The 57,671-nt window shown below is 63.0% G+C and carries 48 protein-coding genes, 1 pseudogene and 1 riboswitch (2 of these 50 cut by a window edge); of the genes and pseudogenes, 18 read left to right on the top strand and 31 right to left on the bottom strand.

Annotation, left to right across the window (positions count from 1 at the left end; genetic code table 11):
* The 3 genes from folE to AC1DWA_RS18905 form a co-directional block, all read right to left on the bottom strand.
* Positions 1–328, bottom strand: partial view of a GTP cyclohydrolase I FolE gene (folE, locus tag AC1DWA_RS18915; RefSeq protein ID WP_019746783.1) — the 5' portion only. The gene continues 290 nt to the left of window position 1, outside the view; 328 of the gene's 618 nt are visible here — the first part of the coding sequence; the start codon lies at positions 326–328; its stop codon lies off the left edge, out of view.
* A 59-nt stretch (positions 329–387) separates the two neighbouring features.
* Positions 388–2,952 (bottom strand): ATP-dependent zinc metalloprotease FtsH, encoded by a 2,565-nt coding sequence (gene ftsH / locus AC1DWA_RS18910; RefSeq protein WP_020968348.1) that lies wholly within the window; start codon positions 2,950–2,952, stop codon positions 388–390.
* A gap of 267 nt (positions 2,953–3,219) precedes the next feature.
* A complete protein-coding gene (locus AC1DWA_RS18905) occupies positions 3,220–3,867 on the bottom strand; it encodes a FadR/GntR family transcriptional regulator (protein WP_477916912.1) in 648 nt (215 codons plus the stop codon).
* A 99-nt stretch (positions 3,868–3,966) separates the two neighbouring features.
* Between AC1DWA_RS18905 and AC1DWA_RS18900 the strand changes: the two genes are divergently transcribed.
* Together AC1DWA_RS18900 and AC1DWA_RS18895 are read left to right on the top strand one after the other, a co-directional pair.
* A complete protein-coding gene (locus AC1DWA_RS18900; RefSeq protein ID WP_070796406.1) occupies positions 3,967–5,307 on the top strand; it encodes an SLC13 family permease in 1,341 nt (446 codons plus the stop codon).
* A gap of 28 nt (positions 5,308–5,335) precedes the next feature.
* Entirely contained in the window at positions 5,336–6,745 is a 1,410-nt protein-coding gene (locus AC1DWA_RS18895; RefSeq protein ID WP_477846419.1) for an acyl-CoA synthetase, read from the top strand.
* Between the two features lie 31 nt (positions 6,746–6,776).
* Here the strand turns inward: AC1DWA_RS18895 and AC1DWA_RS18890 are convergent, their stop codons facing one another.
* The 7 genes from AC1DWA_RS18890 to dacB all read right to left on the bottom strand — a co-directional run bounded on the left by AC1DWA_RS18890 (position 6,777) and on the right by dacB (position 16,343).
* A complete protein-coding gene (locus tag AC1DWA_RS18890; RefSeq protein WP_477916910.1) occupies positions 6,777–9,146 on the bottom strand; it encodes a DUF7937 domain-containing protein in 2,370 nt (789 codons plus the stop codon).
* A gap of 46 nt (positions 9,147–9,192) precedes the next feature.
* Positions 9,193–11,514: an outer membrane protein assembly factor BamB family protein gene (locus AC1DWA_RS18885; protein ID WP_477847518.1), complete on the bottom strand. Its 2,322-nt coding sequence runs from the start codon at positions 11,512–11,514 to the stop codon at positions 9,193–9,195.
* A gap of 22 nt (positions 11,515–11,536) precedes the next feature.
* Entirely contained in the window at positions 11,537–12,202 is a 666-nt protein-coding gene (locus tag AC1DWA_RS18880) for a DUF4190 domain-containing protein (protein ID WP_166501754.1), read from the bottom strand.
* 122 nt (positions 12,203–12,324) lie between these two features.
* Positions 12,325–12,879: a hypoxanthine phosphoribosyltransferase gene (gene hpt / locus AC1DWA_RS18875; protein ID WP_019746778.1), complete on the bottom strand. Its 555-nt coding sequence runs from the start codon at positions 12,877–12,879 to the stop codon at positions 12,325–12,327.
* A 3-nt stretch (positions 12,880–12,882) separates the two neighbouring features.
* Positions 12,883–13,860 carry a tRNA lysidine(34) synthetase TilS gene (gene tilS / locus AC1DWA_RS18870; RefSeq protein ID WP_477847515.1) on the bottom strand — a complete coding sequence of 326 codons (978 nt, stop codon included), beginning with the start codon at positions 13,858–13,860 and terminating at the stop codon, positions 12,883–12,885.
* Positions 13,861–14,934, bottom strand: a complete 1,074-nt coding sequence (locus AC1DWA_RS18865; protein ID WP_019746776.1) for a zinc-dependent metalloprotease — start codon at positions 14,932–14,934, stop codon at positions 13,861–13,863.
* The gene (dacB, locus tag AC1DWA_RS18860; RefSeq protein ID WP_021333820.1) at positions 14,934–16,343 is read right to left on the bottom strand and encodes a D-alanyl-D-alanine carboxypeptidase/D-alanyl-D-alanine endopeptidase; all 1,410 of its coding nucleotides are present in this window, start codon (positions 16,341–16,343) and stop codon (positions 14,934–14,936) included. Before dacB ends, AC1DWA_RS18865 begins: the two co-directional genes overlap by 1 nt.
* A 103-nt stretch (positions 16,344–16,446) precedes the next feature.
* Between dacB and AC1DWA_RS18855 the strand changes: the two genes are divergently transcribed.
* Positions 16,447–16,938 carry an inorganic diphosphatase gene (locus AC1DWA_RS18855; protein ID WP_003941181.1) on the top strand — a complete coding sequence of 164 codons (492 nt, stop codon included), beginning with the start codon at positions 16,447–16,449 and terminating at the stop codon, positions 16,936–16,938.
* A gap of 106 nt (positions 16,939–17,044) precedes the next feature.
* On the opposite strand, the gene AC1DWA_RS18850 is transcribed toward AC1DWA_RS18855, so the two are convergent.
* The 3 genes from AC1DWA_RS18850 to AC1DWA_RS18840 form a co-directional block, all read right to left on the bottom strand.
* A complete protein-coding gene (locus tag AC1DWA_RS18850; protein WP_084326814.1) occupies positions 17,045–17,875 on the bottom strand; it encodes a crotonase/enoyl-CoA hydratase family protein in 831 nt (276 codons plus the stop codon).
* Positions 17,876–17,921: 46 nt separating this feature from the next.
* Positions 17,922–18,128 (bottom strand): hypothetical protein, encoded by a 207-nt coding sequence (locus tag AC1DWA_RS18845; RefSeq protein WP_124568973.1) that lies wholly within the window; start codon positions 18,126–18,128, stop codon positions 17,922–17,924.
* Between the two features lie 133 nt (positions 18,129–18,261).
* The gene (locus AC1DWA_RS18840; protein WP_283309616.1) at positions 18,262–19,791 is read right to left on the bottom strand and encodes an LCP family protein; all 1,530 of its coding nucleotides are present in this window, start codon (positions 19,789–19,791) and stop codon (positions 18,262–18,264) included.
* Between the two features lie 122 nt (positions 19,792–19,913).
* Here AC1DWA_RS18840 and AC1DWA_RS18835 point away from each other — a divergent pair, with 122 nt between their 5' ends.
* The 3 genes from AC1DWA_RS18835 (at position 19,914) to AC1DWA_RS18825 (ending at position 23,351) form a co-directional block, all read left to right on the top strand.
* Positions 19,914–20,732, top strand: a complete 819-nt coding sequence (locus tag AC1DWA_RS18835; RefSeq protein WP_477847511.1) for a polysaccharide deacetylase family protein — start codon at positions 19,914–19,916, stop codon at positions 20,730–20,732.
* Between the two features lie 4 nt (positions 20,733–20,736).
* Positions 20,737–22,716 carry an amino acid permease gene (locus AC1DWA_RS18830; RefSeq protein WP_477847509.1) on the top strand — a complete coding sequence of 660 codons (1,980 nt, stop codon included), beginning with the start codon at positions 20,737–20,739 and terminating at the stop codon, positions 22,714–22,716.
* 257 nt (positions 22,717–22,973) lie between these two features.
* A complete protein-coding gene (locus AC1DWA_RS18825) occupies positions 22,974–23,351 on the top strand; it encodes an ASCH domain-containing protein (RefSeq protein ID WP_175413867.1) in 378 nt (125 codons plus the stop codon).
* 181 nt (positions 23,352–23,532) lie between these two features.
* Here AC1DWA_RS18825 and AC1DWA_RS18820 read toward each other — a convergent pair whose 3' ends face one another.
* Complete coding sequence (locus tag AC1DWA_RS18820; protein WP_181447632.1) at positions 23,533–23,673, bottom strand: hypothetical protein; 141 nt, start codon at positions 23,671–23,673, stop codon at positions 23,533–23,535.
* A gap of 345 nt (positions 23,674–24,018) precedes the next feature.
* Here AC1DWA_RS18820 and AC1DWA_RS18815 point away from each other — a divergent pair, with 345 nt between their 5' ends.
* On the top strand, positions 24,019–24,567 hold the full coding sequence (locus AC1DWA_RS18815; RefSeq protein WP_069147294.1) for an AAA family ATPase: 549 nt from the start codon (positions 24,019–24,021) through the stop codon (positions 24,565–24,567).
* A gap of 517 nt (positions 24,568–25,084) precedes the next feature.
* Positions 25,085–25,567 carry a hypothetical protein gene (locus tag AC1DWA_RS18810; RefSeq protein WP_030534824.1) on the top strand — a complete coding sequence of 161 codons (483 nt, stop codon included), beginning with the start codon at positions 25,085–25,087 and terminating at the stop codon, positions 25,565–25,567.
* Positions 25,568–25,573: 6 nt separating this feature from the next.
* Here AC1DWA_RS18810 and AC1DWA_RS18805 read toward each other — a convergent pair whose 3' ends face one another.
* The 3 genes from AC1DWA_RS18805 to AC1DWA_RS18795 form a co-directional block, all read right to left on the bottom strand.
* Positions 25,574–26,704, bottom strand: a complete 1,131-nt coding sequence (locus AC1DWA_RS18805; protein WP_477916907.1) for a lipase family protein — start codon at positions 26,702–26,704, stop codon at positions 25,574–25,576.
* A gap of 295 nt (positions 26,705–26,999) precedes the next feature.
* Positions 27,000–27,590 carry a hypothetical protein gene (locus tag AC1DWA_RS18800; RefSeq protein WP_069147295.1) on the bottom strand — a complete coding sequence of 197 codons (591 nt, stop codon included), beginning with the start codon at positions 27,588–27,590 and terminating at the stop codon, positions 27,000–27,002.
* Between the two features lie 471 nt (positions 27,591–28,061).
* Positions 28,062–28,394 carry a hypothetical protein gene (locus AC1DWA_RS18795; RefSeq protein WP_020968326.1) on the bottom strand — a complete coding sequence of 111 codons (333 nt, stop codon included), beginning with the start codon at positions 28,392–28,394 and terminating at the stop codon, positions 28,062–28,064.
* 525 nt (positions 28,395–28,919) lie between these two features.
* On the opposite strand from AC1DWA_RS18795, the gene AC1DWA_RS18790 reads away from it, so the two are divergent.
* On the top strand, positions 28,920–29,441 hold the full coding sequence (locus AC1DWA_RS18790; RefSeq protein ID WP_019746742.1) for a 2-oxo-4-hydroxy-4-carboxy-5-ureidoimidazoline decarboxylase: 522 nt from the start codon (positions 28,920–28,922) through the stop codon (positions 29,439–29,441).
* Positions 29,442–29,497: 56 nt separating this feature from the next.
* On the opposite strand, the gene AC1DWA_RS18785 is transcribed toward AC1DWA_RS18790, so the two are convergent.
* The 9 genes from AC1DWA_RS18785 to AC1DWA_RS18745 all read right to left on the bottom strand — a co-directional run bounded on the left by AC1DWA_RS18785 (position 29,498) and on the right by AC1DWA_RS18745 (position 39,750).
* On the bottom strand, positions 29,498–29,953 hold the full coding sequence (locus tag AC1DWA_RS18785; RefSeq protein ID WP_003941110.1) for a tellurite resistance TerB family protein: 456 nt from the start codon (positions 29,951–29,953) through the stop codon (positions 29,498–29,500).
* Between the two features lie 84 nt (positions 29,954–30,037).
* Positions 30,038–31,594, bottom strand: a complete 1,557-nt coding sequence (locus tag AC1DWA_RS18780; RefSeq protein ID WP_021342751.1) for a TerD family protein — start codon at positions 31,592–31,594, stop codon at positions 30,038–30,040.
* A gap of 40 nt (positions 31,595–31,634) precedes the next feature.
* Complete coding sequence (locus AC1DWA_RS18775; protein ID WP_019746740.1) at positions 31,635–32,528, bottom strand: SGNH/GDSL hydrolase family protein; 894 nt, start codon at positions 32,526–32,528, stop codon at positions 31,635–31,637.
* A gap of 158 nt (positions 32,529–32,686) precedes the next feature.
* Complete coding sequence (locus AC1DWA_RS18770; RefSeq protein WP_019746739.1) at positions 32,687–34,081, bottom strand: TerD family protein; 1,395 nt, start codon at positions 34,079–34,081, stop codon at positions 32,687–32,689.
* A 27-nt stretch (positions 34,082–34,108) separates the two neighbouring features.
* Complete coding sequence (locus AC1DWA_RS18765; protein ID WP_019746738.1) at positions 34,109–34,966, bottom strand: hypothetical protein; 858 nt, start codon at positions 34,964–34,966, stop codon at positions 34,109–34,111.
* Positions 34,963–36,072: a cysteine protease StiP family protein gene (locus AC1DWA_RS18760; RefSeq protein WP_019746737.1), complete on the bottom strand. Its 1,110-nt coding sequence runs from the start codon at positions 36,070–36,072 to the stop codon at positions 34,963–34,965. The genes AC1DWA_RS18765 and AC1DWA_RS18760 overlap by 4 nt, the downstream gene beginning before the upstream one ends.
* On the bottom strand, positions 36,069–37,358 hold the full coding sequence (locus AC1DWA_RS18755; RefSeq protein WP_019746736.1) for a phosphoribosyltransferase family protein: 1,290 nt from the start codon (positions 37,356–37,358) through the stop codon (positions 36,069–36,071). The genes AC1DWA_RS18760 and AC1DWA_RS18755 overlap by 4 nt, the downstream gene beginning before the upstream one ends.
* Entirely contained in the window at positions 37,355–38,512 is a 1,158-nt protein-coding gene (locus AC1DWA_RS18750) for an HpcH/HpaI aldolase/citrate lyase family protein (protein WP_477847498.1), read from the bottom strand. The genes AC1DWA_RS18755 and AC1DWA_RS18750 overlap by 4 nt, the downstream gene beginning before the upstream one ends.
* 92 nt (positions 38,513–38,604) lie before the next feature.
* A complete protein-coding gene (locus tag AC1DWA_RS18745) occupies positions 38,605–39,750 on the bottom strand; it encodes a hypothetical protein (RefSeq protein ID WP_141487831.1) in 1,146 nt (381 codons plus the stop codon).
* 243 nt (positions 39,751–39,993) lie between these two features.
* On the opposite strand from AC1DWA_RS18745, the gene AC1DWA_RS18740 reads away from it, so the two are divergent.
* The 5 genes from AC1DWA_RS18740 to AC1DWA_RS18720 all read left to right on the top strand — a co-directional run bounded on the left by AC1DWA_RS18740 (position 39,994) and on the right by AC1DWA_RS18720 (position 46,424).
* Entirely contained in the window at positions 39,994–40,569 is a 576-nt protein-coding gene (locus AC1DWA_RS18740) for a TerD family protein (RefSeq protein WP_020906049.1), read from the top strand.
* Between the two features lie 137 nt (positions 40,570–40,706).
* Positions 40,707–41,828: a DUF475 domain-containing protein gene (locus AC1DWA_RS18735; RefSeq protein WP_134998468.1), complete on the top strand. Its 1,122-nt coding sequence runs from the start codon at positions 40,707–40,709 to the stop codon at positions 41,826–41,828.
* A gap of 228 nt (positions 41,829–42,056) precedes the next feature.
* Positions 42,057–44,051 carry a TerD family protein gene (locus AC1DWA_RS18730; protein ID WP_477847495.1) on the top strand — a complete coding sequence of 665 codons (1,995 nt, stop codon included), beginning with the start codon at positions 42,057–42,059 and terminating at the stop codon, positions 44,049–44,051.
* Positions 44,052–44,053: 2 nt separating this feature from the next.
* The gene (locus AC1DWA_RS18725; protein ID WP_477916904.1) at positions 44,054–44,998 is read left to right on the top strand and encodes a GNAT family N-acetyltransferase; all 945 of its coding nucleotides are present in this window, start codon (positions 44,054–44,056) and stop codon (positions 44,996–44,998) included.
* 64 nt (positions 44,999–45,062) lie between these two features.
* Positions 45,063–46,424 carry a lipase family protein gene (locus tag AC1DWA_RS18720; protein ID WP_041814613.1) on the top strand — a complete coding sequence of 454 codons (1,362 nt, stop codon included), beginning with the start codon at positions 45,063–45,065 and terminating at the stop codon, positions 46,422–46,424.
* Between the two features lie 18 nt (positions 46,425–46,442).
* Here AC1DWA_RS18720 and AC1DWA_RS18715 read toward each other — a convergent pair whose 3' ends face one another.
* From AC1DWA_RS18715 to AC1DWA_RS18705, 3 genes are all read right to left on the bottom strand, one after another.
* A complete protein-coding gene (locus AC1DWA_RS18715) occupies positions 46,443–47,147 on the bottom strand; it encodes an MgtC/SapB family protein (RefSeq protein WP_003941187.1) in 705 nt (234 codons plus the stop codon).
* Between the two features lie 9 nt (positions 47,148–47,156).
* A complete protein-coding gene (gene mgtA, locus AC1DWA_RS18710; RefSeq protein ID WP_080908868.1) occupies positions 47,157–49,850 on the bottom strand; it encodes a magnesium-translocating P-type ATPase in 2,694 nt (897 codons plus the stop codon).
* Between the two features lie 347 nt (positions 49,851–50,197).
* Positions 50,198–50,371: riboswitch (M-box (ykoK) riboswitch) on the bottom strand.
* Between the two features lie 45 nt (positions 50,372–50,416).
* The gene (locus AC1DWA_RS18705) at positions 50,417–51,001 is read right to left on the bottom strand and encodes a TetR/AcrR family transcriptional regulator (protein ID WP_029254386.1); all 585 of its coding nucleotides are present in this window, start codon (positions 50,999–51,001) and stop codon (positions 50,417–50,419) included.
* Between the two features lie 126 nt (positions 51,002–51,127).
* Between AC1DWA_RS18705 and AC1DWA_RS18700 the strand changes: the two genes are divergently transcribed.
* The 3 genes and pseudogenes from AC1DWA_RS18700 to dszD form a co-directional block, all read left to right on the top strand.
* Positions 51,128–52,231, top strand: coding sequence for a membrane protein (locus tag AC1DWA_RS18700; protein WP_003941129.1), 1,104 nt, complete (start codon positions 51,128–51,130; stop codon positions 52,229–52,231).
* A gap of 15 nt (positions 52,232–52,246) precedes the next feature.
* Positions 52,247–52,720 carry a YbaK/EbsC family protein gene (locus AC1DWA_RS18695; protein ID WP_019746727.1) on the top strand — a complete coding sequence of 158 codons (474 nt, stop codon included), beginning with the start codon at positions 52,247–52,249 and terminating at the stop codon, positions 52,718–52,720.
* 208 nt (positions 52,721–52,928) lie between these two features.
* Positions 52,929–53,375, top strand: a pseudogene (gene dszD, locus AC1DWA_RS18690) (NADH:FMN oxidoreductase DszD); the annotation flags it as partial.
* Positions 53,376–53,407: 32 nt separating this feature from the next.
* Here dszD and AC1DWA_RS18685 read toward each other — a convergent pair.
* Both AC1DWA_RS18685 and gabT read right to left on the bottom strand, forming a co-directional pair.
* Complete coding sequence (locus tag AC1DWA_RS18685) at positions 53,408–54,853, bottom strand: NAD-dependent succinate-semialdehyde dehydrogenase (RefSeq protein ID WP_477847489.1); 1,446 nt, start codon at positions 54,851–54,853, stop codon at positions 53,408–53,410.
* Position 54,854: 1 nt separating this feature from the next.
* Positions 54,855–56,219 (bottom strand): 4-aminobutyrate--2-oxoglutarate transaminase, encoded by a 1,365-nt coding sequence (gabT, locus tag AC1DWA_RS18680; protein WP_007727077.1) that lies wholly within the window; start codon positions 56,217–56,219, stop codon positions 54,855–54,857.
* Between the two features lie 128 nt (positions 56,220–56,347).
* On the opposite strand from gabT, the gene AC1DWA_RS18675 reads away from it, so the two are divergent.
* On the top strand, positions 56,348–57,671 hold the 5' portion of the coding sequence (locus AC1DWA_RS18675) for a PucR family transcriptional regulator (protein ID WP_019746725.1). 194 nt of this gene lie beyond the right edge of the window; only the first 1,324 of its 1,518 coding nucleotides appear in the window; the start codon lies at positions 56,348–56,350; its stop codon lies beyond the right edge, outside the window.

Here is a 57,671-nt window from a genome sequence, read left to right as displayed (position 1 = left end):
GGATGTAGCCAACGTGAGCAACACCATGGAAAGACACCAGGTGGTGCTCGCACGTCGAGAACATCGGAATGTCTCGCACGAGCACCAATTCCTGGTGACCCTCGTCGAAAGTTGTATTCAACGCGTCGTCGGGCTCGGAGTACAGACCCGCGAAGATCTCCTTGTACGAGCGCGCAACCCTGGCCGGCGTATCGAGCAGACCTGGGCGCTCCGGATCTTCACCGACCGCGATCAACAATTCCCGTACGGCAGCCTCTGCCCGCGCCTGATCGAACGGGCGGCCCGTTCCGAGCGACACCAGTTCACTGGCCACATCATTCACCGACAACCGAACTCTCCTCGAGAATTGTTCACAGGTCCCCCGCCGCAGAGCCTAGTGGCGCAAGGTCAGCGGGATCCGTCCGGTCCGTCCCAGCGAGCGGTGCTCGGGCCGTCGTCCTCAGCCGAATGATGCGGCGGCGGAGTCTGCGGCTGTTCCGGTGCGGGGCTCTGCCACTGGTTTTCGCCGGTCGGGTTTCCCCGGTTCGGATCGGCGAAGGGTCCACCGTCCGGGTACTGCACCGGGTAGTCGGGCTGCGCGGGGTAACGACGGCCGGGGTGCGGCTGCTCGGGGTACGCCTGCTGTCCCGGGTGCGGCTGACCGTACTGCCCCTGATCGGGCTGGGGCTGACCGTGTTGGGGCTGACCGTACTGGCCCTGCGACTGGTTCGGCGGGGTCGGATTCTGTCCACCGGTGTACCCACCCGACTGCTGTCCGGGGTACGTCGGCGACGGGTTCTCACGCGGAGGCCAACCCGGTGCAGACCATCCGGCGGGCGCTCCGTAGTCGGGTGTTCCCGGTTGCGGAGTCTGCTGCGGGGCACTCGGCTGCGGGTACGAGGGCTGTGCGTAGCCGTTCGAGGGTCCCTGGTTGCCGTTGTTGGGGAGACCACCGTTGTTGGGGACACCGCCGTTGGGTGCACCGCTGTTGGGTGCGCCTGCCTTGACGAGAACAGGTGCAGCAGCGGGCTCCGGCCACGTTTCGCCGCGCTCGATCGCGAGTTCGCGCGGAGTCTTCACCGGCGGACGATCCGAAGGCGTGCGCCCACCGAAATCGTTGAAAGCCGTGATGCGGGGACGCTTTTCGACGCCGGCAAGGATCTTCTCGAGGTCCTTGCGAGTCAACGTCTCACGCTCGAGCAGTTCGGTAGCGATGAGGTCGAGCGCATCGCGGTACTCGTTGAGGATGGCCCACGCTTCGGTGTGCGCCGCCTCGATGAGGTTGCGCACCTCCTCGTCGATTTCGCGGGCGATCTCGTGCGAGTAGTCGGACTGAACGCCCATCGAACGGCCGAGGAACGGATCCCCGCCCTCCTGTCCGTAGCGAACCGCGCCGAGCTTGGCACTCATGCCGTATTCGGTGACCATCGCGCGTGCGATCTTGGTCGCCATGTCGATATCGGACGACGCTCCGGTGGTGGGCTCGTGGAACACCAACTCCTCGGCGGCGCGTCCACCCATTGCCATGACGAGACGAGCGATCATCTCCGAACGCGTCATCAAACCCTTGTCGTCTTCGGGCACGGTCATCGCGTGACCGCCGGTGCGACCGCGAGCGAGGATCGTGACCTTGTAGACCGGCTCGATGTCAGGCATTGCCCAAGCAGCCAGCGTGTGACCGCCCTCGTGGTACGCCGTGATCTTCTTCTCGTGCTCGCTGATGATGCGACTCTTACGCCGCGGTCCACCGACAACACGGTCCACCGATTCCTCGAGCGAGGCTTCGGTGATGACGGTCCCGTTTTCGCGTGCGGTGAGCAGCGCAGCCTCGTTGATGACGTTGGCAAGATCGGCGCCCGACATTCCGACGGTCCGCTTGGCGAGGCCTTCGAGATCGGCGTTGGGATCGATCGGCTTGCCCTGCGAGTGCACTCGCAGGATCGCACGGCGACCGGCGAGGTCGGGGGCGCCGACCGGAATCTGGCGATCGAAGCGTCCCGGACGCAGCAGTGCGGGGTCGAGGATGTCGGGGCGGTTGGTTGCGGCGATCAAGATGATGCCGGTGCGATCACCGAAGCCGTCCATCTCGACGAGCAGCTGGTTGAGCGTCTGCTCGCGCTCGTCGTGTCCGCCGCCCAGTCCTGCGCCGCGCTGACGACCGACGGCGTCGATCTCGTCGACGAAGATGATGCAGGGGCTGTTCTGCTTGGCCTGCTCGAACATGTCGCGAACACGCGAAGCACCGACACCGACGAACATCTCGACGAAGTCCGAGCCGGAGATGGTGAAGAACGGGACGCCGGCTTCGCCTGCGACAGCGCGAGCGAGCAGCGTCTTACCGGTTCCGGGAGGGCCGTACAGCAGCACACCGCGCGGAATCTTGGCGCCGAGCGCCTGGTAGCGAGCCGGGTTCTGCAGGAAGTCCTTGATCTCGTACAGCTCTTCGACAGCCTCGTCCGCACCGGCGACGTCGGCGAACGTGGTTTTCGGCATGTCCTTGGTGAGCTGCTTGGCCTTCGACTTACCGAATCCCATGACTCCGCCGCGACCACCGCCGCCCTGCATCCGGTTCATGACGAAGAAGAAGATGCCGAACAGAATGATCATCGGCAGCACGAACAGAAGGATCGACGTCAGCCAACTCTCCTGAGTGACCGTCGTGTTGAACTTGTCCGCTCCGGCGCCTTCGACCTTGTCGAAGATCTGCTCCGACGCACTCGCGGGGTACTTCGCCAGGATCTGCGTCTTACCGTCGGTGGCGTCGTTGCCGTTCTTGAGCCACAGACGAACCTGCTGCTCACGGTCGTCGATCTGCGCCGACTCAACGTTCTTGGCGTCGAGTTGGGAGATCGCGACCGAGGTGTCGACGGTCTTGAAGTCGCGGGTGTCGTTGCTGAAGTAGCTGAAGGCATAGATCACCAACAGCACGACGGCTACGAGTAGCACGTTACGGAACACAGTCTTACGGTTCATACAGGTCGGCCGATGTGGCCGGTCCTTTCGAGAGTGCGGGTCTGCCAGGTCGCCTTCCGGCTGCCAACCGGACACCTGCAGGTTACCGCGATCGGCCCCATCGATGCCCGCCAGCGGCCGTGCCGCTTGGTTGGAACGGTCGTCACTGTGTTCAACGTGCGCATTGCCGATCAGGTTCCCGGGCTACGTCGCAGCACAGTTTCCTGTGAGCGAACATGCTCATAGTGGTTATCGTGCGCTTTTCCGACGCTCGTCCGTCGTTATTCGTCAGGCCGTTTCGGAGAGGATTCCCGCAACAGAGTCAGCGGCGCCCGATTGGTCACCGTCGATGATCCGGTGCGCGARCTGATCGAGTCGCGCAGACAGTCGCGCCGAGGACTCGGGCACGTCCGCCTGCTTGGCGATGGTGTCGTCGAGATCAGCCAATAAGCCGCCACCGGCCAGGTGCCTGACGCAGCGCCATGTCTCGGCGAAGTTTCTCGCGGTCCCGTCGTCGGTCAACATCGCGACCCGAAGCGCAGCGTTGGGATTCGACGCCGCCGCCCGAGCCAGGCCGGCCATGATCGCTTCCCTGGCAGCAGTCAGTTCGTCGACGGTTCGGTCTTGCAACCGCACTCCCGAGTCTGCAGACCTACCCGCGTCGGGCGTCGGAGCTTCGCGAATCACCGCACCGTTACCGTGCTGGATTTCGACTCTGCCCCGAATCTCGAGGGCCACGAGCGCTTGAGCCAGCGACGCTCGACTCACGCCGAGTTCGGCAGCCAGGCTGCGTTCGGGAGGAAGCCGATCGCCGGGCGAAAGGCCTTGAGCCTCGATGAAATTCGAAATGTGCTCGGCCAACTGCTCATACAGACGCGGACGCTTCAATCGTCCGGGCAGGCCCGAGCGCGAGCCGGGCGATGACGTCGAATTCATGCCTCGGAGTGTACTTGACAAATGGAGCAGTGGCAGAGAGGCTAGGCCAATTCCAAGTGATGCAGACCACAAGCTGGTCGCGAACGGATTGAGAGTTCGATGGCAAATGTCATAGCCCTGTCAGTACTTGTCCTGGTGTTCGTCATATCCACCGTGAGGTCGGTGAACATGGGTGCGCTTGCCCTGGTGGCTGCCTTCGTCGTCGGAACACTGGTCTTCACTGTCGATACCAGCGAGATCCTCGACGGCTTCCCGGCCAGCCTCTTCGTCATCCTGGTCGGCGTCACCTACCTGTTCGCGCTGGCCAGAAACAACGGCACGGTCGACTGGATCATTCACGCGGCGGTCCGTGCGGTCAGAGGACGAGTGGCCCTCGTGCCGTGGGCGATGTTCGCGGTGTGCGCGGCCGTCACCGCCATGGGCGCGGTCAGTCCCGCTGCCGTCGCCATCATCGCGCCCGTGGCAATGGGCTTCGCCACCCGCTACCGGATCCACCCCATGCTGATGGGCTTCATGGTCGTCCAGGGCGCAACGGCGGGCAGCTTCTCCCCTATCGGAATCTTCGGTGTGATCACCAACGACGTCATGCGCCAGAACGGCCTCCCGTCCAGCCCGGCCTTGCTGTTCGTCTCGACCTTCGCGGCCGCAGCCGTTGTTGCCGCAATCGCGTACGTCTCGTTCGGCGGTCGCGCATTGATTGCACGCGGCGCCTCGGAGCGCGTGCTTGTCAGCGCAGTCGGCAACGCTTCGGGCGGTGGCGACACCATCACCGGTTCGGGTTCCGGCGACAGTTCGAAGGGTGGCGGCAAGTCCTCGGTTGGGACCGCTCCGCACGAGGGAGCACTCAATCTCGAGCGGCGACTCACCCTGCTCGGACTGGCGTCACTTGCACTCGGCGCCTTGGTCTTCGACCTCGACGTCGGATTCACCGCACTGACCGTCGCGGTACTTCTCACCCTGATCTTCCCGGCCTCCGCCCGCGGGGCCGTCGACAAGATCAGCTGGGGCACCGTGCTCCTCATCGGCGGAATCGTCACATACGTGGCCCTATTGCAGAACCAAAACACCGTCCAGTGGCTCGGGGATTCGGTAGCTCACGTGGGCATTCCACTTCTCGCGGCGTTCCTGATCTGTCTGATCGGCGCGATCGTGTCGGCGTTTGCATCCACCACGGGAATCCTCGGCGCACTAATCCCTTTGGCAATTCCCTTCCTCATGACCGGCCAGGTCAATGCAACCGGCCTGGTTATCGCACTGGCAATCTCCTCGTCTCTGGTCGATTGCAGTCCGTTCTCGACCAACGGCGCGCTGGTGGTGGCGAACGCCGCTCCGGAAGAACGCGACGTGGTGTTCGGGCTGACGATGCGGTGGGGCATGACCATCATGGTCGTGACGCCGATCCTCGCCTGGCTGCTGTTCGTTGTTCCCTGGTCCGTCTGAATCTTCGCTCAAAGAAAGGGAACTCGCGATGAACAGCGAATCCACACTTCTGCGCTCCCTCGACCCTCGCATCTTCGACGACCACGGAGCTGCGGTCACCTTCGGCGAAGGCGCGACCCTCTCTCGCGCCGACCTGTTGGCCGCCGCCACCGCGGTCGCCGATCGAATCCACGGTGCACAGCGAGTGGCAGTACAAGCCGCCGCCGGCCTCGAGACAGTGGTCGCCGTCGCCGGCGCGCTGATCGCCGATGTTGCCGTGGTACCGATCCCACCGGACTCCGGTCCGCTCGAACGTCAGCACATCATCGCCGATTCCCAGGCCGAACTGATACTCGGAGACGGACCGTCGGATTCGAGTATCCCGTTGATTCCCATCAATATTCACGCGCGATCTGCGACGTCCTATCCCGAACCGAGCGCGGCAGCTACCGCACTGATCATGTACACCTCAGGAACCACCGGAGCGCCGAAAGGCGTCGTCCTCTCGCGAGCAGCGATCGCAGCAGATCTCGACGCACTTGCCCACGTGTGGAATTGGACTCCGGAGGACACACTCGTCCACGGACTGCCCCTCTTCCACGTCCATGGGTTGATTCTCGGCGTGTTGGGCGCATTGCGCGTCGGTTCACCGCTGATTCATACCGTCAGACCAACTCCGGATTCGTATGCCGCAGCGGGTGGCTCGTTGTACTTCGGTGTTCCGACCGTCTGGTCACGCGTGTGCGGTGAGCCCTCGGCGGCAGCAGCATTGCGATCCGCGCGCTTGCTCGTGTCCGGAAGTGCACCACTTCCGGTTCCATTGTTCGAGCGGATGAAATCGCTGACCGGATTGGCTCCCGTCGAGCGCTACGGAATGAGTGAAACCCTCATCACCGTCAGCACGACGCACGACGGCGAACGTCGCCCGGGTTGGGTCGGGCACGCCGTTCCGGGAGTCAGGACGAGGTTGCGCGGCGAGAACGGCGAATTGTCGGCGCACGACGGAGAGCAGCTTGGGCAACTGGAAGTTGCGGGAGCCGTGCTCTTCGACGAGTACCTCGGGAACCCCTCGAAGACAGCGGAATCCATGACCGAGGACGGCTGGTTCCGCACCGGCGACATCGCGGTGATCGACGACAGCGGATTCCACCGCATCGTCGGCCGCGAGTCGGTCGACATGATCAAGTCCGGTGGATACCGCATCGGTGCAGGCGAGGTGGAACAGGCACTTCTGGCATACCCCGGCGTTCGCGAGGCCGCCGTCGTCGGTGTGCCGGACGACGATCTCGGCCAGCGCATAGTCGCATTCATCGTCGGAGACGTAGCCGACTGCGCGGTGGTTTCGGACTTCGTCGCCGAATCACTGTCGATCCACAAGCGCCCTCGTCAGGTTTGTCTGGTGGACAGCTTGCCCCGCAACGCTATGGGCAAAGTCCAGAAGAAGCTGCTGACGCTCTGAAGGCAAGCCTCTTCCATCGAAGCGTGCTCGGTCACTGTCGGGTCACCACGACGGCGGCGTCAGCCATCCGATCGTGGAAGCCGCGGACGTCCGGTGCGCTACTGATCGAAACGATGATCGCGGTCGAAATAGCGACTGTTACAAGAGAACCGAGAATGCTCGCGACACTGCCCAACGACATCGAATTCAGCATGCCGACGAGCTCGTCACCACTACCGAGCATGGCCAACGCCGAAACAGCCGATCCGAAGTACATGGGGATCACGAATGCATTCCGTTTGAAGGACTGCGCCAAGGCCGGACGTGCACCTCCTACCGAGCGAACCCCTATTCCGAGGGCGAGTTTGCCCAGCGTTACCCCGAATGCCGACTCTCCCCATACGAAGTACACGATCGAACCGATCCCGATCAGCAGGCCGATCAGACCCGAACTTGTCCGGTAGGAATCGAAGTCGAATCCGTTTCCGAGCGTCGCGGTGGAGATCATTCCGCCGACGACCGACACAACTGCGAGAATGGCAAAATCGATGAACCGCGCGGCAACTCGTATCCCCGCGCCGGCCGGCCGAAACCCACCAGGCAGGAGTGGAACGCCGGTCGGCCCATACCCCGGGTTCGGTTGCGGCACGGCAAATTGCGGCACGGCCGGTCGCGGTGCGGACGGTTGCACAAGGTCGCCACTGGAGTGGGCCTCCGGTCCGCTCGAAATGAACGTCTCGGTCGCAGGTTCGGGTTCGGGTCCGAGTAGACCGAATTGCCCAGCAGCCCTTCGGTCCAATGCCGCATCCACAGCCGGATCACCCAGCGCTTCGAGCCACGTCACAAGATCGTCGTACGTCGACGGATTCGCAGCGATCGCCGGCCGCAACTCCGGCGAACTCGATGCGATCTCGAACAGCACCGCCGCCGGAGTCCGCGGATCCGCAGCCTCGAGAGCACGYCTCGAASGCTGMACGGGCTGTCCGAGATTCGGTACCGCAGCTGTAACCGTGGTGGCCGACGCGAACAGTTGCACCCCCGCATACAAATTCCGAACAGCCGGTGAGACTGTGAGAGCGAGAGCAACCAGAACCACCAGCACCGCCATGGCGAGATCGAATATCCATGCACTGTAATATATTTCGCCATACATGGCCGACTGCACCACGAGACGAGCGATCATCAGGACGAGCAAGCCGACACAGACTCCAAGACCAACCTCGCGTGACGGGCGAGGGTCGAGCGAAGAATACCGAAGCGACAGTGATCTGACTCCGACGACGGCAAGAATCCCGAAGAGTATCGCGAGAACAGCGAGCACCAACGCATCTCCCCACGGCACGATGCCAAATTGCGTTGCTGCCATTGCGATCTGAGAGAATCCAACACCGAAGCTCCACACCGCGATCAACAGCATGCCGTTTCGTGCCGCTGCGAGCCAGACGTATCCGGGGTGCGTCCCGTCGCCGACGGATGCAACACCGAATGGAATGAATGTAATTGCAGCTGCGGCAATCAAGAACGTGATGCCGTAGTACGGACTAGCCGTGACCGTGTGGAACAGCTCGACACTTGTGCCCTCGCTGATCGAGTGGAGTAATCCGGCTGCGAGGAGAGCGATGCCGAGCGCGGCGATGGTGAGGCGCCAGGACGCAAACCGTCTGGCGAGACCGACTGCCGCAACACCCACCACGACGATCGGAACGGCCGACGACACGAAGAGAACGATCAGGCTCTCGAATGTCTGCGGCCCGTCGTAATATCGGTAGCGACTGGCGGAGACCAGGATGTAGATCAGCGCGAGTAGCGCCGAGGCCACTGACGACCCCCAAGCCACAAACACAAGCGGCTTCACCAACGCCAACCATCGCGGCGCGGTTCGAGGGTCGATGCGAATTTCGGCCGCTCGCGGTTGAGCTGCGAGCAGGGCGCCGGCAAGCCCGAACCACGCTCCAGCGCCGACCCCGTTGCCGGTGAAAACACTCGAGCTCTCACTGAATCGGAACATTCCACGAATGACGTCGTAGACGACAAGACCCACGACAGTGGCAATGAGGGGTCCGTTGGCCACCAGACGCAGCACACGTATCTGCCCGACATTCCAATTCGGCCCGAGCATTCCGAGTCGCGCCACGTACGGCAGAGACAGGGACACCAGCGACAGCAGTGTCGGCAAAACCAGAAGCACCACAAGAGCACTCGAACCGACGCGGGTTATTGCGACGGTCGCACTCCACGGCAAGAAGAACGACACGAACAGTAGTACCGCGGCTGTCCCGTCGCGGGTGTAGTCACCGATCCGAATATCCTCGAACGCAGATCGCGCCGGTGAATAGCCCTGCGCCGGTGGATACACGCCGTGTTGCTGGGGCAAACCGTTAATCGATGGTTCACTGTGGTGACGCGAGTTGTCTTCGGTCATTCGCCAAGCTCCTCAGATGTGGGAAGTGCGCCGAACGGCTCAGGCACTATCGCCGATATTTGGTGGTCCCCGACGAATCGCGATCGTTGCTGACGATCTTGGCGAAGCATTGATCGTTGGCAATCCGCTTCGAATCGCACCACCCGTTGGCCGCATCCGCATCCGCAAACGTCAAGCCTGCGACGGTTATCCACCAACCCCGGAGATCGAAGGTCCGCCATTCGTCACTCCAGAGCAGACGCACCTCCGGATACATGAGACGAAGTTCGAGATGCTGTCGCAGGATCTGGGCAGCAGTCCAATGCACCTGAGCGCCATTGATATCCGCCGCATCGAGCCCAACCCGCTTGGAGGAGATCTGAGCCACCCACCTGTTCGCGAGGTCACCGATCACAAAGGGGCGATCGGCGTCGGCCTGAGCCCGGAGGGCGTCGAGACTCGCAGATTCGACATCGCCCGTTGTCGGCTGCGCGCTACGTGTGGGTCGGATCGGCGTATTGGTGTCACTTCTCGATGCCGGCCCGGACGTCAGGCTGGTATCACTCGTCCCCTCGTCCTCGCATTCGACGAGTTGAGCACCTGACGCTCTCGAATTGGTCAGACTCGAAGACTCACCGAGAGTGTTCGGCAGCCTCCAGAAACTACCGAGGTCGTACAGGAACTCGCGCTGGATCGAGTTCGTCGTGTTCGTCCCATCGGTTCGGGGAAGATAGATCGGCGCATCGGAGAAGTCGAACACCGCCGATGCAACGCTCTGGCCGGTGTCGGTGATCGACACACGAAGCGCGTCGGTGGAGACGATGTCTCCGCCGGGACATGATGCTTTCATTTCCATTAGAACGACGAGACCCTCTGCCTGCGTGCGGTATTCAACCGGCGTCAGGGTCGGTGTCCGTCCGCATTTCGTGACGTACTCGTTGCCTCCGTCGAATTCAGGGACAGCGGGCAGCCTGCCCGGTGTCCCTGACGGTCCGCCGGTCGGTGGGTAGTAGAGGAATTCGTCATTGGAGATCGAGGCGAGTCCGTCGTGGGCCTTCGACCAAGACCAGTGGTTGGTGTGGGAATCGAGTGACCAGCTGATGGAGCCGTCGTCGAGTTCAACGGCTAGTACCCTGCCGTCGTTAGGATGGACGAGAATTCGCTCACCGTCCGAGACCGAGTAAGAGAAGTAGTCACCGATCTTGGTCGACCACAACTGTTCCCCGGTGTCGATTCGGTAGGCCGAGAGCGTGTCCGAGTCGTTGCCCAACACGATGTCGCCGACGATCCGGCGTAGCGAGAAGTGGTCTCCGCCGATGACCGACCACAACTCGGTGCCGTCGTTCATGTCGTAGGCACCGTGCGAGCCGATGTACGGACGAGAGTTCGATGCCGAGACAAGCCACGGTGATGCCGGTGCGTCTTCGTCAACTCTAAATCTCTCGGCACCGTCACGGTCGGACACGATGCTGGAGTATCCGTCCGACGGAAATGGCATCGCGCAGAGGACGCCGGCAAAACCTTGTCCTGGAAGTGCCTCGTAGCCACCCAGATTCGGATTCGAAAGCAGTGCGCCATCGACCGCGTTGAGCGCCGTAGATCCGATGCTCGAGTAATAGACGATGCCGTCCACGATCTCGAACGAATGCGAATCGCCGGATCCGACGCAGTCGGTTTCCGGTGGAGTTGTCGTTGTCCACGCCGCGTCGAGATCGTTAGGCGTACCGCGCGAAATCACCAGACCGGACTGGCTACCGCCGACAGTGAAGACCGCTCCGTCGGAAACCTCGACCAAGGTGGCTGTATCGGCGTCGACACTCGAACGAATCGCCCCCGAGTCGAGCGAGAAGGAAACGACTCGAGCTGTTCCACCAGGGTTCCTGACGACACAAGGTAGGGCTGCATCGATCGCGGCGGTCGCACACGACACCGTGCCGGCGACCGGCGTTTGCCATCGAATGGATCCGCTCTCGGCGTCGACTGCTACAAATTGGGACTGCTGGCCATGCTGTGGACCGACCGTAGTGATCAGAGTCTGTCCCACGTCGATGAATCTCGCCGTTCCATAGCTCGCACCGAGCGAATCCGGCCACAGAAATCTTCCGCCCGGCAGAACCTCGTCAACGTCCAACGACCACCCTGGCGTCGGCTGCGTGGGGTAAGTGTTGACCAGCTGGCCTGCAACCGGTCCATCGGTGTCTCCCGACCGGAGAATCGTGACAACGGTGACGGCGCCTGCGGCGAGGGCCGCGACGGCGGTAAGGGATGCAACGGCAAGAATCCATCCTCGGCCACGAGATCGAGAGGGCGGAGGATGTCCGGCAACCGGAGCCTGCGGTGGTGAAGGCGGGGGTGGTGGGGGTGGTGGGGGCGGGGGCGGCAACGTCATCGGCTGTGTCTCCCTCTGTCGATCATTCGTCCGCTAGGCAAAGCACTACGACAGGACTCTCTTTGCGAACCCAATCGGCGGTGCACGAAGATGTGGACGTGCCGCGGCTGACTACCCGGTGAGTGGCGCTGCTCGAGCTGCACGAGACCGGACTGACGTATGTCTCGCTGGTCCCGTCGCCCTTGTCTGCCCCGAGCCTTCGTACGACGCAGTCACCTACCGAGGCATTGGCGATGACCGACGCCGTGTCGCTTCCGCTGTACGTCGGCGCCACCGTCCGGGATGTGGTGGTCGCATACGTCGGATAAGTCGTACTCGACGATTCAGATGTGTAGTAGAGAGAAGACGCGCTGTCGTAGTCGTCGAACGCGCGGGTGACTGCATTGGCAATGAGAAACATCCACACGATCGACAGCACCAGAAGCGCGGTGAAGATGTAGCCGATGACCAGGCCGGCGATTGCAAGTCCTCGCCCCTGCTCACCGGTTCGTTTGATCTGCGCCAGCGAAATGTGGCCGAGCACAATGCCGACCGGCGCCAGCACGAGCGCCCCGACCATGGCGGCAATTGCGAGGCCGTTCGTGGTCGGAGGTTGGTACAGAACGCCCTGCGGTTGGGCACTCCAGTACTGCTGCTCCCCACCAGGCGGGGGCGGTGGTGGCGGTGGCGGTGGTGGCGGAAGGGTCACCGAATAAGCCGTCGATAGCGCATTCCGTGAATCTAGCGACGCCTCGGAGACCTGTCTGTCGTCCGTTCGGCGGACTGATGCAGAGGTGCCGAAATGTGAAGAGTTCTAACCGGCGAGCAGGCTCAGCCGCCGTAGACCTCAGGGTCCAGGGTGCCGATGTACGGCAGATCGCGGTACCGCTCGGCGTAGTCGAGGCCGTAACCGACGACGAACTCGTTGGGGATGTCGAAGCCCACGTCGCGGACGTCGACGTCGATCTTGACGGCGTCCGGCTTGCGGAGCAGGGTGACGACCTCGAGCGAAGCGGGATTACGCGTCTTGAGGTTGCGCATCAACCACGACAACGTCAGGCCCGAGTCGATGATGTCCTCGACGATCAGCACGTGGCGACCGGCGATGTCCTTGTCGAGGTCCTTGAGGATGCGGACGACGCCCGAAGACGAGGTCGAGGATCCGTAGGAGCTCACCGCCATGAATTCCATCTGCGACGGGATCGGCAGGGCGCGGGCGAAGTCGGTCATGAAGAAGACCGCTCCCTTGAGGACGCCGATCAGCAGGAGATCCCCTTCGGGGGCGCCTGCCGGGTAACGCTTGGCGATTTCCTCAGCCAGTTCCGCCGTTCGTGCACGGATCTGTTCTTCGGAGATCAGTACCGATGCGATGTCGCCCTCGTACACGCGTCAAACCCTTCGTCGGTCTTCGAATCCGAGGATCAGCCTGCCACGTCGCCGGGCCGCCACCAACCTCGCCTCCGGTGTTCCGCCCCCGATCGCGACGCCGCCTTGCCCCCGCCAGTCGATCACCAGGGCATCGACCGCCCGTAACTGTTTGTCCGTCAATGCTTTTGCGCCGCCCTGCAGCAGCCAGGCCCGCAGAGCGCGTCGGCGGATTGCGGTGGGCGCTTCGGCAAGTGTGTCCACTTCCACTTCCCCGTCGACGACAGCCCGTAGAAGTAGGGCCTCGGCGTACTCGTCGAGCGCCTCGCCGTCCTCACGCAACTGAGTCGCGGTTCGGGCCAACGCCTCGGCAACTCCCCCGCCGAGAATTTCTTCGAGCAGCGGCAACGCCTCGTGCCGCAGACGCACGCGAGTGAACTCGGGATTGTTGTTGTGCGGGTCCTCCCACGGCGTGATGCCCAGGTCGACGCAGGCCGCCCTGGTCACCGATCGACGGATGCCGAGTAGCGGCCGTCCCCAGGGGGCGTCGAATGCAGCCATACCCTGAATCGATCGCCCACCGGACCCGCGGGACAGTCCGAGAAGGACGGTCTCTGCTTGATCGTCGAGCGTGTGTCCGAGCAGAACCGGGAGGTCAGTCCTGGCGTCGCGCAGAGCGCTGTACCGAGCCTCACGCGCGGCGGCTTCGAGACTCCCACCTTCGGCTACGTCGACGGTCAGCACCGTCGCGGTCCGGCAACCCAGCGCCAGCGCCTGGTCTGCGGCCGAGCGCGCGACGGCATCAGAACCAGGCTGCAGCCGATGGTCCACGATCAACGCGTCGACCGAATCGGCTTCCGCCACCGCTGCTGCGGTCAACGCCAATGAATCGGCGCCCCCGGACAGGGCGACGACCACACGGCGTCGTGGCTCGAATGCGAGCGTCCACGCCCGCACAGCCTGTCGCAGCGCCAGTAGGGCAGGCGTCTCAGGCAGCAGCATCTAGCCGAGAACGCGCTTTACCCACGCGTCGGGATTGTCGATCTCGTCGAGCAACGGCAAGGTCTCGGGCCCGGTCCAGATGGTGTTGAACTGCTCCATGCCGACCTTGAGAACCACCGCGTCGACGAAGGCCTTGCCGCGTACGTACTGCGCCATCTTGGCGTCCATGCCGAGAAGCATCTTGATGATCCGCTGCACGGGGTTGGACTTGCGCTGCCGACGCTTGTCGAAGGCCGCGCGGATAGTTGCCACCGACGGCACCACGGCGGGGCCGACGGCGTCCATCACGTGGTCTGCATGCCCTTCGAGGAGAGTGCCGAGTACGAGCATCCGATCCAGCGCGTCACGCTGAGGTTCTGCCTGCGAAGCACGCAGCAGGCCGATGATCCCGCCCGCCGTCGCACCGTCACTGGAGTCGGGTTCCTTCCGCGAGCGCAGCTCTGCAGCAAGGCGCCCGACAACGTCGGTCATCGACTCGTCCACCGTCGCACCAAGCGTTTCGACGGATTCCTTCATGTACTCCGCTAGCCACGGTGAGGACGAGAACTGAACCCGGTGAGTGACCTCGTGCAGGCAGACCCACAACCGGAAGTCACTCGGGTTCAGCCGAAGGGACCGTTCGACGGAGACGATGTTCGGTGTGACCAGAAGCAGGGTGCCGTGCTCGCCGGTGAACGGGTCGTACTGCCCGAGGATCGCCGAAGACAGGTACGCCAGCATGGCGCCGGCCTGCAAGCCCGCCGGCTTTCCGACAATGAGATTGCCACTGCCGTCAGGGTCGGCGCCGGTGAGATGCGCCATCGACCGCGAGGCCGCCGTGATCCACCCGGCCCGGTCAAGCACGTCAGCGGCCGGGACCGGTAGACCGTCGGCCAAACCGGTCACTTCACGAACCGGCAGTTCGGCACGCTTGGACGCTTCGGCGAGTTCGGCGGTTGCCGTCTCGGCCGTGTAGCGAGACATCGCCGGGCCGCCGCGCGCCAGTTTTATCCCGGCTTTGGCGGCAAGACTCCAGTCGACGGCACCACCGAGCGGAGCCGAGGCTTCATCATCTTGTGGAGTCTTTTCGGCCACTATTGGCACCCGCAATTCCTCAATGCTCCGGCAATCGCGTCCAGGGCAGGACGGCTCACTTCTGGCGGCCGGTCATTGGACATCAGTGCGAAGGTGAGCACTCGCCCGTTCTGATCGACCACGAACCCTGACAACGCGCTGGCCGTCGAGAGAGTTCCCGTCTTGGCCCGCACCCAACCCGCACCGGTTCGGTTTCCGGACGCGTAGCGGTCGGACAAACTTCCTGTTCCGCCGGCCACCGGAAGGTAGTCCAGCAAGGGGCGCAGTTTCGGATCACCGTCACCGGCCGCAGCCGTCATGACGCGATCGAGTACCTGAGCGGGAATGAGATCGTCGACGGACAACCCGCTGGAATCGTGCAGCGAAACTCCGGTGTAGTCGAACCCGGCGGCCTGCAAGGTCTTGCCGGTCGCGTCGACGGCTCCGGTGAACGAGGCTTCGATTCCGGAGGCAATCGCGACCTCACGCCCGATGGTCTCGGCGAGCACGTTGTCGGAATGTTCCATCATCTGCAGCAGCCGGTCGCTCAGCGGTGCCGACTGCACGGTCGCGATCGGCTTGGCACCGGCAGGCGCCGCGCCGAGACTCACGTTGGCGGGATCGACACCGAGGGCCTGAGCGAGCACCTTGCCCGCGTCCAACGCGGGCGTTTCCGAACGCGGCGACTCGTCTTGAGTGCCGTCGTACCGACCACCTTCGATCATCACCGATTCGATCGGGGTGATGTAACCGGCCGCGATGTCCGCGGGGAACCAGCCGGTGGCCATGTTGTCGCCCTTGAACAAGCTCGAGTCCACCACGACGCTGGTCACCGGCGTACCGGCAGCCTTGATCTGGTCGACGAGATCCGCGATGTGCGCTGCGTTGGCGTAGTACCCGCTCTGCCCCTTCGGCGTCGCCGTCAGCGTCGGGTCACCGCCGCCGACCAGAACGACCTGCCCGGGGCTCGTTCCAGGCACCACTGTCGTGGACAGCCTGTGGTCGAGCGGCAACTTCAGCAATGCCGCCGATGCGGTGAGCACCTTCGTCGTGGACGCAGGCGTCATCGGCGTCGACGGGTCTGCGCTCCACAGAATGTTTCCGGTGAGCGCATCAGCGACTACTCCGGTGAACTTCCCCAGATCCGGGTTGGCCACAGCCGGGCCGATCGCCGCTGCGATTCCCGACGCGCTCGGGATCGGTGCGTCCGTCGGGACGGGCACCACCTGAGGTGACGGCGTCACGAGCGCAGGCTGCGGCGACGTAGTCACAGTCGCGCTGCCGGCTGTGTCGTTCGACGTACCGAGTTTCACGACGACAACTCCGGCGACGGCCAGTACAACCACTGCACCGACCGCCAGAAGGATGCGGAAGTTACGCCGTCGACTCTCTTCCAACGAGCCGATCTTCTTCTTTCCTTGGCCCGCCAACGCCCCTCCGTCTGTGCTCTGCCTACTGGGTGGTCAGGCAACCTTATCCTTGACCCGATATCCTTCCGACGAATCATTACCGACACGACAGCGAGGAATCGGCGTGGAGTTCGACGTCACCATCGAGATCCCCAAGGGTCAGCGCAACAAGTACGAGGTCGACCACGTAACCGGTCGCGTCAAACTCGATCGCTACCTCTACACAGCTTTCGGCTACCCGGCCGACTACGGCTTCATCGAAAACACCCTGGGTGAGGACGGCGATCCGCTCGACGCCATGGTCCTGCTCCCCGAGTCGGTCTTCCCCGGCGTCATCGTCGAGGCTCGCGCAGTCGCGATGTTCAAGATGGTCGACGAGGCCGGCGGAGACGACAAGGTCCTCTGCGTTCCGGCCGGTGACCCCCGCTGGGATCACATCCAGGATCTGGGTGACATCTCACAGTTCGAACTCGATGCGATCAAGCACTTCTTCGTCCACTACAAGGACCTCGAGCCGAACAAGCACGTCGAGGCAGCCAACTGGGTCGGCCGCGCCGAGGCAGAGGCCGAGATCGAGGCTTCGATCAAGCGTCTCGCTGCCAACGGCGGTCACTGAGCTCGAGTTCTCAGGCCTTACGAAAATCCCCGCACATCGGAAGATGTGCGGGGATTTTTGTGCTGTTTTTACTCGCCCTTGCAGTTCCTACTCACCCTTGCAGTTTCTACTCACCCTGGAAGACCGGCGGGCGCTTCTGGAAGACGGCGGTGATGGCCTCGGTCAGATCCTGCGACGGCAGGAACGCCGCGTTCCAGGCTGCGACGTAGCGAAGGCTGTCGTTCACGCTCGCGCTGCGGGTGTGATCGAGCACGTCCTTGATCCCGTGGACCACGAGCGGCGGATTGAGCGCAATCTCCTTGGCGGTCGCGCGCGCCGCTGCCAGTACCGCGCCGGCATCTTCGAAAACGTCGTTGACGAGGCCGATCTTCTCGGCGCGCGCTGCGTCGATGTCCTTGCCGGTCAGAGCCAACTCACGCAGGTGTCCGTCACCGATGATCGCGGGCAGACGCGCGAGGCTGCCCATGTCTGCGACGATCGCGACCTTGACCTCGCGGATGCTGAACTTGGCATCGGCACTTGCGTAGCGGATGTCCGCCGCCGTGATGAGGTCGACGCCGCCGCCGATGCACCAACCCTGCACAGCTGCGACGACGGGCTTGCGGCAGTCTGCGACGGCATTGATACCCGACTGCATGCGCTTGATCATGTCGTGGAATTTGGTGCGCGGACCTGCCTGAGCCTTGTCCGCGAGGACGGCACCGAATTCACCGCTCATCGCCGGCAGGTCCAGGCCGAACGAGAAGTGCTTGCCGGAACCGGCGATGACGATTGCACGCACCTCGGGATCGGCGTCGAGGTCGGCGAAGATTTCGGGGAGTTCACTCCAGAAATCCGGCCCCATCGCGTTGCCCTTGCTCGGCCCGATCAGCGTCACCTGGGCGATGTTGTCTTCGCGCTCGACGGTGAACGCATTCCAGCTCTTCTGTTCAGTCATTACTCAAGAGTAACTAAAGGTCGGGCTCAGCCGAAGACCGCTGCCTTCATCCGAAGATTCCTGCCTCGTCAAGTACCAGTACGACGAGGGTGACGGCCATCAGGGCGAACATGATGAGCATCGCCATCCTGGCCGCCCGCTCACTGGTCGGCGGGAAAACGCGCTGCGCCGGATGCTCGGCCACGTACTCGGACAAGGACATGGTCCTGGCACGTGAGCGTGTTGGATTCTGTACCGCTGCTGTTGTAGCCATGTCGGTGATCCTTTCAACTACGCAATCTCAGTCAGGTACCCCAAAGGTGAAGTACCCGACTGAGTTCGACTTCTCCAATGTAGACCCGCAGACCGAAGAAGTCAGCGTGAGTTTCGTGCGAATTACCTGAGAGTTAGTCCACACAGGGAATGCCGCCATTCGCGTCCGCTCGGATAGGTGATCCCTGTGCTCCCGTGTCGGGAACTGTGCCGGCGGATACCGAGGAGTCCGACTGCGCCGGCGCGGCCGAGAACACGGTCTGCGCATTGTCCTCACCGATCAGTACAGACACTGATTCGGCCGCTGCCTGCTCGTTCGGCACTGCGGCCACGCCCAACTGCTCGGCCAGCGCCTCTGCGACGGCTTTGGCGCCGGCTCCATAGCTGACCACCGACTTTGCCGTCGGAGCTGCAGTGCTCACCTCTCCGACTTCGACTCCCGACGCTTTCATCGCCGCTGCCAACGCGGCGCCCAACCCGTCCGTCGCGGTTCCGTTGCGGATGTCCACAACTTCGTTCCCGGTCGAGATCGCGGTGTCCATCGCAGGTGCAGATGCCGAGTCACCTCCCGCGAAGATCCGCGACACTTCACTACGCAGACGCGCCGGATCGACCATGTTGACGTCCTGGCCGTCGACGGTCTCGTATCCCTCGATGGGCAGGGTGTAGAAGTCGATGTTCCCACCCGCGAGAGCGCTTGCCTGAGAAGCGAATCGGACGGGATCCATGGCGGAATCGATCACCACGTCCTTCTTCACCACGTCGGCCAGTGCCGTCATCTTCGGAATGTTTCCGATGACGCCGGAGCCCTTCAAGTTGGCGATCACCGCGCTGATGAAAGCCTGCTGCCGGTGGGTGCGATCCAAGTCCCCGTTGTCCAGGCCGTGGCGTTGACGGACAAACGAAAGTGCCTGTGACGCATCGAGAGTCTGAACCCCCGCCGGGAAGTTGGCGCCCGAGAAGTCATCCTGAACCGGATTGTTGAGGCACACCTGAACAGGGCCGATAGCCGAGACGACGTCATAGAAGCCCATCAGGTTCACTTCGGCAAAGTGATCGATCGGAACCTTGAGCAGATTCTGCACGGTGGTCAGTGTCGACCGCCGACCGACTTCACGCGCTTGCTGTTCTCGTGCAGCAGGATCCGTCACACCGTCCGCTACGAGTTTGGCGTCCGCATCAGCCTTCGCCATTCCGTAGGCTTCCTTGATCTTGGCCATTCCATAGCCGGGTACAGAGACGTAATCGTCGCGTGGAATCGCCACTGCACTGGCCTTGCCACCATCGCCCGGAACATGGAGCAGGATAAGCGTGTTCGTGTTGTACCCACCCACATCGCTATCCCCTGCGTGCAACTTGTCGGTGACGAACTCTGCCGGCAGGTCACTGCCGTCCATCGCCTTGCGACTGTCGAGACCGATCAACAAGATGTTGGTATCCCCGTCGAGAGAACTGCCGGCGTCGTCACCGAGGGCGGAGAGCGCATCCGACCGGTACAGCCCCGACGTCAGATCCGACTGCACGTACCACCCGATTCCGACGCCCACCAGAATCGTCGTCGACAGGGACGCCGCCGCCAGCTTGCGCCCTACCGAGAGCGTCGACCGCTGCGGTTGACGCCTACGCCTGTGCCTGGTTGCCGAGTGTCGAGGTCGCGGTTCCACGGCCGACACGCTATCCACCGTTCCTGAGTAGAACCTGTCGATACCGGACACAGCTGGTCATTCGCTGAAAGAACGCTGAGAATGAAGTCCGAATTGGGCAAATCTGCTCTAGGCTCCGCCCTGTGGACCGCCGACGCTTCCTCAGTGCCCTCGCAGCAGCAACTCTGACCGGAACCGCCGCAGTGACCATGGGAACCGCTTGTTCGTCACGTTCCGACGGGACGGCCGTCGCCGCAGCCGACGAGCCAGCAGACCCCGCCGCTGTTCCGAATCTCCCGCCTGCCTTGCTGCCGCCTCCACCGCCGTCTGCCCGGGTGCCGCTGCCCGCCGGCGGATCGTTGACCGCCCTGCCCGGCGGCGGGGATCTGTTGGCCCTGACGGTTGACGACGGAGCCAGCTCCGAAGTCGTGCGCCTCTACACACAGTTCGCAAAAGACACCGGCATCCGTTTGACGTACTTCGTCAACGGGCAATACAACTCGTGGACCGAAAACGCCGGACTTCTCAGACCTCTTGTCGAGAGCGGACAAATTCAGCTCGGCAATCACACCTACTCGCACCCGGATCTGACGTCAGTGTCGAAGCAGCAGATCGCCGACGAGCTGACGAAGAACGGCACGTTCCTGCGCAACACCTACGGCGTGGATGCGGCGCCGTACTTTCGGCCGCCGTATGGAAGGCACAACGCGACAGTCGATTCCGTGGCCGCGAGCGTCGGCTACACCGTACCCACCCTCTGGTACGGGTCGCTGTCGGATTCTTCGTTGATCACCGAGGAGTACATCCTGCAGATGGCGAACCAGTACTTCAATCCGGGGGCCATCGTGATCGGACACCTCAACCATCTGCCCGTGACCCACGTGTATCCGCAACTGGTGGACCTAATCCGGAGCCGGAACCTGCGGACCGTCACGCTCAACGATGTCTATCTGAAGCCGTGACGCCGTGGTGACCGCAGCCGACAACGAGGTCCCGGCCGACAACACGGCTCCGTCTGTGAAACAACGCACCGAGGCCTGGCTGCTCGCGGACATCACCGAGGAACCAGCCGGACATCTGGGGCCACACCGGATGGCGCCGAAGAAGGAGAAGCGCCACCCGTGGTGGAAGGTGATGTGCCTGACGGGTGTCGATTACTTCTCCACTCTCGGTTACCAACCCGGTATCGCGGCACTGGCGGCCGGCACGTTGGCTCCCATCGCGACAGTCGTATTGATCCTGCTGACACTCTTCGGCGCTCTACCGGTCTACCGGCGAGTGGCTCGCGAGAGTCCGCACGGCGAGGGCTCGATCGCCATGCTCGAGAAGCTGCTGCCCAAGTGGCGCGGCAAGATCTTCGTTCTCGTGCTTCTCGGCTTCGCGGCCACCGATTTCCTCATCACTATGACGCTCTCGGCTGCCGATGCCACGGCACACCTCGTCGAGAACCCTTTTGCTCCAACCTTTCTCTCCGGACACACCGTCGCCGTCACCCTTGTTCTGCTCGCGCTCCTCGCTGCGGTATTCCTCCGCGGATTCACCGAAGCGATCGGTATCGCTGTCGGATTGGTCGCCGTCTACCTCGCCTTGAACGTGGTGGTCATCTCCGTAGGTTTGTGGCACATCGCGACCGAGCCGTCGTTGGTCACCGACTGGACGCGCGCCATGACCACCGAGCACGGAAACCCGGCGATGATGATCCTGATCGCGCTGATCGTCTTCCCGAAGTTGGCTCTCGGTCTGTCCGGCTTCGAAACCGGCGTCGCGGTCATGCCGCAGATCAAGGGCGATCCGCACGACACGGAACAGAATCCACGTGGCCGCATCAAAGGTGCACGGCGCCTGCTCACCACGGCGGCGCTGATCATGAGCGGATTCCTGCTGACGTCGAGCCTGGTCACCACCATCCTGATCCCAGAAAACGAGTTCCAGCCCGGAGGCGCTGCCAACGGTCGCGCGCTTGCCTTCCTCTCGCACGACTATCTGGGTGAGATCTTCGGAACTGTCTACGATCTCAGCACGATCCTGATCCTCTGGTTTGCCGGTGCATCGGCAATGGCAGGGTTGCTCAATCTTGTTCCGAGGTATCTCCCCCGCTACGGCATGGCGCCGTCGTGGGCCCGCGCCGTGCGTCCGCTGGTCCTCGTGTTCAGCGTCATCGCCATCACCGTCACGATCTACTTCGACGCCGGTGTCGACGCTCAGAGTTCCGCGTACGCAACCGGTGTCCTCGTGCTCATCTCGTCGGCGACCGTCGCCGTTGCCCTGTCCGCTCGCAAGCACGGTCAGCGAAAACTGTTCGTGGGGTTCAGTTTTGTTGCAGTTTTGTTCGTCTACACGACGATCGCGAACATCTTCGAACGTCCAGACGGTGTGAAAGTCGCGTCGTTCTTCATCGCCGCGATCATGGTGGTGTCCTTCCTTTCCCGGATCTCGCGAGCCTTCGAACTACGGGCAACCTCCGTCGAATTCGACGAGACTGCACTGCGATTCATCACCGAGGCGGCCGAGAAGGGCTACCTCGCGATGGTGGCGCACGACGTCGATCGTCTCGACGAGGACGAGTATCGGCAGAAGGAATCGCAGCAGCGCGCCGAAAGCAACATCCCGGAGGCGGAGTCGATCATCTTCATCGAAGTCAACGTCACGGACTCCTCCGAATTCAGCACCGACCTCCTAGTCCACGGGCGCCAGCGCGGTGAGCACCGGATCCTCTGGGTCGACAGCCCTGCCGTCCCCAACACCATTGCGGCGGTTCTCCTGCGGACGAGAGACATCACCGGCGTGATTCCCGACGTCTACTTCGAGTGGACCGAGGGAAACCCGATCATGTACCTGCTCCGCTTCCTGTTCATCGGTGAGGGCGAAACCGCTCCCGTGACCCGTGAGGTTCTCCGCCGCGCCGAACCCGACCAGTCCCGCCGGCCACACGTCCACGTCGGTTGACGCCGCACTCCCACCGACCGCTCACGCGGGTACCGGTGCGCCGTTGCTCGCACAGCCGGCTTTGTTTATTGCTTCTGGCACAACCGACCTCGGCCACGAGGTTCGAGCATTCTGCGAGAACGCATCCGGTGAACATCTGCAGCCTCAGAAGTCGGCGAATATCAGTGACAAGCCATTGGGAGCAGGACGGGCTTACCGGGGCGGGGAGTCGTTGAACGCGATTCTTCGTTCGATCTATGGTCCGGAGGAGACACTCAGTGGACAATGCGAACATGACGACCGGCGCGCCTGCTCAAACCGTGCACTTTCATCAGAAGCATTACACGGCAGTGATTTCTGGCGCGAAAGTTTCCACCGTCCGCTGGCGCGAAGACATTCACGAAGGGCCGGCAATTTTCATCTTCGACAATCACCCGACCGCCCGCCCCCTTACAGGACAGGTCACTGCTGTAGAAACGTACGATCTCGCTCATCTGTCGCCGCTAGCAGCCCGCCAGCCACCCGGCACCGACATGACGAATTTCGCAAGACAACTCCGGGTCAACTACTACCCCGAGATGCCTGAAGACGCAGTTGTTCAGGTGGTAGTCATAGCCACTGGTCACCACGGGGATTCGTCACTGCCCACGACGTAGCGCGACCGGACTCAGCCGTCGAAAACGTCTGTCGCATTTCCGTGTGCGTCGAGGTCTGCGCTGCCGGCGCCGATCCACCCACCGGAGTCAGTGTGGGGTGCGGCTTTGAGGAGCCGATCAGGTCGTTGCGGCCCATTCTGGCTGGGTTGATCGGTCCAGGCGCGCTGGCACTCGTCCGGGGTCAGCGTTGTCGTGGATCCTCTGCGACAGGACCGCCTTCGTTTTCCCACCGATCCAGTGCGCGTTTTTCCTGCTTGGCGGCGGTGTCTTTGCGCGATCCGAGTTTTTTTACGGACTTGAGTAGTTCTGTGAGTCGGCCCATGACCGGACCATACTCGACTTTCCGGCGGTGCTGACCCAGGGTTGGACGTATTTCCATCAGAGATGCCATAGGGGACTTCGACGCCGCCATCGACAACCACGAAACCTCCGCCCCGCCCTGCTTGCACTACCCGCACGAGAACGCACGATCCGGGTGCATGGCGGCGAATTGCCAGCGCGGGCCAACTCGGAGTGCGATTTCGGGACCGAAATGTTCGCGGCCAAACCGCGAGCACGACGGCGGCGACGCTTCGCACGACATCGCCGCGTCGTTCGGCGAGAACACTGGACCTAGGCCGGGAAAATCGGGTGCTTCAGCCGTCGAGATAGGGATAGGTTGTGGTGCGTGAGCGCACAAGTGATCATTCTGACCGGCCCACCAGGGGCAGGGAAGTCGACCCTCGCCGCGAAACTTGCCCGCGGCTACAGCAAAGGCGTTCATCTGCACACAGACGACTTCTGGCACTGCATCGTTTCGGGCGCGATACCTCCGTACGAGCCCACGTCCGATGCGCAGAACCAGACTGTCATGGATGTGATCGTCGGCGCCGCCTATACCTATGCTCGCGGCGACTTCACCACGGTGATCGACGGAATCATCGGGCCGTGGATGCTCCCTCACTTCCGAACTCACGCGACACAGCACCCGAACTTGGTGGTCCACTACATCGTGCTCCGGCCGCAGCGCGACATCACGCTGAAGCGAGCCCAAGCCCGAACCGCGCCAAGCGCCTTGATCGACGAGGGTCCAATCCTCTCGATGTGGGATCAGTTCTCCGACCTCGGCGAGCTCGACGATCATGTACTGGACACGTCGGGCGACGAGGAAGAACAGAGTGCCCAACAAGTGGCAGCGGCCATTCGCGACGACCGTTTCCGACTCTTTGCACAGTAGCGGCTCAATCCGCCGGAAACCGTCTTGGTGATCGGCATCGGGGCGCCAGTGGATGTGAAACTTGGTGGTGTCGAGGTCGGCTAGTTTTCGCTCCGGAGCCCCCGGCTTGGGAGTCGGCCGAAACTCAACTGGCGTCGGGTTTTGTTGTGGCGCTTAATTTTTATCCAAATTGTCCACGTGTAGGTCTGTTCGGGCGTGGTTTCGTAGTGCTCGATCATGGCCTGCCAGCGCTGCGGAAAGGTCATCGCGGAGCGCAGCGAATTTCTCTTCGCGTGGACACCGCAGGTGGCCGGACCGCCGTGCAGGCGGATGCAGTAGATGATCCAACTGACAAGGGTTCCTGGTCTATGACTCGTCCGACAGACAGGTGCTCTGACCGAGCCCGTCCACGACCGCAGACGGCGACCCCGTCGCGACGGGACGACGTGACGGAGATCGGGAATGACCGCGACATACAATCGCGGTCAGAGCGAAGCGCCAGGCCGAGATTCCGGCACCGATGTGAGGGAGGGGCAGGATGTTCGGTTGGAAGAAGAAGCGCCACGATTCGAAGATGACGCTCGACGATGTGATGTCGAAGCTCCGGCCTGACCTGAGTCGGGAATCGCTCGGCGTCGGGCCCGACTTTCCGGGCGTCGCCCCGAACCCGCTCATGAGCAGTGATGCACGCAAGCGCAATGCGGAACTACGTACGGGGGCGCTTGCGCTCGGCGTTCTCGTCGACTGGCGGGAGGTCAACAGCAATCCACGCGCGGTCCTGATGTTCGACGTGGAGACCTCCGACGGCATCTCGTTCCGCGGTATCGCAGACGAAGACCTCACGATCACCGAGCTGACACGACTCGCCCCGGGACAGACGTTGCCCGTGCGCTACCGGCCGGCCGTCATGGACCACTACGTCGCCCTTGCCAGGGACGCGGACCCCGCCCACGTGCAGCAGCTCTCCGACGAGATCGCGAGCCGCAAGCGGACCCCTGCCAGCCATGCGACAAACGCATGAATTCACCTACGGCTGGAAGAGATTCCGGACGAAGGAGAGACTTTCGGGGAGCGCTGCCCGCATCGTCTCGATATGACCGGTCGGATATGTGCGGAATGTAACTGGCTGGCGGTTGGCGGCGAGTTCGGCCGCGAGTTTCAAAGCCAGCGGCGCCGGCACCATCTCGTCCGTCAGCCCCTGCCCGAGGAACACTGGCCGGTCGTACCCTGTCGTCGGGATCTCCAGCATGCCGCGAGCAGCAGCCAGCACCGCGAGATCGTCGAGGGGCCGGTTCACCAGATCGCCGATCGTGACGTCGCCGAGGCCCGATGCCATGTCCTGGTAGCAGTCGGTTTCGGCTCGGGCCAGGGCATCCGTGCCGCGTGGTGTCAGGTAGCGATCGATGTCGAGATCGGGTCGCGCCGCCCGGAGTCCTGCCAAGAGGTACGAGACGAACACGGTGCTGCCGGTCAGTGGCAAGCGGGGAAAGTCCGGCCCCACGAGTGGTGCAAGGTTCTCCAGATTGGACGGCGCCCCGGTCGCGACCGCGCCCCGATAGTCCAATTCGGGTGCGTACCGTGTGGCGATCGCTGCCGTGACCATAGCGGCCTGCCCGCCCTGAGACTGTCCGAGTGCCAACCACCGCGGTGAGAGCGACGGTTCGACCGCACGCGCGGCACGCACCATGTCGATCACGCTGTGCGCCGCCRACGGTCCGTCCAGGTACGCGTGGATTCCCGGCGTGCCGAGCCCCACGTAGTCGGTCGCGACGATCGCGTAGCCCTGCGAGAGCCAGTTCGTGAGGTACGGACTGCCGACGGTCCCGGTCACGGTGGGAGCGCACTGGTCGGAAATACCTACAGTGCCGTGGGCCCACGAGATGACCGGCCAGCCGCCGTCGGGTGGATCGCCGGGGGGCAGGAAGAGCGCGCCCGTACTCAACGCGGGCTGGTTCAGCGGTCCCGTGGACCAGTACGTGAGCTTTGATGCGTTGGCGGCGCCGGGAATCCAGAAGGAGTGCGGCAGGGAAGTTGCCGCGGTCACTGCGCCCGGCGTCGTGATTGACGACGGTTCCTGCGAGTGGACGGGCGCGGTCGAAACGGCCGCGGAGGCGAGCGCGATCACCATCAATGCTTGGCCGAGCCGTCGTCGGATCATCGCATCGCTCCCGTGGTTCGTCGGTGTCTGCGCCGACTTCCATTCTGCGCGAACCGGCGGCGCCGGCGTACTGGTTCGACCATCTTCGGGTGCCGCTCCTGCAGTCGAGGGGCCAGCGGACCGTGCACGACGAAGAAACTTACAGCCGAGGTCAGCCGTGCATACCGAGAACTATTCGGTCTACGGCGCGCACAAGGTGTGGCTGGAAATGCGTGGTGAGGGCAATGATGTGGCACGGTGCACGATTGATGGTTGTCTTCGGGCTCGAATGCGCACGAAGAGGCATGCCCAAGGGCTATCTCGAGCATGATCGGTCCGTCGACGTTGAGCCAGTGAGGTGGGACTTTGATGCGAGGGTGCTCGAGGCTGCGGTTGGCGAGCGCTTCGCGGCGTTCGAGGCAGGGCAGGTGGTCGTCGACGTGCCGTCGATGTCGAGCCACCTACCGATTCGTTCGACGCGCCACGGGGGGATATCCCGCCGCGGCCTGACCTTGATCGCACGAAATTTGTATCCATCCTGGTCGACGACCGGCTCCCATTCGAAGTCGACCTGCTCTCCGACGACGAGAGCGCTGATCCCTCCGCCGATGCTGAAACTGTCGCCCGGCCGAGCGTTGATGACTTCGTCGGGGTGTAGGGCGCTGTAGAAGGTCCAACAACCGCCCGGAGTGTCCGCGGAGTCGATGACTCCCCAGCCTTCCTCACCATTCCACGTGGTGACGACACCGATCGCTGGGGTGCCGATCGGGGGCGCGATCGTATCGTCGAGGTCGGTGATGTCTAGATCGGTGACCTCGTGAACGGTGCCGTCGGGATCGATATCCCAAGCCCTGAAACCGGGCGGTCCCGGCGGCGTGTGGTCCTCGCCGACTGGCCACGCCTGCACGGTGTGAAGTCGTAACCGTCTGCCGCCTCGTCGAGTTGATTCCACTCGAACTCGACTTCCTGACCTTCGACCAAACCCGGGAACCCGTGGACCACTACAGATGTCCATGAGGTCCAGCTACCGCCCGGAGTGTCTGCGGAGTCGATCACGCCCTGCATACCCCCCTCGTCCCAACTACGTACCACTCCTCGGCTCGTCATGACCTCAGTATGTCCAAGACCACGGTGGCTAATGAGCGGAACCCGAAAGCCTGTCCAGAACGGGCGGAACTGGGGTAACGAATCTGTGGGGCACTTGATCACCTATGCAACCCGGGCCCAAAATTGTTTTCCTGCAACACTTCTGAACTTCTTAACGCGGTTCTTTTCGGGAAGTTCGAGGGGGTGATCACGTTGGGTATAAGCATTTTTTCGATGCACGCGATCATCGAAAAATCCGAACGCGTGAACGACCAGGAAGGCGAATAGACATTCACCAACAAAGGCCCGAGGCAGTGGCGAGCATGTTGACCACGACCAGTGTCGACGATACGACCGACAGTGTCGCGAGCACGGCCGCAGTCACGGTGCGGAGACGAAGCGCGCACACGACGAATGCCCCAGACCATACGGACAACGTCGCGATCACCAGCCATCCGCCACCGGCCATGTCGCGTTCCGCAGGTCCGTCACAGCTCGTGTCGATTGAATCCCACAGACCGAACAACACCAAGGCCGCCGCCACGAGCGTCCAGACCAATGCAAGGAACAACACGCCGATCTTCCGCCAGATGGTCACATCCTGAGCCTGCACGCGCAGCGACACCCGCGAATCCGTACAACTACTCAACGTCGACCGCGGAACTGGTCTCTGCGCACTTTTTCGCAGCGAGCGCCCTATTAACGACCCTGGTGTTCGTTTTAAGCTTGCTGGTGATGGCGATGGTTGCGCTGTCGACGTTCGCAGGGAAGATCCCGACGAGGTTTTCGATGATCCGTGCTTGCAGTGTGCGGTCTCGTTGCACGGCGAAAGAAGGTACGAAGGCGCCGGTGGCGATCGCGAGCCCGAGCGAGCAAAGCGCCTAGCTGGATACGGGCCGACCAGAGAAGAAGGTCAGTCACGATCGGGTCTTTTCCTTCCAAGGGCTCCCGGTCTGGAGCCTCGCCGGTTGTCGCCGGTGGGGCTCCTGCGTTGTGTGGGTCAGCTCGTTACGCCGCGTTAAGAACCTGAAAACTCGGTGAGCAAACCTTCCTTTCCCAGGTGAAGCGGCGGATTATCGAAATGGCCGCGCATCTGGTTACCGCGCGGCATGTCGAGCGCGCCTGAAGGCACAACGGGCCGGGAGGTCACATGCTGCTACATCAATCGATCGGGTTGGAGCGCTTCAACGAACTACCGCGACAGAAGGCGGTTCACGCATTGTTCGAGTGCTGCTGCTCTCTGACGTGGGCCGGGTGGGTCAGCGACGGACGTCCGTTCGCCGATCACGCGGAGATCCTCTCGCGCGCCGAGGACGCGATTCTCAACCTCTCGGACGAGGACGTCGAGCGAGCATTGCAATGCCATCCACCGGTCGGCGTCCGTAGGAACAGCGTGCCGTCCCACCTCGAGCAATGCTCGATCTGGGTTCCGGACGACGCCGTCATGGCAACCATCTATCGCGCCGGCGAGGAGTACGAGCGGAACTTCGGCTTCCGGTATCTGTGGTGTTCGCACGGCCACGACGCCGACGACCTGCTCGAGAACATCGGCCAGCGCATGTCCAACGAGCGGTCCGTCGAGCGCAAGGTCTGCGTCGACGAGCTCGCCAAGATCACGCGGACGAGGATCGAGCGCATGCTGGGACCCGAGGACGGTTATCCCGAGTACTGAAAAGAAAAGCGGGTGCAGCGCTTTCGCGCCGCAACCGCTTTCATGCCCTGAATCGATCAGAGATCGAACTCGGCCGGAGAGATTCCGACTGCAAAACACATGTCGCGTACGACGCCGCGCTCGTGCTCGTCGAAGTTGCCGTCCGCGCCGCCGATGATGATGCCGATCTGGATGACCGCGCGGGCCTGATCCTGCTTCGACTTGAGCTTGGCAATGGTTGCGGTTGCCTCGACCTTGCCGAACTCGTAGTCCGAGGACAGCTTGCTGCAGTACCAGTCGAACTGCTCACGAAGCTCGTCCGGCGGGAAGACCGCGAGCGACTCGTTGCTCATGATCAGCGCGGCGGTCTTCTGACGCTCCGACGGATCGATCGAACCGTCTGCGGCGGCGATCAACGCGCACATTGCCATGCTCGCGTTCTTGAATTCCTTGTTCTGGAACTGGCTGGTCTTTGTCTTGAGCTGGCCGTTCATCTCCTGAGCCTTAGCCTTCAACTGATCCCAGAATGCCATGAGTCTCCTCGAGTATTGCCGCCACACACCGCGCGTGGTCGTACCACCACTCTGCCTGTGCGCTCGGCAATCCGCCATCGGCCACTAGGTGCGGTCGAACACTGCCAGAATTCGCGACTCGGAGATCGGGTCGAGCACGTCCGGGGTGAAGTGCCATTGCGTGCGGGTCCACGGATCGTGAACCTCCGTCTGCCCTGCTGCCGAAAGATGTTGGCACCCCTCGGACAGTGCGGCGACGGATTCTTCCGCGAAGTTCGACTCGTCCTCTCCGACAATCAGTATGGACAAACCGATTGCCGGCCCGCGTTCGGCGAGGAACATGATGGTCTGTGCGTCTTCGGCGGAGTATCCGTGCGGGAAATCGCTGAGGATCAACAGGCGCAGGGAACTCGGGCCATCTGCGACACCGCTCATTCGCGCGAGCTCGCCCATGTCGACGGCCTCGGCCAGTGCCCGCAAGCGCGCCGAGATCTCGGTGTGAGCGGTGATGACCGGGCCCGCGAGCATCGGTGCCAGTCTGTCGGTCAGTGGCGTCAGCGAGCCGGTCAGGTCGACGACGTCGAGTAGCGGCATCGGGCCGGCGGCCATGACGCGCACGGTGACGGCGCTGATCAGTCCGAGCGCTGCTTTGCTCGACGTGCTGTCCACCCAGATGGGCCGACGCAGTGGGAGCGGGACGCAGTAGGGAACGGTGAGCGTGCCGCGGTCCGGAGCCGACAGCTCGCCAAGACGCATACCGTCGCTGACGGCCGTGATCTGGGCCGGATCAGTTGTTCCCGCCCACGACACCGACTTCCACGACGCCATCGACCGTGGGAGCACGCCGTCGATCACACCGAGTTCGTGCGCAAGCTGAGCGCTGTCGCGGGCGTGATTGTCCCGCGCGAGTGAGACGAGGTCGTCGTGACGCTTCTGTGCGGCATCGCGCGCCGCCACTCCCGCTGCCGAGTTCCGCAACGACGGATCTGCGACGGCTGCGGTCAGATCCTCGTCCAAACGGGCAAGCGCGTACTCACTGCTGGAGACGAAGGAAGCGGCAGATCGGGAGGCGTCCTCGAAGATCATCCACGCACGCTCGAGGCCGCGGCCCACCTCCAACGGCTCCACCGCGGAGTCCCACGCGGGCGCGGCTGTCGGGGCTGGTTGTGCCGGCTCGTCGTCGACCTCGACGCCGTGCACCGAGATCAGTTCCGCCAGACCACCCGCATAGCCCTGCCCTACGGCCCGAATCTTCCAGGCACCGGACTTTCGGTACAGCTCCCAGCAGATGACCGCTGTCTCGGTGCCTGCGGTGGGGATCGCGAATTCGGCCAGGACCGAACCGGATTGATCGCTCAGGGTGGCGGAGAGCCCGGCCGTGCGAAAGGCTCCCGCGGCCGTCGCTGCCGGATCCACGCTGACGATGCACAACACTGCTGCGGCATCGGGGTGAAGTCGATCGAGTTCCACCCGGATGCCGCTCTGGTCGAGTTGCACTCCAGCGGTGGATGGTTGGTTGTAGAACACGAAGTCCGCGGACGTCAATGCCCGCAGGTTCGCGTCCGCTACCAGCGCCGACACGTCGAACGGCGTCTGGCTCTCGGCTCGAAACGTCACCACGGGCGCCTGCAGCGGCGCGTTCTGTCCGGGAACAAAAGTCATACCCACAGCAGCGAACTATGCCATGACCGGGCTCTCTCGGTCAGCCTTGCAGGTCCGCCACCACTAGATCGGCCACCGCGGTCATCCCGGCGTCCGTGAAGTGCAAGCGCTGCGCCGTCGACTCCGAGAACAGGCCTTCGAACCAACGCTGATCTGCACTCGCGCACGCATCGTGCCCGCCGGCGATGCTCGCCGCCGCAATGTCGACGGTACGGACACCGTGGGCGTGGGCGACCTCGTCGAACTTCGTGTTGTAGCGAGCGAAGTAGTCCATGAACCAGGATGCGTCGGCGTCTGAGAACGGGATGTTCGGCCAGCATCCGCGAGTGGAGATCATGCCGCCCTCTCCGATCAGGTAGATGCGAGCGTTAGGCGCGCGCTGCGTGACCGCGGTCAGGATGCGATCCAATTCTCCGGCAGCCCGGTCGATTCCGGACTGGGCGACGGAATTCGCGAGCGGGTCGTACCGGCATCCACGATCGGTTCCTGGTCCCGGAGCGACGCACAGGGGGCCGAGGAAGATGCTGTTGGAGTCGTTGCCGCCGATCGAGATGGTAATCAGGTCGGTGTCCGGGTGAACGGCATCGAGCTGGACGGGCCAGTAGTTCGGAATCAACTGTGGGGTGTCGATGATGTTCTCGGCGCGTGCCGCGCTGCAAGAGACATCAGCGAACTCGGCCACGTCGAGCGCCCGCGAGATTTTGCCCGCGAAGTTCTCGTACGAACGCGAGCAGGCGTCGGGGTACATCGGTTCCAGCCTTGGACCGGAGGCGCGGGAGTCACCGAGGGCGACGTACTTGATCCCGGTCTCGGAAAAACCTGCCGGCGGTGCCGACTGGGGTACCGAAGCCTGCGCGATTCCGGTGCTCACGAGCGCCAGCACAACGCCTGCGACGGCCGCCGCCCGACCGAGAAGTTTCCCTCGAGTGATCATCTACTGTGCCAAGTCCTCTCGCGCACGGCCGCTCGACTGACGGCTCGACATGCCGCATGAGGTTAACGCACGGAGGGGACAACGATGTCCGGTTCGGCGGACGGCGATCGAAACCACCTACCGCCGAACCGGATTCATCTCGACTATGCAGTCTCGACTCAAGCAGTGAGGAAACGTCCCAGCTGCGGCGCAGCTTCTCCTGCGTGCTTGGCCTGGATACCTTCACCGATGGCCTGCAGCTTCCATTCGCCGTTCGCGCGGTACACCTTTGCCATCACCATTCCGGTGAAAGCCATGCCGCCCTGGAGCGTGTATCGAGCGAGCTCGGAGTTGGTGGTGCTGTCCACGAGACGGCAGAAAGCGTTGGAGACCTGCTCGAACGTGTGTCCGCGGTACGAGGTCACGGTGAAGATCACGGTGGTCACGTGAGCCGGGACCCGCTGCAGATCGACGAGCATGACCTCGTCGTCGCCGTCTCCGTCGCCGGTGAGGTTGTCACCCATGTGACGGACCGAGCCGTCCTTGGACGTCAGCTGACCGTAGTAGCAGACGTCGACGAGGTTGCCGTCGGCGTACAGGAGTGCCGAAGCGTCGAGGTCGACGTCGGCGGTACGGCTTCCGAACAGACCGCTCTTCTTGATCGGATCCCAACCCAGACCCATCTGGATCATGGTGAGCGCGACGCCGCCCTCCTTGCGGAGCGTGACCTTCTGGCCCTTGGTCAGGCTGACGGGGCGTCCCTTGACCAGGCTCACCTCGGGCTGCTGCGCCGGCGGCTGGTTCTGCACGGGAGGCGCCGGGGGTGCCTGGTTGTACGTCGGCTGCTGGTTGTACGCAGGCTGCTGCGCCGGCGGGTAGGCCGGCGGCGTCGGTCCCTGGTTGTAGGCGGGCGGCTGGTTGTATGCGGGCGGGGCCGGCGGAACCGGCGGCGCGTTGTACGAAGGCTGCTGCTGCGGCGGCTGGTTGTACGCCGGCGGAGTAGGAGCGACGGACGAGGGCGGCGTGATCGGAGCCGGAGCCGCGACCGGAGTGGGCGGCGGCGGCGCGGGTGCATCGTCGACGGACACACCGTGATCGGTGACCAGCGCGGCAAATCCACCCGCGTACCCCTGGCCGACGGCGCGCACCTTCCACGCACCCTGGCGTCGGTACACCTCGAGCGCGATGACGATGGACTCGGTGGTGAGACCGTCGATCACGTACTCGTACAACACGTTCCCGGCCGCGTCGGAGACCCGAGCGGTGGGTGCAGCGCTGCGCCCGAAGTTCGACGAAGCGTCGTCGAGCGTGATCACGGCGCGAACCTGCTCGATATCGGCAGGGACGCCGGCGAGCGAGACTCGGAGTGAGGCAATGCCACCCGGGTTGGGCACCAATTGCACGCCGGGTCCGGTCGGCTGGTTGAAGAAGACGAAGTCGGCGTCGGAACGAACTTTTCCGTTGCTCGTCACGAGGAGCGCAGACAGGTCAGCGGCTGCAGCCAGCTGAACCGACACAACTACATCCGAGACGTCCAGCGGGCCGTTCTGCCCTTTGGCAAGCGATACAGACAACTAAATCCCCTTCATAGAGAGCGTGTATTACCCGAGCGCGGAAGAGAACCACCGCAATATCTCCGCGCTCGCTGCGATACCGGACCTTTCTGTCACAGTAACGGTCGGCCGTTGCCAATTCAGTTCTTCCAGCTCACCGTGCCTCGGCCGGATCGCGAAATCGGAGTATTCGAGCATGTCCGCATCCAATGCGCCGTCACCTGCCGAGATCACGACTGCGGATTGATCCAGATCACCCGACTCGACCAGTCTGCGGCGCACCTCTGCCAGTGCACGTGACTTCGACACGGCGTCGGGCATCGTGTAGATCTTCCGGCCTTGACGCGAAACGTTCCAGCCCCGCGTCACGCACCAGTGATTCCATTCGGTTTCGAATTCACTCGGCATCACGGCCAGATCGACGACCAGGTACGGAAACAGGTCGTCGGCAACACGAATGGAGCTGACCCAGCTCGAGTCGATCCGCGATTCCAGTTCCGCCTGAACCTGCGGCAACTCGGCGCCGGACTTGCTGGTCGAACGGTCGATCTCGTTTCGCCACTCGCGATCGGCTTCGCCGTCCACCAGGATGTTTCCGCCGTTGCTCGTAATGGCGTACTTCCACGGTCCGCCGGGAAGATCGATCCGCTGGAACTGTGCGATGGTCCTGGTGGTTGTCGGAATCACCGGAACCCGCGAGCTCAGCGCGGTCAGCAGTTCGATCGATTCGACGCTCATGTGTGAGAGCGGACCGCCGTTGTAGTACTCGACGCACAACGGGCTCGGCGCCGAATCCAGGTCGGAGCCACTGGGATCGCCGCCGATCGCGGCCTGCGAATAGATCATCGTGCGGTCCAGATCCGTAGCGATCAGGACCTGGGACGCAGCGGTGTCCGCACGGCTCACGTGATGTCCTTGATCAGCCCGACACACGAGTAGGCGAGGTCGGGTACCACCTCGACCGGAACCCCGCGGGCCTGCGCCAACAACCGGATGTGTGCATGCTCCGGGGCGTCGAGTTCACGCACCAGAACCTTCCAGGGGAGCCGTCGCAGCAACACCCTGGTTGTTTCTCCGACACCGGGTTTGACGAAGTTGACCGTCGAGATCCCGTACTCGGCTTGCACCTTCTCCACCGACTCCCAGCCGGCCCAGGTTGGCGTCCGGTCGGAATCAAGCACTGCAGCAAGAGAATCCGCTGCGGCGCCGCGAACCGAATCGAACTCGGCCGAGACCACGTCGAGCAACCTGTTGGAGACGTCGACGTCGGCAAGGTCGGCGTAGAACTTGGCGCCGTGGAAATCGCCGGGCCCGATGAGGGTGTCGTTGAGGACTGTTCGTGAGACCAAGCCGGACACCGTCGAATTGAGGCACGCCGACGCGATCAGGAAGTCGTCGCGGGTTCCGTACGTTCGCACGCAGTGTCCGGGGTCGGCGAGAACAGCCAGATCGGAGTCGAACTTCGCTCCGCCTGCCTCGTGGTACTCCGTCAACGCTGTGTCGAGTTCGCGGGCGATGGCGCCCTTGCCCGTCCAGCCGTCGACGAAGACGACGTTCTCCGAGTCGTGATGGTGCGCAAGATAATCGAGTGCGACGGAATCGATTCCTTTGCCACGGACGATGGACACCGCGTAGTGCGGCAACGTCAACCCGCGGGTCTGCTGGGCCCAGCGCCGCATCAGAATCCCGATCGGTGTTCCGGCCCGGGCGAGTGAGACCAGCGTGATGTCACTCCCCCGCTCGGCCAAGACCAGGTCCATCACGGTCCCGACAGCGCGCGCCAACCGTGGAGCGCTCTCGGCGAGCACCGTCTCGAAAAGATCCCGGTATGCCTGATCGGGTTGGTACTCGATGGGGAGAGACTCGGCATAGTGCGCCTCACCCGACTGAATACGCTTCTCGCGCACGGATACATCCGCTTCGAGATCCACGTGCGAGAGATCCTTGAGCAGCCACTTCACTTCGCCCGGCGCGTACGAACCGAATTCGGGCCCGACCAATGGTTCGTTCATGACGAGCCTCCTGCTCTGGATTCTCGCAGCGCCGACGGATCGGCCCCGCGAACGGTGGCAACCAGGACGTCGGTGCCGGAGTTCCGCAACACCTCGATCACCCCGTCCATCGCCGTCAACCGATCGGTATCGGCGGGCTCGTCCACGACGAGCAAGGCAAGGGCGTCGACCGCCGCGTCAGGCCACTGCGCGTTGTAGACGTATCGGGGTTCGTTCTCGCCCAGTTCCGGTGCCGGAAAGGTGAACCCGCGACGCAGCGGGTATCCCGGCACGTCGACGACGTAGGCGGGTGAACGCGTCGTGGTCTGGTACCGAACCGCTCGCCCAGAGCTTTCCAAGCCCGCGGCGATGCGCAGTGGCAGGTACATCAACTCCTCGTGACCGATCACGATCACAGCACGCGACGCGTCGATCGACGATCCGAGAATGGACACCGCTGCCTCGACGGCTGACTCGAATGCCGCGGTGTCGCCATCGAGAAAACCGTGCCGGCCTCCGTCGGGGACTTGCGCGGGCCACGGCAGATCCATCCGAGACAGCGTGCCGCGGCGATCACCGATCGGGTTGAGATCCGGAGCATCCAGCGCCGTGACGCGCTCGGTCAGGCCGTCGGGCAGGACCGTCGAACCCGAAGCGAGAGAGACGTAGTCGATTCGTACACCCAGTTCCGTGGCCGCGGCTTCGCTGGCGGCTCGGTGTTCCTCGGTTCTCATGTCCACCAGCGAGGCCACGACATAGCGGCTGCGCGGGCATTGCCCGTGCAGTGCCCGGATGGCATCGATCGCGGTGGCGCCGGTGGAGATCTCGTCGTCGACGAGGACCAGTGGCAGGTCGTTCTCGAACAGTTCGGCGGACGTCGGCTGCATCAGATGGCTCGTGGCGTGCGAGTGCCCCTCCTCGAATCCGGCGAGCGTCGCGGCACCTGGTACGTCTCGGCGCGTGGAGTGCAGGTAGCAGTGAGCGTGCAGGCGAGCTGCGACGCAGTGGCCCAAACCTGTTGCGGTTTCGGCAAACCCGAGCACGACGACGTCGACACCCTCACCGAGGGTTGTCCGCACCAGATCGCCGAGGTCGTCGGCAGCGCCGATGACCACGGACGGCTCGGTGGGCACGTGCTTTCCCAGCACGGTGGACACCAGCAGATGAGCGCGACGCGGATTCCGCCGAAGTCCCGGGATCACCAGATCGGGCACCGAATGCCCGAGTGACGAATCACCGTGAACGAGGTCCAAGCCGAATTCTGCTGTAGCCCAGGGAACGTCCCGGGACTGGACAACCTCTGTCATCGATCGACCAACGCCGTCAGCAACTCGACAAACGTGATCCCCTTGTTGGTCACACCGAACACGTGAGCGCGGAGCGCAGTCTGATGGGCCCAATTGCGGTGCGGCTTCATCTCGTTCATCTTGTTCCGGTAGCCGGAGGCCTGCACTCCCCCGGCATCGGCACCGAGAATGTCGAGGGCATCGTGGTACTCCTCGTGCGTGACCGCGGAGAGAGCATTGACCGCCGCGACGTGCGACGGGTGGATGACCGTCTTGCCCTGGATTCCATTGGCTCGGTCCAGCGCGATCTCACGGAGCAGGCCGTCGAGGTCGCGGCTGACGAGATGCTGACGGAACCGGACGGCGTCATGTTCCTCGAACGGGGTGGCGCGCAGCATCGGCCGGAACATGCGTTCGTGATCGGCGAAGTACTCCCACACCGGCCCGGTGATGACAAAACCCGAACCGTCGGCACGCCCGAGGTAGTTGACGATGTCGGCGATGACGTCGACCACCACGCGCACGTCGTAGATGGTCAGATCGCGGTCGCGGCGGATACCGAAGGTGCTGCACATGTCGGTGGCGCCGATGCGGACGGCAAGGATGCGCTCGCGGTGTTGCGCGAGAATCCCACTGATGGTGCGCAATTCGAGATCACGTGTATCGCGGTGAACCAGCGCGGGTGATTCGAGTACCGGCATCGCGTAGAGATGCTTACCCAGCAACTCGGATGCGTCCGCGACGGCGTCGAGAAACACGGGGCCGGACTCGCTGCCGAACTTCGGGATGACGAACCCGGTGAGCGCGGCGCGCCCCTCGGTCAACGACGCGGCGACCTTGTGGATGTCCGCGACTTCACGAACCCGCACGAACAGCAGCATGCCGACGGCGTCGGTGGACGCGATCTTGTCGAGAGCGTCAACCGCGTTCGCTCGCGCCGATTCGACCTCGTGATCAGCGACGGCGTCCTCGAGATCGAGCACCATCGAGCTGACGCCCTCGGACGCACGCTTGACCACGATGTCGGCCAACCCGGCTCGAGTGGCAGGAACGTAGAGAGTTGCACCCAGAGCAATCGCGAGCAGATCCCTCTCGTCGGAATCCGCGAACGACCGAGGCGCATGCAGGAACAGTTGCTCCCGCACGTCATCCTCGAGATGTTGAAAGTGCCGCATTTCTCTTCTCTCTGTAACCGCAATCAAGTCCATGAAACGACCCCCTGTGACAACGCGTCGAGCAACTCCGATCCCCCGATCGGCCCGACCATTCAGTTTTTGCCGGCTCGCGCCCGCATCTTCTCGACAACTTCGGTGATGAACGTCGATACCGAGTCCAGCTGTAATACATACGACCAGTAGTCCGGATGAGTTCCCGACAGTGACGCACTCGCTCGCTCGATCCTTGCTAGTTGAGCATCGAGTACGGAGCCCCACTCCGCCACCAACCCTTGGTTAACAGCGAACATCTGGGCGTCTTTCAGCCGGAAACGAACCTCACGTTCCTTTTGGCTCGGATCTGCCCGAACTGCACGCAGAGTAGCGAGACGGTCCGTCACGGCATCGGCGCACGCTTCGGCGTCGGCGAGGTGAACACGTGCTTCGGCCATCAAAGCCAGTGCATGTTCGGGGTTTCCCGCAGCCAGCGACTGCTTCGCTTCCTTGAGATCGATGTCGGCCTGATCGATATGCGCTCGACTGCGACTGCTGTTGTCGACGAGGTCAGCGGAACTCGCGGCGTTGAACTCGCGCAGCAGTGCGGAGTACGCCGGGTCAAGGCGGTCCACTCGAGTGCGCACTGCCGACAACCTGGTCGAGACCGAGGAGATCGTCATCTCGGCACGGTGCTGGGTCGACGGGGCTTCTGCCAATGCTTCCTCGAGCGCCGATACCGCTTCGCGGACACTCTCGGACCGCGTGCGGACTGCGTCGGCGCGACCGGATGAGCGCGCATTGTCGAGCGCTGCAACCGCGTCGTCGAGGTGTTCGGAGGCCGTCACCACCGACGGGTACTCGCGATAGCGCTGATCAGTGGCAGCAAGTTTTTCCCGGACGGCGTTTGCCAGGGTTCGGGCCTGTTGGCCGAGGACGGGAATGGCGGACATCGTGACCGTCGCCTGCTCGAGGTGCGCACGATGCCCGTTGTAGAAGGCGTCGACGCCCTTCGCCGCCTCGACGAGTTCGGCTACCGACTTTTCGAACGCCGCCCGAGCACCGTTCGGGTTCTGGTGGAGTACCTGATCGTTGCCATAGCGCTCGGAGGTGTCGAGGTAGTCCGACGCAGCCTGGAAGCACCGATCCCGAACGGGTTCCCACGCAGCGCGCAACCCTCGCTCGGGATACAGCTCGGCGGAAGCGTCGACTGCTGCCGACGCGATGGTCTGCCGCTTGTCCATGTCGAGGAACGCCGAAACCATGGCCGTCTGCGCCTCCCGCGCACGACTGACCGACTCCCCCACTCTTGCCCCCCGATTGAAGCGCTCCGACCATCTTCCCACCACGATTGAATCCTACGGGTCCAGCACTTCGCTTCTCGGTTCGTAATTCTGCTGTTACGGCGAACACACCGGAACTGCGGTTAGGGTGGTGGAGGTAAACACACTCCCAAGACGACTTCGCGTCGTAGTGGGCCTTGTCTCTCCTCTTGAAAGGACCCCTGAATGGGCGTCAGCTTGACCAAAGGCGGCAATGTCTCTCTCACGAAGGAGGCCCCGAACCTGACTGCAGTGGTCGTCGGCCTGGGCTGGGACGCGCGTTCCACCACCGGCGCTGCTTTCGACCTCGACGCCAGCGCAATCGGCGCAGGCTCGAACAAGAAGGTCCTCTCCGACCAGCACTTCATCTTCTTCAACAACCTCCGCTCGCCCGACGGCTCGATCGAGCACAAGGGTGACAACACGGACGGCGAAGGCGAAGGCGACGACGAGCAGATCGACGTGAACCTCGCTGCGGTTCCCGCCGAGATCGAAAGCGTTGTCTTCCCCGTCTCGATCTACGACGCAGAGGCTCGCTCGCAGTCCTTCGGTCAGGTCCGCAACGCGTACATCCGCGTCGTCGACAAGGCCAACGGCAACGAGCTCGCTCGCTACGACCTCTCCGAGGACGCTTCCACCGAAACCGCCATGGTCTTCGGTGAGCTGTACCGCAACGGTGCAGAGTGGAAGTTCCGCGCAATCGGCCAGGGTTACGCATCCGGCCTGTCCGGCATCGCGCGCGATTACGGCGTCAACGTCTGATCTTCGCTCTCGACGAGCTGACTCGGGGAAGGTTCCGCAGTAGTCTGTGGAACCCTCCCCGTTTTCACGTTCGGATGCGGTGAGAGACCGCTTGCAGTAACCACTCTGCATTGACCAACTAGAAAGGGCCACGCTCCGTGGTACTGCGAATATTCGGTTTATCCATCGCAATTTCGATCCTCGCGATGATCGTTGCGTTCATCTACGGCGGACCCGAGGCACTGTTCCTCGTCATCATCCTGTCGATTCTGGAAATCTCGCTTTCCTTCGACAACGCCGTCATCAACGCCACTGTTCTGCAAAGAATGAGTGAATTCTGGCAGAAGATCTTCCTCACCATCGGCGTCATCATCGCCGTCTTCGGTATGCGTCTGGTGTTCCCACTCGTGATCGTCTGGGCTGCATCCGGTCTCGGACCCGTTGCTGCACTCGATCTGGCATTGAACCCGCCTGCGGACGACGCCGCGTACTTCGCCAACGGCGAGCCGAGCTACGAAACCATCCTCACCGACGCTCACCCGCAGATCGCTGCCTTCGGCGGCATGTTCCTGCTGATGCTCTTCCTCGGTTTCATCTTCGAAGAGCGTGAGATCACCTGGCTGTCCTGGCTGGAGAAGCCCCTCGCTCGCATCGGCAAGCTCGATCAGCTCTCCGTCGTCGTAGCCGGCATCGTCCTGGTTCTCAGTGGTTCTTTCCTCGCTGCTGACGACAAGGTCTCCACCGTCATGATCTCGGGCGTTCTGGGCATGATCACCTACATCGCGGTCAACGGATTGGGTGAACTGTTCAACTTGCCGGAAGAAGGCGAAGAAGAGGAGACCACCAAGTCCGGTGGTCCCACCGAATTCGCGAAGGCAACCGGCAAGGCCGGCTTCTTCCTGTTCCTCTACCTCGAGGTCCTCGACGCGTCCTTCTCCTTCGACGGCGTCATCGGCGCATTCGCCATCACTGCAGACCCGATCATCATCGCCCTCGGCCTCGGCTTCGTCGGCGCGATGTTCGTCCGTTCCATCACGGTCTTCCTGGTCCGCAAGGGCACGCTCTCCGATTACGTCTACCTCGAACACGGTGCGCACTGGGCCATCGGCGCTCTGGCCGTCATCTTGATGGTGTCCATCGGCGTTCACATCAACGAGATCATCACCGGCCTGGTCGGTGTCTTCTTGATCGGCGCTGCTTTCATCAGCAGCCTCATTCGCAACAAGCGAATCGCGAACGCAGATCCGAAGTTAGACGAGAACACTCCGGCAACTGTCTGACGTTCTTTCTCGAAACGCCCGCGACCAATTGGTTGCGGGCGTTTTGTTTGTTATGCCTGAATTGAAACGCTCTGCATTCACAGCCGCGCGGCAATTGTTCAGCCGCGCGCCAAATTCAGCCTGCGGGTGAACAATTGCCCTGCGGGTGCGAAACCGCACAAATCTCGACCCACCCCGGCACAATCAAGAGGCGAAATCCGATTGTGCACAGTGATGAGGGGGAAAGTCGTGGAAGACCAGTTTCTGTCCAAAGGCCAGAACATCGAGCTCCCCGACGAACTCGATCAGATCGACATCGTGATCACCTGGGACAATACGGAATTCGGTGTCGATGCCTCGGCATTGCTTCTGGGTGCTGACGGAAAAGTCAGGTCCGACGCGGACTTCGTCTTCTACAACCAACAGGAATCTGCTGACGGCTCGGTTCGCTATCTCGGCCGCCGCGAAGCCGAATCCGGCCCGCACGAGCGCCTCCTCGTCCACCTCGCTGCTGTACCCGAACAGGTCGATGCGATCGCGTTGGTAGGCAGCGTCGACTCCGGCTCTTTCGGAGACCTCGGCAAACTTGCGCTCCAACTGGTCGATTCCGGCGGCTCTCCTATCGCCGAATACGTCACCGCGGACGCATCCACCGAAACCGCCTTCGTCTTCGGTCAGGTCTATCGGCGCAACGGGAAGTGGAAACTTCGCGCCATCGGCCAAGGTTGGGCTTCAGGACTCGCCGGGCTCGCCGAAGACTTCGGAGTCGACGTGAGCGAGGATGCCCCCGTCGAGGAGCCGTCGTCACCTGAGCTGGAGACACCCCAACCGATATCGGAATCCGATCCACCAGTCACCGAACCCACGACGCCACCAAAGCCCGCACGGCAGCGCGGGGTTCGTACAGCGAAGCCCGTGCCCAAGAAGGCTCCACTACCCGAATTCAAGCACGCCGAGTCCGAGACCTGGCAACCTGCACGACTCTTCTCGGTGATCGGCGTCGGAACCGGCGAGGAACAAGAACGACGCACGACGTCGGCATTGGTTTCCACGATGCAAGCGGTTCCATTGTTTGCGCGGGCGGTTTCGTCCCGCGTGGGCGCACCGGCCGGCTCGTTCGAGGGCTATGTCGAAGTTCCCTACGTCAAAGGTGAATCTCGGGTGATCCCGGATGCGGTGTGGCGCATCGCCCGCGGAAGCCGGCTCTGGACCGGCGTGCTCGAAGCAAAGACTGGAGCAGGCACCCATACCCGAGAGCAGCTCGAAAACTATCTCGACGTCGCCAAGAAGAACAAGTACGACGTCGTGATCAGCCTGTCCAACGACTTGCCTGCCGGCGCCGGCGAATTACCCGTCGAGGTAGACAAGCGCAAGCTCACCAAAGTTGCGCTGCGGCATCTGTCTTGGGCAGAAGTCATCCACGAGGCCCGGATGGTGCTCTCGCACGGCGGAATCGACAATCCTCTGCAAGGTTGGATTCTCAGCGAATTTCTCCGGTACATCGAACATCCCAAGTCAGGGGCCGAGGAGTTCGTCGACATGGGTCGTCACTGGGTATCGATACGCGATTCCGTCAGCGCCGGGACTCTACGTCCTGGAGATCCGAAGGCAGCGGCCGTCGCTCAGTCGTGGATCGCGCTCGCACGAAATCTTGCGCTGCGGTTCACAGCTGATCTCGGTGTCGTCGTCAAACATGTGTTGCCCCGCCGGGTAGTCAACGACGCGGAAGCGCGTACCGCGCTGACGGTCAACGAATTGGCGAACGACGGCACCTTCAGCGCCACCCTCCGGATCCCCGACGCAGCCGGAGAGTTACGGGTTACCGCTGATTTGAGAACCAACAAAGTGAGCTGCAGTACAACGGTTTCCGCTCCTGACGAAGGTACCGCAGGAAAACGGGTTACTTGGGCTTTGCGTCAATTGAAAAATGCACCCGAGGACTTGTTGGTCGAAGCGTTGTTCACCGGTCCTGCCGCGTCGACATGCGAGATTCTTACATCGGCCCGAGCAACACCGCGTCTACTGACGGACGGGCAAGGCGGTCAACTCACTTCATTCGTGCTGACACAGTCCTTCCCCCTCGGCAGCAAGCGTGCGGGCACTGCTGCAAGTTTCATCAGCAGCGTCACAAGTTCAGCCGAGGTGTTCTATTCCGAAGTCGTTCAACCACTCCGGGAATGGGTCCCCGCCGCACCTAAAGCGTCCGATCTCCCTCGTGAAGAACAAGTCGACAACGAAGACTGAAATTGAACGAGATAGTCATAGAGCGCGCAGCGGACGAGGACGCCGCGGAAATCCTTGTTCTACAACGCTGTTGCTGGGTCTCGGAAGCAATCTCGAACAACAGCATGGACATACCCCCGCTCCACGAGGACCTACCCACGGTCCGAGCCTGGGTTCAGGAGTCGACTGTCTGGACCGCACGACGCGGCGGACGGCTCGTCGGGGCCGTCCGCGGCACAGCCGACGGAACCGCATGGCAGATAGGGCGCCTCATGGTGGCACCGGACTTGGCGGGCAACGGCCTCGGCCGACGCCTCTTGCAGCACGTGGAACAGAACGCTCCGGAGCACACCACAAGTTTCGAGCTGTTCACCGGAAGCAAGAGCGTGCGGAACATTCGCCTGTACACCCGAGCGGGCTACTCCCAATTGCCGCCGGACCCCAGCCACATCCCCGGAGTCGTCTACCTGTCCAAGCCGAACGCCATCAACTCCGACCGAACGGCGATACTGACTTCTGTGGTGAACATTCGCGTCGCAGCGCAGACAGACTTGCCGTTCTTACGTGAGCACGACTCACACATCTCAGCCGAGGAACTCGCGTCAGTGGTCCAACGCGGCCGGATACTCGTCGCCGAGGACAGCGGGAAACCAATCGGATGGCTCCGCTGGGGCTTGTTCTGGGACGAGATTCCGTTCATGAACATGCTGACCGTCCTGTCTTCGAACCGCGGCCAAGGCATCGGGCGCGCTTTGGTCACAGATTGGGAAAAACGCATGAGCCGCGCGGGACACTCGCAGGTCCTCACCTCCACACTCGCCGACGAATCAGCCCAGAACTTCTATCGCGCAATGGGATACACCGACGCGGGAGTTCTGTTACTCCCAGGCGAGCCCTCCGAAATCTTCCTACGCCGAGACCTCGAGCCTGCGCCCGATCTGACCGATCCCCACATTACCCGCGAGTAATATATGGTGGTCGTCACACCGCGATCTCAGGGTGGGGCGTGGCACACCAATGTGGAGGACGAGTATGTCGTCAAGGGTCTTATCTCGCACAGTTGTCGGAGTACTCGCGGTTGCACTGACAGGCGTCGGTGCACCGGCAGCACTCGCGCAGCCGGCTCTTGCCCAGTCCCCTGATGACAGTTTCTACAGCTACGAGGGCGCGGCGCCTCTCTCGTCGTACGCTCCAGGCGCGGTCCTCGAGACTCGCACCGTGCCGTACACCATTCTCAACATCCCGACCCCGATACAGGCAGTGCAGGTTCTCTACCGATCAACCGACGCCCTCGGTCAGCCGTCGGCCAACGTCACCTCGATCCTGCGCCCGGCCAACGCTCAACCGGACAAAGTTGTTTCGTACCAATCCTTTTACGATTCACTGAACCCCGACGACAGTCCGTCGCGGGCTATCGCGGGTAACACCCCGATCGGAGATTGGACGCCGAGTGGGCGCAATTTCAACGTCGGCGGAACCTTCACGTCCATCGAGGCAGCCTTGTTCGGGCCGCTCTTCGCCCTCGGCTACACGATCGTCGTCCCGGACACCGAAGGCCCGGATGCAAACTTCGCTGCCGGACCCGAATACGGGATGATGACGCTCGACGCTCTGCGTGCGGCCAAAGATGTCCCGGAAACCGGAATCACCGACGACGCAGAGATCGCGCTGATGGGGTACTCCGGCGGAGCGATCGCCACCAACTGGGCTTCGATCCTCGCTCCCGCGTACGCACCGGAGATCAACGACAACTTGATCGGTGCCGCGCAGGGCGGCGTGCTGGTCAATCCGGCTAACAACCTTCGCTACGCGAGCGGAAGCATCGGGTGGGGCGGCGTCGTCGGCATGGCAATCGTCGGCGTTGCGCGTTCGTACGACATCGATTTCGGAAAGTATCTCAGTGACCGTGGACGCGACGTCATGGCTCGACTCGAAGACGCGTCCATCGGCAACGTGCTGGCACAGTACCCCGGTCTGACCTGGCAGGAACTGGTCAAGCCCGAGTACGCCGATCCCAATACGGTTCCCGAGTACGTCGATGTCGTGAACAAGATCAACATGGGCACCGCAGCCACACCGACGATTCCGATGTTCATCGCCCAGGCAGCCAACGGCACCATCGAGGGCACCCAACCCGGTGGCCCCGGCGTCGGAGCGGGCGACGGCGTCATGATCACGGGCGACGTCCGTACCCTCGCACGCAAGTATTGCGACGCCGGCCTGCCGATTCAGTACGACCAGTACGACACCATCAGCCACTTCCTCGGCGCCATGCTCTGGCTCCCCGGTGCGCTCACCTGGATCGACGACCGATTCACCGGCAAGCCTGCTCCGTCGAACTGCGCGAATATCGCACCGGGGAACTCTCTTGCGCCGCAGGAACATGCACGCTAGCTGACCGAGACCTCGAATCTACTTCGACGGCTCCACCTCCCAGCGAACGTGAGTCACCAACGGTTCCAGGCTAAGCCGGCTGACGGCGGATTCCAGGAGTCCGTCGTCACGCTCTGCTGCGGCCAATTCCGCGACCACTCGTACGCGGTCGCTGTCCGGGATGTCGAAGGACTGCACTGACCGGAGCTGGAACTCCGGCCTCGAAATGGACTGCACGGTAAGCCCTCTGATGTGAGCTTCGGCGTCACCGTGGCAGGTCACCTCGAAGGTGTAGTCAGCCGGCGGTTCCTCGCGTCCGGTGCGGGCAGGCTGGTGATCCATCATCCGGCCCAACGGCCTCAACAACGTATTCGCCAACATGATCGCACCGGCACCGAACACCGCCACCCAGTACATTCCGCCGCCCGCCAGCGCGCCGACGGCGGCCGTGGCCCACAAGGTTGCGGCGGTGTTCAGGCCGGTGACGGAGGCTCCCTGCTTCATGATCACCCCGGCACCGAGGAAGCCGATCCCCGAGACGATCTGCGCTGCGACGCGCGTCGGATCAGCGTCCGGCCCCTGAAACCCGTACGCGCCCATGATGACGAAGAGCGTCGCACCCAAGCTCACCAACGCGTTGGTTCGCAAACCCGCCATCCTTGCGCGCCATTGCCTTTCGATCCCGACGGCAGCGCCGAGGACGAGTCCGAGCGCTATCCGCACAAGGATGACGTGGATTTCCACGGTGAACTCCTAGAGCCAGGTCGCGAATCGACGGATGAACATTCCCTTGGCCACCTGCGTGACGACGCAGTAAGCCGCGAGAGTGAGGACCAACCACGGGAAGTAGTTCCACGGCAGTGAAACCAACCCGAGGGAATGGCCCCAGGACGTGAACGGGAACACCAGCGCGAAGACGCAGGCGGCGCCCGTGCTGAGCAGTACCGGAAGCGAAGCACGCGACTGGATGAACGGGATCTTGCGGGTGCGGATCATGTGAACGATCAGCGTCTGCGAGATCAACGACTCGATGAACCAACCCGATTGGAACAGCGCTGCATGCTCGGGAGAGTTGGCAGCGAACACGAACCACATCAGCGCGAAGGTCGAGATGTCGAAGATCGAACTGATCGGGCCGATGAACACCATGAACCGGCGAAGGCTCTTGGTCTCCCACTTGCGGGGCTTCGCGAGGAAGTCGTCGTCGACACGGTCCCACGGGATCGTGAGCATCGAGAGATCGTAGATCAGGTTCTGCAACAACAGAACTACGGGAATCATGGGGATGAACGGCAGCAAGGCGCTGGCGACGAGCACGGAGAAGACGTTCCCGAAGTTCGACGACGCAGTCATCTTGATGTACTTCTGGATGTTTCCGAAGGTACGACGCCCTTCGATGACTCCTTGTTCGAGTACGCCGAGGTCCTTCTCCAGCAAGATGATGTCCGCGGATTCGCGGGCGATGTCCGCCGCTGTGTCGACGGAGATGCCGACGTCCGCCGCCCGAAGTGCGGGTGCGTCGTTGACACCGTCACCAAGGAAACCAACCGTGTGGCCGACCCGGCGCAGCGATTCGACAATGCGTGCCTTCTGCATCGGATCCGTCTTCGCGAAGACGGTTGTCCGCTGCACCAACTCGTCGAGGGCGTCGTCGTTCAACGCTTCGATCTCGGCGCCGGAGACCACGGTCCCGACATCGATACCGACTTTGCCGCAGACGGTTTCGGCGACCAGTTCGTTGTCACCCGTCACTACCTTGACCGCGACTCCGTGGCTCGCGAGGGCTTCGATCGCCCCGGCCGCAGATTCCTTCGGCGGGTCGAGGAAGGCCAGCAGTCCGACCAGGGTCATGCCCTCTTCGTCGGCCGTCGAGTACTCGCGGCGCTGCTCTTCGACGACTGTCTTGGTTGCCACCGCAAGCACTCGCTTGCCCTGACCGTTCAGTTCCGCGACCAGACGGTCGACTCGGGCCAGCCATCCCGGCGTCAATTGGTGGGTCACCCCGTCCAGTTCCACCGATTCACAGACCGAAAGGAGCTCTTCCACTGCACCTTTGGTGACGATCAGATCGGCGTCGCCGTGGTCGACCACCACGGAGAGTCGACGGCGCTTGAAGTCGAAGGGAATCTCGTCCACCAACCCGTGCCGACGCGAGATCTCCTCGACCACTTCGGGACCGGCGGCCTCGATCACCGCGTCGTCGAGAAGACTGCGCAATCCGGTCTGATTCACGGAATTGACTGCCGCGAGACGCAATACGTCCTCGGACTTACGTCCGGCAGTATCGAGATGCTCACCGAGAACGATGCGGTCCTCGGTGAGAGTTCCGGTCTTGTCCGTGCACAGAACGTCCATGGCACCGAAGTTCTGAATCGCGTTGATCTGCTTGACGATCACCTTCTTGCGCGACATGTGGAGCGCACCCTTGGCCAGGTTCGCAGTCACGATGAGCGGCAACATTTCGGGGGTCAACCCCACCGCGGTGGCGACGCCGAAGAGTAGTGCTTGGCTCCAGTCCTTGGTCAGTCCGTTGATGATGAACACCGCGGGAACCATGATCAGCATGAACTTGATCAGCAGGTAGCTGACACTGCGCACCCCGACGTCGAAGCTGGTTTCGGGTCGCTTGGACGCCAATTGTGCTGTCATGGCGCCGAAGTAAGTCCGCTTGCCGGTGTGCACCGCGACGGCGGTGCCGCTGCCCGACACGACGGAAGTACCCATGAATCCGATGTTCTCGGCCTCGAGCAGCCGATCGACGTCGATCCCCGTCGACGGTTCCGCCGACTTCTCGGCCGGCATCGACTCACCGCTGAGCATTGACTGATTGACCTGTAGATCTTTGGCCCGGATGATGCGGACATCGGCCGGGATCATGTCGCCTGCGGCAAGCTGGACTACATCACCTGGCAGTAGCTGCTCGATCGGAATCTCAGCCGTGACCACGGTGTTGTTGATCTTGCGAGTGGCCGCGACAGTTGTCGTGACCATGGCCTTGAGTGCCTCGGCAGCCCGAGTCGAACGGTATTCCTGCCAGAACCTCAGGGACACACTGACAAAGATCATCAGCCCGAGGGTGATGATGCCCTCGTAGGAGGGACCGTCTTCCGGGTCTGCCCACACCACGTCGGTCCCGACCATGATCAGGGCGAGGAACACCAGAATCAAGATGAACGGATTCTTGAAAGCTTGCGCGAACTGCACGATCGCCGGTGCCGGGCGGTCGTGGCGGACATCGTTGCGCCCGTATCGCCGACGAAGATCGTCGATCTGATCGTCACGAAGGCCGTTGGCCGTCGTGGTCAGATCTGCGAGAACGGTGCGCGTGTCCGAGGCCGAGTAGTCGACCAATTCCTGTGCGCTTTCTTTTGCCAGGACCGTTGAAGGTGTTTGTTGTGCACTGTTTCTCGTGGGCCGTGGCCGCAATGCGAGAACGGAAAATGACATGACGAATCTCCTCGACTGCCAGCGTGCACGGGACAGTGCCAGTGCATGAGGGCAGCAGAATGCGCTGAACGACAACGGAAGTCGTCAGCGGACGCGACAAAGCCGCGCAGATGAAACCGAGGGTGCGAAGGTCAGAGACTGACGAGCAAAATGCCGGGGTGAGCACCGTCGGTAAGAACAGAAGGATGGGTCGAATATCGACTCGGCGGGTCGTCCACGATGGCCACCTCCTGAAAGTTCGGGGCGTCCGTTGACGCCACACAAAGTACATGCGCACAGCACACGCCAGGAGAACCGAATATCGACGTACTCTCGCCTTCGCCGGAAGAAACCGGCATCAAGCTGCGAAAACACCTCCACGTCCGAGTTTTGGCACTGCACGACGTGTCCCGATCAAGACCGGGAAGCCACTTTGGATCACCCCTTAAGCCGGGGAGATCTGTCCTAACCTTGGGCGTCTCTCGACGTCGTGAGATCAGTGGCCTGTGTTCGTGCAGAAGCCTCACCTAACGAGGTACTGCACCCAGAGGGTAGTTCTCAAATCTGTTGCCTGTCAACCGAGCAACTCAGACGGCGGGCAATCCTGCCCGTGCGACGGCGCCGGCGAAGAGTGCCGTCACGGCGGCACCCATCACGCTCTGATCAACTTCTTCCGGATCCACCGAGTGCTCGAGAACGAGCCCGGATATCAAGGCCATCAACGAGATTGCAGTGGTCCGCACATCGAAGGAATCGTCCACTCCCCATTCGCGGGCACGTTCACCGATCAACTCCACGAGTTGACTGCGCAAGTGGCGACGCTCACGTAAGTACGCCTGAGCGATCTGCGGATCACGTCCGGCGAGCACTCCGAATTCGAGGACGAGCAGTGACCACCCCGGGTCGTCGACCATCCACGTTGCAATGGCCTCGCCACCTTTGCCCGCCGCGTCGGCCGGGTTCATCCCGGCGATCTCGGCAAGCACACGGCCGGCCAGTTCGAGAGACCGTTGCGCGAACAGTTCGGCGAACAGATCCTGTTTCGACTCGAAGTTGGAGTAGACAGCCCCCTTGGTGAAGCCCGCTCGGCGAGCAACTTCAGTGAGACGTGCAGCACTGAATCCGCGCTCCGCAAACTCTTCCGCCGCAGCGTCGAGCAGTCTTTGCCGCACCACGTCACGTCCGGGGCGGGTTACCGGCGTCCAGTCCGGTTGACGAGATTCAGTCACGATACCTAGAGTATTCAATACCTCGGGTATTGACAAGCTCTTTACTTTCGACAAGATCAGGACTCTTTCGTGACCACTACGCATCCGGCACACGCCGCACCAGACAACAGCTCCACCCACGACGAACACCACCACGACAATCTGCTGGTGAAATACGGCGCGCCCAAGGTGATGGCCGCGCTGTTCGTCGGCGTGCTCCTGCTGCAGATGGGCTTCATCCTCAGCTACGTCGCCGCCTTCCATCAGCCGACTCCGCGAGACATCGAAATCGCGGTCATCGCCGATCAGGGCACACCGGACGGCATGGATCAGCAGATCGCCGACAAACTCAACGCCATCGACGGCAGCCCGCTCGACGCTCAGGTGGTCGACAGCACGGCGACCGCTCGCCGCATGATCAACGACCGCGAGATCCAGGGCGCGTTTGTCATCAACCCGGCCGGACCGGACACCCTGATCACCGCGAGCGCGGGAGGCAGCTCCATCGCGACATCACTCGAAGCGGTGTTCACGAAGGTCGAGGCGACGCAGGACCGACAGTTCGTCGTCCGCGACGAGATCCCCGTCGGAGCACACGACAACCGCGGACTCTCCGGCTTCTACCTCTCGGTCGGCTGGGTCGTCGGCGGCTATCTCCTTGCGGCAGCCATCGGACTGTTCATCGGTGCGCCGAAGACCCTCCGCCAGGCAAGCGCACACACGGGCGTGATCGCGATCTACTCGATCATCTCGGGAGCCCTCGGCGCACTCATCACCTCACACGTGCTCGGAACTTTCGCGGGCCACTGGTTCCCACTCTGGATCCTGGGAACAGCCGTGGTGTTCGGCACCGCCATGTTCACACTCGGATTGCGCGCTGCCATCGGCGTTCTGGCAGTCCCGTTGGCTATCGCCGTCTTCGTGATTCTCGGCAATCCCAGTGCGGGAGGCGCATTCGGCTCCAACGTGATTCCCTCGTTCTATGCCGCCATCGGCCGATGGATCACACCCGGCGCCGGCACCGAAGGCGTGCGGAGCATCGTCTACTTCAACAACGTCGGCGTCGGCCAGCCTGCTCTGACGCTTTTCCTGTACGCACTGATCGGTGCGGTCATGCTGTTCGGCTTCACGATCCGTCGCAACCGAAAGTCCACCGACACGACGCCGACTCCAGCTGTGGCGAACGCCGACTAGTCCTAGTCTGAACTCATGACGAGCCTCCTCCACCCCAACGCCTCGCACGTCGCCGAAACACTGATCTCACGGGGTCACCACGGCGTCATCGTCACACAGCCCGAAGCCACGCACACCGCGGCCGAGGCAGCGGCGGCCGTCGGGGTGGAGGTAGGCGCGATCACCAAGTCGCTCGTGTTCCTTCTCGACGACGACCCGGTCCTACTGCTGGTCTCCGGCGCACATCAGGTCAATCTGAAAGCCACCGGCGAACGCCTCGAAGGCAAGCTCACGCGGGCGCCGCTGGAAATGGCGAAGTCGGCAACGGGCCAGCCGATCGGTGGGGTCGCTCCGCTCGGGCATCCCACCAACCTGCCCACCTACATCGATACTGCCCTCGAGCAGTACCCCGAATTGTGGGCTGCTGCCGGGCACCCGAACACGGTCTTTCGCACGACGTACTCCGAACTCCTTCGAATCACGGCCGGCCTCGCCGTCGACATGGACTGACGCACTTCAGCCAACCCGGTCCGAACCCACTCAGACGTGCGTCCACCTATAGTTGGACGCACCATGTGCACTGCAACCAGGACCCCGGCCGGTAACCACTGGCGTCGACGACACGTAGATCTGTGCCGCACCGACGCATGTCTGTGTATGCCGAGCGCAGTCACCTCGACCACACCGCACACCTCGAGTTCCAGCCGGAGAGTTCCCGTTGTCTGACAAGCCGAATGCCGTTTCCAGCCACACCACCCCCGACGTCCCCGAAGTAGCAGCGACGCCCGAGTTGTCCACCGGCATCTGCGCCGGTGACTACCGTGCAGCGCTTCGCCGCCACCCCGCAGGTGTCACCGTCGTGACCCTCGATTCGGGTACCGGCCCGGTGGGTTTCACCGCCACCTCGTTCTCGTCCGTCTCCCTCGAGCCGCCGCTCGTCTCGTTCAACATCGCGGAGACGTCGTCGAGCATCAATGCGCTCAAGGCAGCCGAGTCCTTGGTGATCCACCTTCTCGGCGAACATCAGCAACATCTGGCCCAGCGCTTTGCGCGTAGCGCCGATCAGCGTTTTGCAGACGAGTCACTGTGGGCAGTGCTCGACACCGGGGAGCCGGTTCTGCACGGCACCCCCAGCTGGATGCGCGTCAAGGTCGACCCTTTATTAACCGCCCGCGGTTAATAAAGGCGCACAGCAAGTTAGAGCGCTACGTACTTGGTATCGAGATACTCGTCGATACCCTCGGTTCCGCCTTCACGGCCGAAGCCCGATTCCTTCACGCCACCGAACGGCGCCGCAGCATCGGAGATCGCGCCGCGATTGACGCCGACCATGCCGGTGTCCAGCTTGGCCGAGACGCGCATCGCCCGGTCGATGTCGCGGGTGTAGAAGTACGCCACGAGGCCGTACTCGGTGTTGTTCGCAGCCGCGATCGCTTCGTCTTCGGTGTCGAAACCGACCACTGCCGCAACGGGTCCGAAGATCTCTTCCTTCAGCAGGCGCGCATCGGCGGGCACCTGATCCAGAACGGTTGGGGTGAAGAAGAAGCCGGCTCCTTCGGGCGCCGATCCACCGGTGCGAACGCGAGCGCCCTTGGACACGGCGTCGTCGACGAGTCCGGTGACGGTTGCGAGCTGCTTGGTGTTGATCAGCGGGCCGATGTTGGTGCCCTCGGCGTCACCGGCGCCCACCTTCAAGGCCGCAACCTTGGCGGTGAACTTGTCGGTGAACTCCTCGCGCACCGAGTTGGCGACGTAGATGCGGTTGGCCGCGGTGCAGGCCTCGCCGCCGTTACGCATCTTCGCGAGCATTGCGCCGTCGACAGCTGCGTCGATGTCGGCGTCGTCGAAGACGATGAACGGCGCATTGCCACCGAGTTCCATCGACGTGCGGAGCAGCTTGTCAGCAGCACCCCGCACCAACAGCTTTCCGACGCCCGTGGAGCCGGTGAAGGTGACCTTGCGCAGACGCGCATCTTCCATCAGCGGTCCACTGATGGAGGCCGCGTCGGACGTCGGGAGGATCGAGAGCACACCGTCGGGCAGACCGGCATCGGCGAACACCTGACCGAGGAGCTGCATGGTCAGCGGCGTGTCCTCGGCGGGCTTGACGATGATGGTGCAACCGGCAGCCAGCGCCGGTCCGATCTTGCGTGTGCCCATGGCGAGCGGGAAGTTCCACGGGGTGATCGCAAGGACCGGTCCGACGGCTTCCTTGGTGACCAGGATGCGACCGTTGCCGGCCGGAGCCTGCGTGAAACGTCCGCCGATGCGTACTGCTTCCTCGCTGAACCAGCGCAGGAATTCGCCGCCGTAGTTGACCTCACCGCGGCTCTCTGCCAACGACTTACCCATTTCCAGGGTCATCATCAGCGCGAAGTCCTCGGCGCGGGCGTGCAGCAATTCGAAGGCGGTGCGCAGGATCTCGCCGCGTACACGTGCCGGCGTGGCCGCCCAGTCTTCCTGCGCCGCAGCGGCGAGGTCGAGCGCACGGATACCGTCGGCAGCGGCGGCGTCGGCTACCTGGGCGAGTTCCTCACCCGTTGCCGGGTTGTAGACCGCAAAGGTCTTCTCGGCCGGGACGAGCTTGCCGCCGAGCCAGAGACCCTTGGGTACCGAGTCGAGAAGATCCGAGACGTTGGACATGTCAGTTCCCCTGTGCTGCAGTGCGAATAGCGGTCTCGAGGACGGTCAACGCGTCGTCGAGCAGCTCTTCGGAGATGACCAGCGGCGGGAGCAGACGGATGACGTTGCCGTAGGTACCGCAGGTGAGGATCACGACGCCGGCAGCGAGGCATTCGGCGGCGATCTTCTTGGTGATATCGGCGTCCGGCTCCTGCCCACCGGGCTTGACCAGCTCGATGGCGAGCATGGCGCCGCGACCGCGAACGTCACCGATGACGTCGAGTTCCTTTGCCAGTGCGTTCATTCGGCCGACGACGGTCGACTCGATGGTGCGTGCGCGGCCACAGAGGTCGAGCTCGCGCATCTGGTCGATGGACGCCAATGCAGCGGCGCAGGCGACTGGGTTACCGCCGTAGGTGCCACCGAGGCCGCCGGGGTGGACGGCGTCGATGAGCTCGGCGCGGCCCGTGACAGCGGCGAGCGGCATGCCGCCTGCGATGCCCTTGGCGAGAGTGACCAGGTCGGGGACGATGCCCTCGTGATCGCTGGCGAACCAGGCGCCGGTACGAGCGAAGCCTGCCTGAACCTCGTCGGCGATGAAGACGACGCCGTTCTCCTTGGCCCACGCGACGAGCGTCGGGAGGAATCCTTCTGCGGGAACGATGAATCCGCCCTCGCCCTGAATGGGCTCGATGAGGATGGCGGCCGTGTTGGCAGCACCGACCTGCTTCTCGATCATCGTGATGGCGCGCTGTGCGGCCTGCTCACCCGTGATCTTGGAGCCGTCGACGTTGAGGCCCTCGCGGTACGGGTAGGACATCGGGACGCGGTAGACCTCGGGGGCGAACGGACCGAAGCCGCTCTTGTACGGCATGGACTTCGATGTCAGTGCCATCGTGAGGTTGGTGCGGCCGTGGTACGCGTGGTCGAAGACGACGACTGCGTCGCGACCGGTTGCGTGACGGGCGATCTTGACGGCGTTCTCGACGGCTTCTGCGCCGGAGTTGAACAGCACGGAACGCTTCTCGTGGTCACCGGGGGTGAGCTCGGCGAGACGCTCGGCGACCTCGACGTAGCCCTCGTACGGAGCGACCATGAAACAGGTGTGGGTGAAGTGCGCGACCTGATCCTGAACTGCGGACACGACGGCCGGGTTGGAAGCACCGACGCTGGTCACCGCGATACCGGCACCGAGGTCGATCAGCGAGTTGCCGTCGACGTCGACGATGACTCCGCCGTCTGCGTCGGCGACGTAGACCGGGAGGGTGGATGCGACGCCGGCGCCGACGACCTTCTTACGGCGTTCGGCGAGCGCAGCCGAGCGCGGGCCCGGGAACTCCGTGACGATGCGACGCTCCTGCGGAAGCCGGTATTCGATTGCACTCATGTGACCACCCTCTCGGTTGTGTATTGCATTCGAGTATGCGACGCGCGAAGCATCGCAAGCACTGCCGAAATGGATACCCGAAGCTCCAGGGCTACTCCATATCGGCAACGACAGCTAGCCTTGATCAGGTGACGGTTCCGATCTCGTGGCTCTTGCGCCAGAAACACCTCTCGCTGGCTCTGCTCACCGACCGAGCAGCCGCCACCCACCCCGTCACGTTTGCGCAGGCCACAGAGCTGACGGACCCCACCCCGTGGCTTTCCGGCGGCGAATTGGTGCTCACCACCGGGCTGGCACTGGTGGGCGCGGACGCCACCGACTACAGCGAGTACATCGACCGTCTGGCCGCCGCAGAAGTATCGGCTCTGGGTTTCGGGACCGGCCTTTCCCACGAGAGTGTGCCCGCAGACCTGATTGCCGCCGCCCGCAGTCGCGGGCTCCCCCTGCTGGAAGTGCCGTTCACGACCCCGTTCGCGGCGGTCACGCGCGCGGTGATGACCCGTCTGAGCCAGCAGGAATACGAATCGGTACTCCGCGCGGCAGAAGTACAGACACGCATCACCCGCGTTGCGCTGCGCGGAGGCGTGTCTGCCATCGTGCGTGAACTGGCCACGGCCACAAAAACTTCGGTGGCGTTTGTCGGAGATCGGATCACCGCGGTGCATCCGGCAAACCAGAAGTCGTTGATCACCGAGGTTCGCGCGGTCGCGGCGACCACCCGCGATCCCAACGCTCCGGCGTCGATCTCGCAGAGCACACCCGAACGGACGCTGACACTGTCCCCCGTCGGCGTCACCGACAGCTGGCACGGCTACCTCGCAATGGCGGGCGCCGGGCCCCTGAGCAATATCGACAGAGTGTTGCTCGGGCATGCGGTCTCGCTGCTCACTCTCGAACTCGAGAAACCGGTTCGACTACGGGCCGAGCGAACTCGACTCAACGCCATGGCTTTCGGGCTCTTACTCGACGGCCGAATCCCCGAGGACGGTGTGCCGTCGTACTTGGACGAAGCGAGCGACACGCACGGCAATGTCCGTGTCGTCCACGTTCGCGGATCCGGACTCGGCCCTGTTCTTCGCGAACTCGACAACGCTCTCGCGCGAGCAGGCCGGCCGTTGTTCGCGCAATCCGAGGACGGTTCGCTGACCGTCCTCCTTCGCGGAACCGACACAATCGACACTGCCAAAACACTACTGGCGCAGCTCTCCCCCACCGAGGCGAAGACGGTGCGTGCCGGAATCAGCACCCCTCACCGTCTTCTGGACGCACCGCGCGCTCTCGTCCAGGCCCGCGCCGCGGCCAATCTCACGACGGCCACTGCCCGCATTCTCGAGTTCGACGCTCTGAGTGGTTCGACGATTCTGGCATCCGAGCCTGCCCGTGAGGCACTGATCGCAATGGCTGCGGACACCATCCCGGTGCTGACCGAACACGACCAGGCACACGGGACCG

This window comes from Rhodococcus sp. P4_F3_2 (genome assembly GCF_056401335.1).
This window is presented reverse-complemented; position numbering and strand designations above follow the sequence as displayed.

Excerpts from the sequence above, each read along its gene's own strand:
- AC1DWA_RS18885 (WP_477847518.1), bottom strand. The coding sequence starts at position 11,514 with ATGACGTTGCCGCCCCCGCCCCCACCACCCCCACCACCCCCGCCTTCA.
- AC1DWA_RS18755 (WP_019746736.1), bottom strand. The coding sequence starts at position 37,358 with ATGACAGAGGTTGTCCAGTCCCGGGACGTTCCCTGGGCTACAGCAGAA.
- tilS (WP_477847515.1), bottom strand. The coding sequence starts at position 13,860 with ATGCTGCTGCCTGAGACGCCTGCCCTACTGGCGCTGCGACAGGCTGTG.
- AC1DWA_RS18810 (WP_030534824.1), top strand. The coding sequence starts at position 25,085 with ATGTTCGGTTGGAAGAAGAAGCGCCACGATTCGAAGATGACGCTCGAC.
- AC1DWA_RS18685 (WP_477847489.1), bottom strand. The coding sequence starts at position 54,853 with ATGTCCAACGTCTCGGATCTTCTCGACTCGGTACCCAAGGGTCTCTGG.
- AC1DWA_RS18720 (WP_041814613.1), top strand. The coding sequence starts at position 45,063 with ATGTCGTCAAGGGTCTTATCTCGCACAGTTGTCGGAGTACTCGCGGTT.
- AC1DWA_RS18785 (WP_003941110.1), bottom strand. The coding sequence starts at position 29,953 with ATGGCATTCTGGGATCAGTTGAAGGCTAAGGCTCAGGAGATGAACGGC.
- AC1DWA_RS18695 (WP_019746727.1), top strand. The coding sequence starts at position 52,247 with ATGACGAGCCTCCTCCACCCCAACGCCTCGCACGTCGCCGAAACACTG.
- AC1DWA_RS18775 (WP_019746740.1), bottom strand. The coding sequence starts at position 32,528 with ATGATCACTCGAGGGAAACTTCTCGGTCGGGCGGCGGCCGTCGCAGGC.
- mgtA (WP_080908868.1), bottom strand. The coding sequence starts at position 49,850 with ATGTCATTTTCCGTTCTCGCATTGCGGCCACGGCCCACGAGAAACAGT.
- AC1DWA_RS18850 (WP_084326814.1), bottom strand. The coding sequence starts at position 17,875 with ATGACTGAACAGAAGAGCTGGAATGCGTTCACCGTCGAGCGCGAAGAC.
- AC1DWA_RS18845 (WP_124568973.1), bottom strand. The coding sequence starts at position 18,128 with ATGGCTACAACAGCAGCGGTACAGAATCCAACACGCTCACGTGCCAGG.
- AC1DWA_RS18740 (WP_020906049.1), top strand. The coding sequence starts at position 39,994 with ATGGGCGTCAGCTTGACCAAAGGCGGCAATGTCTCTCTCACGAAGGAG.
- AC1DWA_RS18790 (WP_019746742.1), top strand. The coding sequence starts at position 28,920 with ATGCTGCTACATCAATCGATCGGGTTGGAGCGCTTCAACGAACTACCG.
- AC1DWA_RS18750 (WP_477847498.1), bottom strand. The coding sequence starts at position 38,512 with ATGCGGCACTTTCAACATCTCGAGGATGACGTGCGGGAGCAACTGTTC.
- AC1DWA_RS18745 (WP_141487831.1), bottom strand. The coding sequence starts at position 39,750 with ATGGTTTCGGCGTTCCTCGACATGGACAAGCGGCAGACCATCGCGTCG.
- gabT (WP_007727077.1), bottom strand. The coding sequence starts at position 56,219 with ATGAGTGCAATCGAATACCGGCTTCCGCAGGAGCGTCGCATCGTCACG.
- AC1DWA_RS18895 (WP_477846419.1), top strand. The coding sequence starts at position 5,336 with ATGAACAGCGAATCCACACTTCTGCGCTCCCTCGACCCTCGCATCTTC.
- AC1DWA_RS18780 (WP_021342751.1), bottom strand. The coding sequence starts at position 31,594 with ATGACTTTTGTTCCCGGACAGAACGCGCCGCTGCAGGCGCCCGTGGTG.
- AC1DWA_RS18900 (WP_070796406.1), top strand. The coding sequence starts at position 3,967 with ATGGCAAATGTCATAGCCCTGTCAGTACTTGTCCTGGTGTTCGTCATA.
- AC1DWA_RS18820 (WP_181447632.1), bottom strand. The coding sequence starts at position 23,673 with ATGGGCCGACTCACAGAACTACTCAAGTCCGTAAAAAAACTCGGATCG.
- ftsH (WP_020968348.1), bottom strand. The coding sequence starts at position 2,952 with ATGAACCGTAAGACTGTGTTCCGTAACGTGCTACTCGTAGCCGTCGTG.
- AC1DWA_RS18760 (WP_019746737.1), bottom strand. The coding sequence starts at position 36,072 with ATGAACGAACCATTGGTCGGGCCCGAATTCGGTTCGTACGCGCCGGGC.